Origin of the sequence: Streptosporangium sp. NPDC049046 (assembly GCF_040649155.1) — a bacterium.
Classification (GTDB): Bacteria; Actinomycetota; Actinomycetes; order Streptosporangiales; family Streptosporangiaceae; genus Streptosporangium.
This window is the reverse complement of the sequence record NZ_JBEZEZ010000006.1, coordinates 170991-212385: the sequence shown is the minus strand read 5'-3', so window position 1 is coordinate 212385 and position 41395 is coordinate 170991. Positions and strand designations below refer to the sequence as shown.

At 70.3% G+C, this 41395-nt stretch carries 42 protein-coding genes (1 of these 42 running past the window's edge); 16 read left to right on the top strand and 26 right to left on the bottom strand.

Annotated features, from left to right (window positions below; genetic code table 11):
* Positions 1 to 314, bottom strand: a 314-nt coding sequence (locus AB0B96_RS10655; protein WP_362897570.1) for a hypothetical protein, incomplete at its 3' end; no start/stop codon positions are given.
* Positions 315 to 509: 195 nt separating this feature from the next.
* Between AB0B96_RS10655 and AB0B96_RS10650 the strand changes: the two genes are divergently transcribed.
* Positions 510 to 1283: a hypothetical protein gene (locus AB0B96_RS10650; RefSeq protein WP_350949851.1), complete on the top strand. Its 774-nt coding sequence runs from the start codon at positions 510 to 512 to the stop codon at positions 1281 to 1283.
* Between the two features lie 224 nt (positions 1284 to 1507).
* On the opposite strand, the gene AB0B96_RS10645 is transcribed toward AB0B96_RS10650, so the two are convergent.
* The 10 genes from AB0B96_RS10645 to AB0B96_RS10600 form a co-directional block, all read right to left on the bottom strand.
* On the bottom strand, positions 1508 to 3259 hold the full coding sequence (locus AB0B96_RS10645; protein ID WP_362897568.1) for a DEAD/DEAH box helicase: 1752 nt from the start codon (positions 3257 to 3259) through the stop codon (positions 1508 to 1510).
* 165 nt (positions 3260 to 3424) lie between these two features.
* The gene (locus tag AB0B96_RS10640; protein ID WP_362897566.1) at positions 3425 to 4258 is read right to left on the bottom strand and encodes a hypothetical protein; all 834 of its coding nucleotides are present in this window, start codon (positions 4256 to 4258) and stop codon (positions 3425 to 3427) included.
* A gap of 99 nt (positions 4259 to 4357) precedes the next feature.
* Positions 4358 to 5743, bottom strand: coding sequence for an MFS transporter (locus AB0B96_RS10635; RefSeq protein WP_362897564.1), 1386 nt, complete (start codon positions 5741 to 5743; stop codon positions 4358 to 4360).
* Entirely contained in the window at positions 5740 to 6504 is a 765-nt protein-coding gene (locus AB0B96_RS10630) for a zinc metalloprotease (protein ID WP_362897562.1), read from the bottom strand. The genes AB0B96_RS10635 and AB0B96_RS10630 overlap by 4 nt, the downstream gene beginning before the upstream one ends.
* Before the next feature lie 243 nt (positions 6505 to 6747).
* Positions 6748 to 6999: a DUF3039 domain-containing protein gene (locus AB0B96_RS10625; protein WP_362504743.1), complete on the bottom strand. Its 252-nt coding sequence runs from the start codon at positions 6997 to 6999 to the stop codon at positions 6748 to 6750.
* A 155-nt stretch (positions 7000 to 7154) separates the two neighbouring features.
* Positions 7155 to 7733, bottom strand: coding sequence for a YqgE/AlgH family protein (locus AB0B96_RS10620; protein WP_329091052.1), 579 nt, complete (start codon positions 7731 to 7733; stop codon positions 7155 to 7157).
* Positions 7734 to 7920: 187 nt separating this feature from the next.
* Positions 7921 to 9333 carry an NAD-dependent malic enzyme gene (locus AB0B96_RS10615; protein WP_350948599.1) on the bottom strand — a complete coding sequence of 471 codons (1413 nt, stop codon included), beginning with the start codon at positions 9331 to 9333 and terminating at the stop codon, positions 7921 to 7923.
* A gap of 178 nt (positions 9334 to 9511) precedes the next feature.
* Entirely contained in the window at positions 9512 to 10450 is a 939-nt protein-coding gene (locus tag AB0B96_RS10610) for a tetratricopeptide repeat protein (protein WP_362897560.1), read from the bottom strand.
* 46 nt (positions 10451 to 10496) lie between these two features.
* Positions 10497 to 12164, bottom strand: a complete 1668-nt coding sequence (locus AB0B96_RS10605; protein ID WP_350948597.1) for a methylmalonyl-CoA mutase family protein — start codon at positions 12162 to 12164, stop codon at positions 10497 to 10499.
* Positions 12165 to 12589: 425 nt separating this feature from the next.
* Positions 12590 to 13123 carry a MarR family transcriptional regulator gene (locus AB0B96_RS10600; protein ID WP_350948596.1) on the bottom strand — a complete coding sequence of 178 codons (534 nt, stop codon included), beginning with the start codon at positions 13121 to 13123 and terminating at the stop codon, positions 12590 to 12592.
* 291 nt (positions 13124 to 13414) lie between these two features.
* Here AB0B96_RS10600 and AB0B96_RS10595 point away from each other — a divergent pair, with 291 nt between their 5' ends.
* Entirely contained in the window at positions 13415 to 14830 is a 1416-nt protein-coding gene (locus tag AB0B96_RS10595) for a hypothetical protein (protein WP_362897557.1), read from the top strand.
* Between the two features lie 55 nt (positions 14831 to 14885).
* Positions 14886 to 15563 (top strand): DUF4230 domain-containing protein, encoded by a 678-nt coding sequence (locus tag AB0B96_RS10590; RefSeq protein ID WP_350948594.1) that lies wholly within the window; start codon positions 14886 to 14888, stop codon positions 15561 to 15563.
* A gap of 160 nt (positions 15564 to 15723) precedes the next feature.
* On the opposite strand, the gene meaB is transcribed toward AB0B96_RS10590, so the two are convergent.
* Together meaB and AB0B96_RS10580 are read right to left on the bottom strand one after the other, a co-directional pair.
* Positions 15724 to 16668, bottom strand: coding sequence for a methylmalonyl Co-A mutase-associated GTPase MeaB (meaB, locus tag AB0B96_RS10585; RefSeq protein ID WP_362897554.1), 945 nt, complete (start codon positions 16666 to 16668; stop codon positions 15724 to 15726).
* Positions 16665 to 17852, bottom strand: coding sequence for an acetyl-CoA C-acetyltransferase (locus tag AB0B96_RS10580; RefSeq protein ID WP_362897552.1), 1188 nt, complete (start codon positions 17850 to 17852; stop codon positions 16665 to 16667). Before AB0B96_RS10580 ends, meaB begins: the two co-directional genes overlap by 4 nt.
* 83 nt (positions 17853 to 17935) lie before the next feature.
* On the opposite strand from AB0B96_RS10580, the gene mce reads away from it, so the two are divergent.
* Both mce and AB0B96_RS10570 read left to right on the top strand, forming a co-directional pair.
* Complete coding sequence (gene mce, locus AB0B96_RS10575) at positions 17936 to 18397, top strand: methylmalonyl-CoA epimerase (RefSeq protein ID WP_350948591.1); 462 nt, start codon at positions 17936 to 17938, stop codon at positions 18395 to 18397.
* 157 nt (positions 18398 to 18554) lie between these two features.
* Positions 18555 to 19835: a DivIVA domain-containing protein gene (locus tag AB0B96_RS10570; protein WP_362897549.1), complete on the top strand. Its 1281-nt coding sequence runs from the start codon at positions 18555 to 18557 to the stop codon at positions 19833 to 19835.
* A gap of 215 nt (positions 19836 to 20050) precedes the next feature.
* Here AB0B96_RS10570 and AB0B96_RS10565 read toward each other — a convergent pair whose 3' ends face one another.
* Positions 20051 to 20764 (bottom strand): alpha/beta hydrolase, encoded by a 714-nt coding sequence (locus AB0B96_RS10565; protein ID WP_362897547.1) that lies wholly within the window; start codon positions 20762 to 20764, stop codon positions 20051 to 20053.
* Positions 20765 to 20937: 173 nt separating this feature from the next.
* Positions 20938 to 21258, bottom strand: coding sequence for an ATP/GTP-binding protein (locus AB0B96_RS10560; RefSeq protein WP_350948606.1), 321 nt, complete (start codon positions 21256 to 21258; stop codon positions 20938 to 20940).
* Between the two features lie 254 nt (positions 21259 to 21512).
* On the opposite strand from AB0B96_RS10560, the gene AB0B96_RS10555 reads away from it, so the two are divergent.
* The 5 genes from AB0B96_RS10555 to nucS all read left to right on the top strand — a co-directional run bounded on the left by AB0B96_RS10555 (position 21513) and on the right by nucS (position 25175).
* Entirely contained in the window at positions 21513 to 21953 is a 441-nt protein-coding gene (locus AB0B96_RS10555) for a hypothetical protein (RefSeq protein ID WP_362897545.1), read from the top strand.
* The gene (locus AB0B96_RS10550) at positions 21950 to 22354 is read left to right on the top strand and encodes a transcriptional regulator (protein WP_362897543.1); all 405 of its coding nucleotides are present in this window, start codon (positions 21950 to 21952) and stop codon (positions 22352 to 22354) included. The genes AB0B96_RS10555 and AB0B96_RS10550 overlap by 4 nt, the downstream gene beginning before the upstream one ends.
* The gene (locus tag AB0B96_RS10545; protein ID WP_350948586.1) at positions 22351 to 23229 is read left to right on the top strand and encodes an ATP-binding cassette domain-containing protein; all 879 of its coding nucleotides are present in this window, start codon (positions 22351 to 22353) and stop codon (positions 23227 to 23229) included. The genes AB0B96_RS10550 and AB0B96_RS10545 overlap by 4 nt, the downstream gene beginning before the upstream one ends.
* Positions 23226 to 24380: an ABC transporter permease gene (locus tag AB0B96_RS10540; RefSeq protein WP_362897541.1), complete on the top strand. Its 1155-nt coding sequence runs from the start codon at positions 23226 to 23228 to the stop codon at positions 24378 to 24380. Before AB0B96_RS10545 ends, AB0B96_RS10540 begins: the two co-directional genes overlap by 4 nt.
* 135 nt (positions 24381 to 24515) lie before the next feature.
* The gene (nucS, locus tag AB0B96_RS10535; RefSeq protein ID WP_350948584.1) at positions 24516 to 25175 is read left to right on the top strand and encodes an endonuclease NucS; all 660 of its coding nucleotides are present in this window, start codon (positions 24516 to 24518) and stop codon (positions 25173 to 25175) included.
* 56 nt (positions 25176 to 25231) lie between these two features.
* Here the strand turns inward: nucS and AB0B96_RS10530 are convergent, their stop codons facing one another.
* A complete protein-coding gene (locus AB0B96_RS10530; protein ID WP_362897538.1) occupies positions 25232 to 25363 on the bottom strand; it encodes a DUF397 domain-containing protein in 132 nt (43 codons plus the stop codon).
* A gap of 423 nt (positions 25364 to 25786) precedes the next feature.
* On the opposite strand from AB0B96_RS10530, the gene AB0B96_RS10525 reads away from it, so the two are divergent.
* The 5 genes from AB0B96_RS10525 (at position 25787) to AB0B96_RS10505 (ending at position 30375) form a co-directional block, all read left to right on the top strand.
* Positions 25787 to 26629 (top strand): ABC transporter ATP-binding protein, encoded by an 843-nt coding sequence (locus AB0B96_RS10525; RefSeq protein WP_362897536.1) that lies wholly within the window; start codon positions 25787 to 25789, stop codon positions 26627 to 26629.
* A 47-nt stretch (positions 26630 to 26676) separates the two neighbouring features.
* On the top strand, positions 26677 to 27519 hold the full coding sequence (locus AB0B96_RS10520; protein ID WP_362897534.1) for an ABC transporter permease: 843 nt from the start codon (positions 26677 to 26679) through the stop codon (positions 27517 to 27519).
* A complete protein-coding gene (locus tag AB0B96_RS10515) occupies positions 27477 to 28793 on the top strand; it encodes a sensor histidine kinase (protein ID WP_362897532.1) in 1317 nt (438 codons plus the stop codon). The genes AB0B96_RS10520 and AB0B96_RS10515 overlap by 43 nt, the downstream gene beginning before the upstream one ends.
* A gap of 3 nt (positions 28794 to 28796) precedes the next feature.
* Positions 28797 to 29420, top strand: a complete 624-nt coding sequence (locus AB0B96_RS10510) for a response regulator transcription factor (protein WP_362897530.1) — start codon at positions 28797 to 28799, stop codon at positions 29418 to 29420.
* A gap of 349 nt (positions 29421 to 29769) precedes the next feature.
* Complete coding sequence (locus AB0B96_RS10505; protein WP_362897528.1) at positions 29770 to 30375, top strand: TetR/AcrR family transcriptional regulator; 606 nt, start codon at positions 29770 to 29772, stop codon at positions 30373 to 30375.
* Positions 30376 to 30493: 118 nt separating this feature from the next.
* Here AB0B96_RS10505 and AB0B96_RS10500 read toward each other — a convergent pair whose 3' ends face one another.
* The 7 genes from AB0B96_RS10500 to AB0B96_RS10470 form a co-directional block, all read right to left on the bottom strand.
* Positions 30494 to 30811: an STAS domain-containing protein gene (locus AB0B96_RS10500; protein ID WP_362897526.1), complete on the bottom strand. Its 318-nt coding sequence runs from the start codon at positions 30809 to 30811 to the stop codon at positions 30494 to 30496.
* 212 nt (positions 30812 to 31023) lie between these two features.
* Positions 31024 to 31617: a response regulator transcription factor gene (locus tag AB0B96_RS10495; RefSeq protein WP_362897775.1), complete on the bottom strand. Its 594-nt coding sequence runs from the start codon at positions 31615 to 31617 to the stop codon at positions 31024 to 31026.
* Positions 31614 to 31811 carry a hypothetical protein gene (locus tag AB0B96_RS10490; protein WP_362897524.1) on the bottom strand — a complete coding sequence of 66 codons (198 nt, stop codon included), beginning with the start codon at positions 31809 to 31811 and terminating at the stop codon, positions 31614 to 31616. Before AB0B96_RS10490 ends, AB0B96_RS10495 begins: the two co-directional genes overlap by 4 nt.
* On the bottom strand, positions 31808 to 33121 hold the full coding sequence (locus AB0B96_RS10485) for a histidine kinase (RefSeq protein WP_362897522.1): 1314 nt from the start codon (positions 33119 to 33121) through the stop codon (positions 31808 to 31810). The genes AB0B96_RS10490 and AB0B96_RS10485 overlap by 4 nt, the downstream gene beginning before the upstream one ends.
* A gap of 40 nt (positions 33122 to 33161) precedes the next feature.
* Entirely contained in the window at positions 33162 to 33959 is a 798-nt protein-coding gene (locus AB0B96_RS10480; protein ID WP_362897773.1) for an ABC transporter permease, read from the bottom strand.
* Between the two features lie 2 nt (positions 33960 to 33961).
* On the bottom strand, positions 33962 to 35080 hold the full coding sequence (locus tag AB0B96_RS10475; protein WP_362897520.1) for an ABC transporter ATP-binding protein: 1119 nt from the start codon (positions 35078 to 35080) through the stop codon (positions 33962 to 33964).
* Positions 35081 to 35174: 94 nt separating this feature from the next.
* Entirely contained in the window at positions 35175 to 38348 is a 3174-nt protein-coding gene (locus AB0B96_RS10470; protein WP_362897518.1) for a S41 family peptidase, read from the bottom strand.
* A 65-nt stretch (positions 38349 to 38413) separates the two neighbouring features.
* Between AB0B96_RS10470 and AB0B96_RS10465 the strand changes: the two genes are divergently transcribed.
* The gene (locus AB0B96_RS10465) at positions 38414 to 39004 is read left to right on the top strand and encodes a cob(I)yrinic acid a,c-diamide adenosyltransferase (RefSeq protein ID WP_362897516.1); all 591 of its coding nucleotides are present in this window, start codon (positions 38414 to 38416) and stop codon (positions 39002 to 39004) included.
* 152 nt (positions 39005 to 39156) lie between these two features.
* Here AB0B96_RS10465 and AB0B96_RS10460 read toward each other — a convergent pair whose 3' ends face one another.
* From AB0B96_RS10460 to atpD, 3 genes are all read right to left on the bottom strand, one after another.
* Positions 39157 to 39567, bottom strand: a complete 411-nt coding sequence (locus AB0B96_RS10460; protein ID WP_350948571.1) for a DUF2550 domain-containing protein — start codon at positions 39565 to 39567, stop codon at positions 39157 to 39159.
* Between the two features lie 44 nt (positions 39568 to 39611).
* On the bottom strand, positions 39612 to 40019 hold the full coding sequence (locus AB0B96_RS10455) for a F0F1 ATP synthase subunit epsilon (protein WP_350948570.1): 408 nt from the start codon (positions 40017 to 40019) through the stop codon (positions 39612 to 39614).
* A gap of 68 nt (positions 40020 to 40087) precedes the next feature.
* Positions 40088 to 41395: the 3' portion of a F0F1 ATP synthase subunit beta gene (gene atpD / locus AB0B96_RS10450; protein ID WP_350948569.1), read on the bottom strand. Its footprint extends 120 nt past the window's final position; only the last 1308 of its 1428 coding nucleotides appear in the window; its start codon lies beyond the right edge, outside the window — the gene reads right to left on this strand; the stop codon is at positions 40088 to 40090.

Below are 41395 nucleotides of genomic sequence, written 5' to 3'. Positions count from 1 at the left end.
TTGACCTCAGCCTTGAACTCAGCGATGTCCTGCTTGACCTCAGCCTTGAACTCAGCGATGTCCTGCTTGACCTCAGCCTTGAACTCAGCGATGTCCTGCTTGACCTCAGCCTTGAACTCAGCGATGTCTTCCTTGACCTCGGCGAGCTCTTCCTTCGTGGCGCACTTCGCCACATCGAGCCGAATCTCGGCGACCTCCTGCCGGAGTCCGGCGACGTCGTCCTTGGTGGCGAGGGTGTCCATCCTCGCCATGATCTGCTCGAACATCGGAGCCACGTACTCCATGATCTCGGTACGGATCATCTCGGCCAACACTTGTCCTCTTTGAAAGCATTGCGGGGGAACCCGGTGGCGGGCCCGGGGTAGTGACAGCGACACGCTACCAGCGACGCCTACTCTGAGCATTCGAACGATTACCGGATCGGCATGGATGGGCAAACAGCACCATCACCGGTGGCGGCAGGAGTATCACGGAGAGTTGATACCTCTTACTACCGGTGGTGATCTCATATGTTCGTGCTCGGCGTCTCCTGGCTGATCCTGACCCCGCTGTGCCTGTGGAACCTGTTTCGCGGAGGGACGCTGGTACGGCTGACGAGCGTGCTCTCGCTGGTCGCGCTGGAGGCGGCCACGGTCTGGGCCACCACCGTCGTCCAGGTTCCCGCCCCAACTCCGATCACCGCGCTCCCGCGCCCGGCGGCCCTGACCGGCTCCCTGGCAGGCCCTCCGGCCGGATCCCGGATCGCCCCCCGGACCGAGTCCTGGATCCGGCCTCGGTCCCCGCTCGCGCCGTCCCGGGTGCCCGCACCGCTTCCGGACGCGGCGCGGCAGGGTATGTGGGACACGCGGGGAGCACAGGCGGTGCGAGGGGAGCGAGTGCCAGGCAACGGGCCCGGTGTCTCCTCCGGCAGGCGGGGCCTCTCCTGCCGTGGACGGATGCCCGCTCCCGAGCGGGTGCGGCTGGCTCGCCGTCAGGGCGCACCACGGGGCGTGACGCTCTTCTGGAAGGCCAGAGCCGACGAGTGCGACACCGCGACCGTGGTCCTGCACCACGAAAATCGCACGATCAAGGTCTGGATGCGGGAGGACAGGGCACGCAGACGCTCCTCCGGCGCCACCACGTGGCCCGTGAGCGTCGCCGGCGGCGTCGCCTCCCTGGAGGTGCCGCTCACGGTACCGGTGCGCGACACGGGGGCGTTCAGGGCGATCGACGGGCGGACCGGCAGGCCGATCGCCCTCGCCAGGCCGGGTCGCGTACCGGAGGAGCCGTCCACGGCCCGGTGAGTCCGGTGATCCAGGGCCCGGCTCGCCCGAACCGCTCGGCTCGCCGTTCAGGGCGACCCGTACCGCCCGGATCTCCGGACCGGGCGCACCCTCGTCAGGACGGGCCGCCGGGCCGAGGGTGCGCCCGGCGACCGGACCCGGATCGCCCCCCGGGGAGCTCTCGCCGGGGTGATCGAGGTCGAGTCACCGGATCAGACGGAAGGCCGCCCGACCCGGTGGCCGGGTCAGTGGGAGCGCTGGGTGGCCCAGTGGCGGATCTTGCCGATCCGCTCCTGGATCTGCTCGGCGGAGGCCTGCGCGATGGCGGGTCCGCCGCAGGCCCTGCGTAGCTCTGCGTGAATGACTCCGTGAGGCTGGCCGGTGCGGTGGTTCCAGGCGCCGACGAGGCCGTTGAGCTCCCTGCGGAGGTTGGCGATCAGCTCGTGCGGGGCGAGGTCCGGCTCCTTGGGCTCGGGATTTTTCCGCTTGGCCTTCAGCTGGTCGGACTGGCGCTTGCTCAGCAGGGTGCGGACCTGGTCGGGCTCCAGAAGGCCCGGCAGGCCGAGAAAGTCCTCCTCCTCGGGGGATCCGGTCTCCGCGGCACTGCCGAACTCGCCGCCGTCGAAGAGGACCCGGTCGAACGTGGCGACCGCCTCCAGGGTCTCGAACGGCAGCTCGTCGCCCACGACGTCGGGATTGTCCTTCTTACGCTGGGCGTCCTCCAGCAGGAAGTCGTCCAGCCCCTCCTCGGCGGGCTTGCGGTCGAGCACGTGGTCGCGCTCGGCCTCCATCTCCCCCGCCAGGCCCATCAGGGTCGGCACGGAGGGCACGAAGACCGACGCGGTCTCGCCCCGTTTACGGGCGCGGACGAAGCGTCCGACGGCCTGGGCGAAGAACAGCGGGGTCGAGATGCTCGTCGCGTAGACGCCGACGGCGAGGCGCGGGATGTCGACCCCTTCCGAGACCATCCGGACCGCGACCAGCCAGCGCTGCTCGGAGGCGGAGAACTCCTTGATCTTCTTGGAGGCCGTGGGGTCGTCGGAGAGCACGACCGTGGCGCCCTCTCCGGTGATGGTCCGGATGTGGCGGGCGTAGGCGCGTGCGGTCTCATGGTCGGTCGCGATGACCAGGGCACCGGCGTCGGGCACGCCCCTGCGCACCTCGGTCAGGCGCCGGTCCGCCGCCCGGAGGACCTGGCGGATCCACTCGCCCTTCGGGTCGAGTGCGGCCCGCCACGCCTGGCCGAGCTGGTCCTTGGTGAGCGGGGTGCCGAGGGTCGCGGCGATCTCGTCGCCCGCGCGGGTCCGCCAGCGCATCTCACCGGCGTAGGCGAGGAAGATGACCGGCCTGACGACGCCGTCGGCGAGTGCCGGGCCGTACCCGTAGGAGTAGTCGGAGACGCTGCGCCGGACCCCGTCGCCGTCCTCGGCGTAGGTGACGAAGGGGATCGGGTTGACGTCGGACCTGAAGGGGGTCCCGGTCAGGGCGAGGCGTCTGGCGGCCGGCTCGAACGCCTCCCGCACGCCGTCGCCCCAGGATTTCGCGTCGCCCGCGTGGTGGATCTCGTCAAAGATCACGAGCGTCTTGCGAGCCTCGGTGCGGGCGCGGTGCAGCGCCGGGTGCATGGACACCTGGGCGTAGGTGATGGCCACCCCGAGGTAGTCACGGGAGGTCGCGCCCTGGCTGTTCTTGAACTCGGGGTCGATCGCGATGCCGACCCTGCTCGCGGCGTCCGCCCACTGCTGCTTGAGGTGCTCCGTGGGTGTGACGATCGTCACAGCCCGGATGATCCCTCGTGACAGGAGGTCGCTGGCGATGCGGAGCGCGAAGGTCGTCTTGCCCGCACCCGGTGTGGCGACCGCGAGGAAGTCGCGCGGCGCACGGCTGGAGTACAGGTCAAAGGCCTCCTGCTGCCACGCGCGAAGCTTCGGCGCGGTGCCCCAGGCGGCACGGTCCGGATATGAGGGCGAGAGGTGGGATGCGGCGAAAGTGCTCACAGTGTCCCCAGGGTAATCTGCGCCGCCGACAAGACGTGCCGATCGGCCGAGATCCTCGCCAAGGTCGTCCCCTCGTGCTATTGGCCCGCGGAGCGGAGATCGTCGAATCGCGGAGCCTGCCTCGCGCGACGCCCGCTCAGCACGAGCAGCTCACCGCAGGCCCGCTCACCGCAGGCCCGCGATCACCGTGTCGATCTCGGCCCTCGACACGGGGTCGTCCGGCTGGGTCATCGCGACCACGACCACCGGGCGCTTTCCCGCCCCCGTGAGGAAGACCACACGCAGGTACGCCGGCCGGTTCACCACGTCCAGGTACTCCGCGCGCAGGGCTCGGGTGTGCCCGGTACGCGCGCCCACGGTGATCTCCGTGTCGTCCACGACCTTCACCTCGTCACCGTGGAGCAGGAGCCGCGCGTACAGGTCGCTGAGTTCGGTGGTGGTGGCGCGCGCGTCGTTCGCGGGCTCGGCGGGCATGACCATCACGGTCGTGTTGACGCCGTCGCCCGCGGCCGAGGTGAACTCCGTGACCGGCGGCACCGTACCGGTGAGCCAGCGCTCCGGCAGCGGGTAGCTCACCCCCGCGACCGGATCGTCCACCCGCTCCGGCGGCGGGGAGGGCAGTGCCCGCAGGGACAGTACGGCCACCACGGCGATGACGCCGGCACCGGCGGCCAGGGTGAGCAGTACGAGCAGCACACGGCGCAGGCGCCCGGGGCGACGCTCGGGAGGGGCGATGGGCGTGCCGTACCAGCGGGCGGAGGGCGGCAGGTCGTCGCCGGGCTCGGGGATGCGGGGAGGCCAGGTCAGACTGGAGCGGGCGTCGGACGGCTCCTCCTCCGGCGGCGGCCAGGGGCGGCGTTCGTCGTCGAGGTCCGGGTCGGTGGGCGGCCACACCTGATCCTCGGCCGCCCGCGCGGCCCTGCGGGCCCGCCTTGACCGGCGTCCCCCGCCACGGCCGGGCTCGTCGGGCGGGTCCGACCGGCGAGGTCGTTCGTGCACGGGACCTCCTCCCCGGCGGCGACGGTCCTACCGTCCTACCACGCATCGGGGGGCGTGACCCGGCTATGGGTGATCGCTGTTACGAGAGTGACCAATGAGTCATGAGATGTCCCTCATACGCCGGGCGACGACGACCCCGAAGAGGCCGATGGAGGCCATCAGGGCGACGATCGTGGTGTAGCCGGTGGCGATGTCGTCGTGGCCGATCAGGTTGACCAGGACTCCGCCGAAGCCGATGGTGATCGCGCTGCCCAGGGTGTCGACGACCTGGAGGGCGGCGGAGTTGGCGCCCTGCTCGGCGTCGGGCGACTGACGCATCGCGGTGACGTTGACGCTGGTCACGCCGATGCCCATGCCGAATCCCGCGATGACCCAGGCGGGCACGGTGACCCAGCCGCTGACCCCGGGCACGAGCGCGAGCAGGGTCGTCAGGATGCCCACGGTGATCGCGACGGCGCCGATCCGCACCAGCAGCGGCCTGTCGTACGAGCGGCGGGTCTGCAGGTAGGAGCCGCTGGTCCAGCCTATGGCGCCGAGGGTGAGCGCGACCCCCGCCCCGGCGACGGAGAAGCCGTGCACCTCGGTGAGGAGCAGCGGGATGAAGGCGTTGACCCCGAAGAACGCCGAGGCGAGCACGCCGCGCATCATGACCGTGGTGGGAAGGCCGCGGCCGAACCTGAGGGCACGGGGAGGCAGCAGTCTCGGCAGGCCCGAAGCGAGGAGGGCGAGCCCCGCGGCGGTGGCGATCCCTCCCGGTATCGGGGCCTCGTGGAGACGGCCCACCCCGTACAGCAGGATCCCGCCGCCGCACGCGGTGGCGGTGGCGGCCAGGGTCATCGCCAGCGGCCTGGAACGGGGTCCTGAGGAGGGCTCGGGCATCGGGCCGCCGACGCGCAGGGCGGGCAGGAGCATCACGAGGGCGGGGACGACCAGCGGCACGATGCCGTAGAAGACCCATCTCCATCCCGCGGTCTCGGCGATGATCCCGGTGAGACCCGGCCCGATCAGGGCGGGAAGCACCCAGGCCGCCGAGAGCGCGGCGAATATCCGGGGCCTGGTCGCCGGAACGTAGACCCGCGCGATCATCACGTAGATCGCGACGACGACGGCGCCGCCACCGAGGCCCTGTACGGCCCGCGCGACGATGAACAGTTCCTTGGACGCGGCGGCTCCGGCCATGACCATACCGGCGGTGAACAGCCCCACCCCGAGCAGGAACGGCCAGGCGTGCCCCCGCCGGTCGGACCAGAGCCCGGCGACGACGTTGGCGAGCAGACCGGCGATGAGGAAGGCCGAGAAGCTCACCCCGTACAGGTCGAGGGCGTCGAGGTCCGCGGAGACGGCGGGCATGACCGTGCTCACGGACATGCCCTCGAAGGCGATCAGCGTGACGACGAGCAGAATGCCCAGGGAGGCGGTCCGGTATTCGGGACCGAAGATCCGGGGGGATTCGTATGGAGCGTCGACTGTCTTCGGTGCTGTCACCCGTCAAGGGTAGTGTTCGCCCCCCGGCCTCGGTAGACGGCCCACATCTCCTGCATCCTGACGGCCTGGCCCACGGTGAACCCGGACATGCAGCGGTCGTCGGAGTAGTCCATGAAGTTGTGGATCGGGTCGGGTCCGCCGCCCTTGCAGGTGTCCTTGAGCAGCGGGCAGCCCTCGGTGGGCTGTCCCTCGGGCTCGGTGTCGGCCACGCCGTCGCCGGGCGGCTCGCAGCCCTTCTCGAAGGTGTGCAGCAGCCCGAGCCAGTGCCCGATCTCGTGGACGCCGGTGTATCCCCGGTCGAAGCTGCGCATCGCCCCGCCGGGCAGGCTCCGCCAGTCGACGACCACCCCGTCGAGGGCCGGCTCCTTGGCGTACCCGTGGGGGTAGGTGGAGTAGCCGAGCACCAGCTCGCCGAGCTGGGCGAGATAGAGGTTGAGGGTCTCGGGGCCGCCCCTGCGCATCCGCTTGATCATCCGCTCGTGGGTGACGGGCTCGCGGAACCAGGTCGCGCTGACGGTACGGGTGACGCCGTCCAGCCTGAACCGGATCCCGGTGTCCGCGCCACCGAGCCGCCCGGAGTAGGCGGCGTTGAGCGTGGTGATCTGGGCGCGTACGGCGGCGTCGGGCGCGCCGAGCCTGCCGTCGGTGAGGACGTGCACCCAGGTGGGCACGGTGATGGGGAGCGCGGGCCTGAGCGGGTTCGGCCCACGCCGCCCGCCTGCGGGCGCGAGGGACGGCGAGGGCGCGTGTCGCGGCACCACGGAGCGGGCGGCCCACCCGGAGGGATCGGGGGCACACCCCGGTGGCCCGGAGGCGGCGCTTCCCCGGCCGGGAACGACGGGAACAGGAGATGAGGCTCCCACCGTGAACAGGCATGCGGAAACAACGGCGATCGCACGCCGAAACATGGACTCCCCCGACAGATCCCAGGCGCTGGACGTTCGCCGCTCTCCGGCGGCATCCCGACCGTAACCTCATCTGTGGCGATCACCCATGAGCAACACTCACTCGTTGTTGCCGTCTTCGCCCTTCGGAAGTCCCGAGTAGATCTCCTTGCACTCCGGGCAGACCGGGAACTTCTGGGGGTCGCGGTTCGGCACCCAGACCTTCCCGCAGAGCGCGCGGACCGGGGCCCCGCTCAGCGCGCTCTCCATGATCTTGTTCTTCTCGACGTAGTGGGCGAAGCGCTCGTGGTCGCCGTCGCCGTGCGACAGGTCCGGGCGGACGTCGCTCTCAGGGAGAATCTTCGTACTCACCCTCGCGATTTTATGCCCGTACCGCCGCGCCCGGGGCACCGGCGGTCGGTCGGGCGCGAAACACGACCCATCGGCGCCGGAGCGACATCCCGGGATCGGCCGCCCGGGCGGTGATCCCGATGATCGTCCGGACCCGGCGGGTGCGGAGCGGAGGGCTAGTTCATCGAGGGGTCGTCGGGGCAGGTGGCCACGTAGGCGAGCTCGCCCCTCTGACGGCGCAGCACCGCCCGCCACAGCGACTCGGGCTCGTGGTGGAAGGTGTCGCCGGGCTCGGAGTCCACGACGTACCAGGCGCCCTCGCCGATCTCACTCTCCAGCTGCCCCGCCGACCATCCGGCGTACCCGGCGAAGATGCGCATCTGGGCGATCTCCCCGGCGAGGATCTCCGGCGGTGCGTCGAGGTCGACGGTGCCGAGCCTGGAGACGGCCGCGGTGCCCGCGTGCAACCGCCGCCAGCCGAGCGGTTCCTGCCCGCTCGGGACGGCGGCCAGCGCGAGGGCGCTGTCCGTCTGGACGGGACCGCCCTGGAACAGCACGGACGGGCCGGTGACCATGGTGTCCCAGGTGGGGAGCACCTGGGTCACCGAGATGTCGCTCGGTCTGTTGAGCACTACGCCCAGGGTGCCGCCGTCGAGATCGTGTTCCAGCACCAGGACCACGCTGCGCCGGAAGTTGGGATCCTCCAGCTGCGGGGTCGCCACCAGAAGCCCACCGACGTAGATCGCCTCCGCCATGCCTCCATAATGAGGGGTGAACCCCCTTTCGCGCTGCTCCACCCGCTGTTCCGATGGTTCGGACCCCGCTCAGTGTCACGTGACGCGCATGTGAGGGCACCGCGCGAGACGAGAAGGGCGGCCGGAGCGGAAGAGGAGGGCCTCCAGGCCTCCTCTTCCGCCCCCGCCGTGCCCCTGGACCGCGCGGTCACGCCTCCGTCATGCCCGTACGTGCCCGGCCACCGGCCGACTCGCGCACGGCCGCCGCGACGGCGCCCGACACGTCCGGGTGGAAGACGCTGGGGATGATGTAGTTGGGACCGAGCTCCTCGGGGGTCACCACGGCGGCGAGCGCCTTGGCCGCGGCCAGCAGCATCTCCTGGCTGACCACGGTGGCCTGGGCGTCGAGCAGACCGCGGAAGACGCCGGGGAAGGCGAGCACGTTGTTGATCTGGTTCGGATAGTCGGAGCGGCCGGTGGCGACCACGGCCGCGTACTCGCGGGCGTCGTCGGGCGAGATCTCCGGCTCGGGGTTGGCGAGCGCGAAGACCACGGCGTCCTTCGCCATCGAGGCGATGTCGTCGCCGTTGAGGATGCCGGGCGCGGACACGCCGATGAACACGTCGGCCCCCTTGACCGCGCCGCGCAGGTCACCGGAGTAGCCCTCGGTGTTGGTGTGGTCGGCGATCCACTGGAGCGAGTCGTCCAGGTCCTGGCGGCCGCGGTGCACGGCGCCCAGGTAGTCGCAGACGACCACGTTGCGGGCGCCCGCCGCGAGCAGCAGGCGCAGCACCGCCGTACCGGCCGCGCCCGCCCCCGCCAGGGCGATACGGACCTCGCCCAGATCCTTGCCGACCACGCGCAGCGCGTTGGTGAGCGCGGCCAGCACGCAGATCGCGGTGCCGTGCTGGTCGTCGTGGAAGACCGGGATGTCCAGCAGGTCGCGCAGCCGCCGCTCGACCTCGAAGCAGCGCGGGGCCGAGATGTCCTCAAGGTTGATGCCGCCGAAGCCGGGGGCGATGATCTGCACCGTGCGCACGATCTCGTCGACGTCCTGGGTGTCCAGGCAGATCGGCCAGGCGTCGATGTCGGCGAACCGCTTGAACAGCGCGGCCTTGCCCTCCATCACGGGGAGCGCGGCGGCCGGGCCGATGTTGCCCAGGCCGAGCACCGCCGAGCCGTCGGTGACGACGGCGACGGTGTTGCGCTTGATGGTGAGGCGGCGGGCGTCCTCGGGGTTGCGGGCGATCGCCATGGAGACCCGGGCGACGCCGGGCGTGTAGGCCATGGAGAGCTCGTCACGGTTGCGCAACGGCACCTTCGACCGCATCTCGATCTTGCCGCCGAGATGCATGAGGAAGGTCCGGTCCGAGACCTTGTGGATGACGACGCCCTCGACGCCCTCCAGCTTGTCGACGATCGCCTGCGCGTGATCGGTGTCACGCGCGGCACAGGTGACGTCGATGCGCAGCGTTTCATGTCCGGCCGTGGTCACGTCGAGCGCGGTGACCACACCTCCGGCGGACTCTACGGCGTGGGTGAGCTGGCTGACGGCGTTGCCGCCCGCGGGCACCTCGAGACGCACGGTGATGGAGTACGACACACTCGGCACGGTGGCCACAGCCAATCCGCTCCTTTGCGACTGACTTTGGTTGGGATGCCTTCCATCGTGCCATCCCGTCGTGGGTGAGCGCGCCTGTGTCGGCCGACCTGCACATATAGATGCGGTCACGACATACTTCACGCCGCCCGGCCCCCGCCGAGGAGACGTGAGCCGGGCTCCGAGGGCCGTCGATCGCTCAGAACAGGGCGCTGGCCAGGTTTCTGCGGGCCCTGCCGATGGACGGGTCGTCCCCGGGGAGCGTGTCGAACAGCCCGAGCAGGTGCACCCTGGCCGTGTCTCGGTCGGCGCCCGAGGTGCGGCGCACCACGTCGACGAGCCGGTCGAAGGCCTTGTCCACCTCGCCGGAGAGCATCTCGAAGTCGGCGGCGAGGAGCTGGGCCTCGACGTCGGCGGGGTCGGCCAGCCGGCGCTGCACATCGGCGGGGTCGACGTCCTGGGTGCGGCGGATCAGGCCGAGCCCGGCCAGGCCCAGTTTGGCGTCCTGGTTGTTCGGCGAGCGGGCCAGCAGCCGCTCGTACGCGGCCACCGCGCCGTCGAGGTCGCCGGCGTCGATCGCCTGCTCGGCGGCGAGCACGTCCGGGTCGACCGGGGGCTCCTGCGGCTGCGGCTCCTCACCTGCCGCGGCCTCCTCACCGGGGGGCGGGAGATACTGGGCAAGCGCCTCCATCAGCTGCGACAGCCAGTCGCGCAGCTGCGGCTCGGTGGCGATGCCCGGGACGACGGCCACCGGCTGCCCCTGGAAGATGGCGTACAGGGCGGGCACGTTCTGCACCCGGAGCGCCTGCGCGATCTGAGGGCTGAGCTCGACGTCGACCCTGGCCAGGACCCACCGGCCGGCGTTCTCCGCGGCCAGTTTCTCCAGCAGCCCGCTGTACTGCTTGGCCTGCTCGGCACGGGTGACGGTGAGCTCCAGCAGCACGAGGCCGTTCATGGAGCGTTCGACGACCTCGGTCGCGAAGTTGGCGTCGTCGACGTCGATGACCGGCGCCGGAACACCGCCGGTTTCCTGCGCGGCGGTCTCCCGCCGCGCCTGTGCCTCAAGTGCCTGCTTGCGAGCGCCGAGATCGACGGCGCCGTAGAGCGATCCGGGTCGAGTGAAGTCCGCTGGGCTCATGACTCCAATCCTGCCGCATCCCGGCCGGTGCCCCGACGCGCCACCGCTAGAAGCGGGCAGGTTCGGTGTATACGCCCCATTCGTCGCGCAGTGCGTCGCAGATCTCGCCCAGCGTCGCCTCGGCCCTGACCGCGTCGAGCATGGCGGGGATCATGTTGCCCTCCCCCTTCGCGACCTGTGTCATCGCGGCGAGGGCGGCGTCCACGGCCGCCTGGTCACGGGTGGCTCGGCGCTCGGCCAGGACGCGGTTCTGCTCGCGCTCGACCTCGTGGCTGACCCGGAGGATTTCCAGCGGCTCGTCGATGGAGGCGGTGTGACAGTTCACCCCGACGATCCTCTTCTCGCCCTTCTCCAGCTTCCGCTGGTAGTCGAAGGCCGCCTCGGCGATCTCGGACATGAACCAGCCGTCCTCGATGCCGCGCAGGATGCCCGAGGTCATCGTGCCGTCCGAGCCCATGTCCCTGATCCTCGTGAAGATCGCCTCGGCCTCGGCCTCCAGCCGGTCGGTCAGCGCCTCCACGTACCAGGACCCGCCGAGCGGATCGGCGACGTTGACGATCTCGGTCTCCTCCATGAGCACCTGCTGGGTGCGCAGCGCGATCTCGGCCGCCTTCTCCGAGGGCAGCGCGAGGACCTCGTCGAGCGCGTTGGTGTGCAGCGAGTTGGTGCCGCCGAGCACCGCCGCGAGCGCCTCGACCGCGGTGCGCACCACGTTGTTGTACGGCTGCTGCGCGGTCAGCGACACCCCGGCCGTCTGGGTGTGGAAGCGCAGCCACTGGGCCTTGTCGGTCTTCGCGCCGTAGACGTCGCGCAGCCACCGCGCCCAGATCCGCCGGGCGGCCCTGAACTTGGCGATCTCCTCGAAGAAGTCGATGTGGGCGTCGAAGAAGAAGGACAGACCGGGGGCGAAGACGTCGACGTCCAGGCCGCGTGACAGGCCCAGCTCCACGTAGCCGAACCCGTCGGCCAGCGTGAAGGCCAGCTCCTGCGCGGCCGTGGACCCCGCCTCGCGGATGTGGTAGCCGGAGACGCTGAGCGGCTTGTACGCGGGGATCTCGGCGGCGCAGAACTCCATCAGGTCGCCGATGAGCCGCAGGTGCGGCTCGGGGGCGAACAGCCACTCCTTCTGGGCGATGTACTCCTTGAAGATGTCGGTCTGCAGGGTCCCGTTGAGCTTCCCGACGGGCACCCCCTGCCGCTCGGCCGCGACGACGTACATGCAGAAGATCGGGACGGCGGGGCCGCTGATCGTCATCGAGGTGGTGGTCTCGCCGAGCGGGATGCCGTCGAAGAGCAGGTCCATGTCCAGCGCGGAGTCGATCGCCACACCGCAGTGGCCGACCTCGCCGAGCGAGCGCGGGTCGTCGGAGTCGCGGCCCATCAGCGTCGGCATGTCGAAGGCGACGCTCAGCCCGCCACCTCCCGCGCCGAGGATCATCTTGTAGCGCTCGTTGGTCTGCTTGGCGTTGCCGAATCCGGCGAACTGCCGGATGGTCCACGCCTTGCCCCGGTAACCGGTGGGGTGCAGGCCGCGCGTGAACGGATACTCCCCCGGCCAGCCGATGCGCTCCATGCGCGGATCGCCGCCCTCGGGGCCGTAGACCGGGTCCACGTCGATCCCGGAGAGGGTGCGGAATTCCGCCTCGCGCTTGCGCGCCCCGTCGAAGCGCGCCTGCCAGCGCGCCCGCCCCGCCTCGACTCGCTCAGCGTCCATGGCCGACTCCCTTGTATGGCATGTGGCTTCTTATCCGGCTTGTGGCCTCATCCAGATACTAGGACGTCCTAGTAATTCTTGACCAGGCGCGGGGGGCGTCGCCAACCAACCCGTGAGCCCATGCTGGCGACTGGACCGAGAAAAGGGAGGTCGCGAGAAACGAGCGACCTTCCTCGACGAGGGAAGGAACCGGACAAGAGCGGCCTCACCGCGACGCCCCAGCATCCCCGACAACACGAACCGGACAAGAACAACCTCGCCGCACCGCCCCAGCGTCCCCACTGGCGGGACTCCCCGTGAGGCCGCGCCGGCGACTGGACTGAGGAGAGGGAGGTCGTGAGGAACGAGCGATCTTCCTCGACGAGGGAAGGAGCCGGGTAAGAGCGGCCTCACCGCGACGCGTTAGCGTCGCCAACAGCACTGCATCAATACTGAAAGTCGCCGGCCGCCACGCGTAGCGTCCTGAACAGGTCGAACATCTGCTCCAGCTTCGCCTCGTCGTACATCGGCATGGCGAAGTCGGCCGCCATCAGGTCGGCCGTCGCCCGTCCGACGGTCTCGCGGCCCTCACCGGTGATCTCGGCGAGCACGCCCCGGCCGTCACGGGGATTGGGCAGGCGCCGCACCAGACCGGCACGTTCCAGACGGCTCACGGTGTTGGTCACACTCGTGGGGTGGACCATCAGACGCTCGCCGATCTTGGAGAGCGGCAGCGCCCCCGTCCTGCTGAAGGTGAGCAGCACCAGCGCCTCGTACCGGGCGAAGGTCAAGTCATGCGGTTTGAGCAGCGTGTCCAGTTGCGACAGCAGGATCTGGTGCGCTCTCATGATCGATGTGACGGCGGCCATGGCCGAGGAGGGCCCGAAGTGAACGCGCCACGTCTCCGCGGCACGTTCGATGGGGTCAAACGGGAGATTCAGCTGACCTGTAACCACAGGGCTACGGTAGCGCGGCCTCATCCCGATTCGCCCGTATACGTAGAGTCACCGCGCTGATGGCTTCACCAAGAACCCGGACGCCAAACGTCACGCTCCGTTATGGTTCCCACATCGAATGGTGAGGCCGTGGCCAAGTGGCCACGATGACTCAGTCCGGCCTGCGGGGGACGCGAGCCGGACCGGCGCCGAGGGGACCGGCATCCGCACATTCACGGCACGGGGGGTGCTTCATGAACGACAACTCAACGGCGTTCGAACGCCGGACAGACCTTGACCGCATCGACGCGGCGTGGGCTCTCACCACGCCCACCGGTGCGTGAGCACGGGGGCGTTTCACGCGAGGAACTCCAGCAGAGCGGGTTGATGGCCGTCGCCGTCCTGCTCGTGCTCGGGGTGGTCGCGGCGTGGAGCGTCCTGGTTCCCGGGGTCAGCGCGTGGGAGAACATCGTCGTCGCGGTGATCGGCTCACTCCGGCTCACCGGCCCGGTGGCGGCCGCGTTCGCCGCCTGGGTGGCGGTGCGCAGACGGCGCGGGACGCGTGGGGGGGCGATGAGCCCGTGGCAGGCGGTACGGGCACCACTCGCGATCCTGGTGGTGGCGGGAGGCGCGTTCACCGCCACTGTCCTGGTCCTCGCGGTCAGAACCATGATCACAGAGCAGGCCGGGCGGCTGCTGCCCAGCGGTCTGGTGATGGGGGCGGCCGGGCTCGCGCTGTACGTCGTCATCGGCTGGGTGATCGGCTGGCTGATGCCCTGGACGATCACACCGGCCCTCGCCGGGCTCGGCTGCTACAGCCTGTTCACCTGGCTGTGCCAGGGGCCGACCTGGGGTGACCGGCTCGCCCCCGCCACGCGGGAGCCGTACGACCCGTTCCAGGGGTTGAACGCGGCGGCGTTCACCGACCAGACGCTCTGGCTGGTGGGGATCAGCTCGGCGCTGCTGCTCGGCTGGGCGGCGGTCGTGACGCGCCAGGCCCTGGTGCTGGCCGCGGCGCTGATCGCGGTGCTCGCCGCCGGGACCGGTATGGCCAGGCTGTTCACCGAGCCGCAGCCGGTCTCCGCCCAGCAGGTCGTCTACAGCTGCCAGGAATGGCCGATCATGGTGTGTGTGCACCCGGGCATGCGCGCCGGCCTCCCCGAGCTGGGCTCGGAGTTCATCAAGATCGCGTCTCGGCTGGCCGGGACGCCCGGGGAGTTCTCCCGGGTGGAACAGCATCCCAGGCGCGACAGCCCTCCCGCCTCCGCGGGCGTGATCGCGATCCATGTCGACGACCTGGCGGCCGGTTTCGCGGAGAAGGCCGCCGACGAGTTCGTCGACGGCCTGGCCGCCCGGTGCGGCTCCGGTCCCGCGTCGGGTTACCGCGACATCGTGACCGCGTGGCTGCGTGGCGAGCCGCTTCCCGGCGGGCCGCTTCCCGAGCACCGGTATGCCGCGGCCTGGTTCTCCGGCCTCACGGACGTCCAGCGGCGCGACTGGCTCCGCCTCCACTACACCGACTTCACCGACTGCCGGCTACAAAGCACTCACTTCGGCGGCCAGGCCGGACAGACCTCCCAGACAGGGCAGAGCGGGCAGGGTGCGGGGGGCGCCTCGACCGGCCCCGAACCGCGGCCGGGCACCGTCCACCAGGCACCCGGCGTTCCCCCCGCCCCCGGAGTGATCACCCCGACCGGCCCCTGGCGCGCCCCCTTCGCGGAACGGGGCGCGCCGCCCTCTCCCCGGGGGTAGGAAGATCGGCATAGGCTCCGCGTGAGAAGGTCACCGTGCGGGGAAGGAAAGCGCCGTGAAAGCCTCCCAAGAAGCTCCGCCCGCGGCGCCCCCTACGGCGCGCCGCGGGCGTTTCTGGCGTTTTCTCGCCGGGCTGCTCGTCGTCGTGATCCTTCTCGTCGTCGGCGCACGCCTCGCCTGGTCGTGGCTGAACCCGTTCGGTGAGGAGACGATCGACCGCAGCCAGCCCGTGCTGCTGGAGTCCATCCACAACCTCAGCCGCTTCGAGGCCGCCACCGGCAACTTCCAGGTCGTGGTGGACCTGGAGAAGGACGCGGCCTTCCTGCCCGACGCGATCAAGGGCAGCAGGACCCTCTTCGTCGGCGCCGGCGGTGTCGACGCCTACGTCGACTTCGGCGGCATCGCCGGCAACGCCCTCACGGTCTCCCCCGACCGCACCGAGGTCACGGTGAAGCTGCCCCGCGCCCAGCTGGAGAAGCCGAACATCGACAACAAGCGCTCGTACGTCTACGCCCAGCAGCGCGGCCTCTTCGACCGGGTCGAGGATCTGCTGTCCTCCTCCCCCGCCGACCAGCGGGAGCTCTACATGCTCGCCGAGAAGAAGATCGCCGAGGCCGCCCAGGCCAGCGACCTGCGCAACCGGGCCGACCAGAACACCAAGATCATGCTTGAGGGCCTGCTGAAGGGCCTCGGCTTCGAGAAGGTCACCGTCAAGTTCGCCGACGAGACCTGAGCCCCGGAGCCGTGATCTCGATCCCCCGGATCGGGCATGTGCCACGGCCGCCGGATCGCGGGGTCCCAAGGACGAGGTTCGGACCACGGGATCCGAAGTCCGGATCACGGTCCCGCGCGGCTCGGTAACCGGTTCGGTGCCCGAGGCGCGCGGGTCTCGCTCAGCCCGTGGCGGCCAGGAGCTCGTCCGCCGCGGTGTAGGGGTCGAGTTCTGAGTCCAGGACGCGGGTGGCGAGGGCGTCGAGGCGCCGGTCGCCGTGCAGGTGGGCGAAGCGGGAGCGCAGGGCGGTGAGGGCGATCGCCTCGATCTCGTCCCTCGCCCTGGCGTGACGGCGCCGGACGAGCTCCCCCGACGCCTCCAGATAGGCCAGGTGGTCGCCGAGGGCGTCGACCACCTCCTCGCCTCCCTCACCTCTGGAGGCCACGGTCGGTACGATCGGCGGCCTCCAGGGCCGCTCGACCAGGGCGATCATGTTGCGGAGCTCGCGGACGGTGGCCTGGGTGCCCTCGCGGTCGGCCTTGTTCACCACGAACACGTCGGCGATCTCCAGGATGCCCGCCTTCGCCGCCTGGATGCCGTCGCCCATCCCCGGGGCGAGCAACACGACGGTGGTGTCGGCGAGCGAGGCGATGTCGACCTCCGCCTGCCCGACCCCGACGGTCTCGACGAGGATGACCTCGCAACCGGCCGCCTCCAGGACACGCAGCGCCTGAGGCGTGGCCCACGACAGCCCTCCCAGGTGGCCCCGGCTCGCCATCGACCTGATGAACACGTCCGGGTCGGTGGCGTGGTCCTGCATCCTGACCCGGTCGCCCAGCAGCGCCCCGCCGGTGAACGGTGAGGACGGGTCGACGGCGAGCACGCCGACCCGCATGCCCCGCTTGCGGAACGCGTGGACCAGCATTCCGGTCGAGGTGGACTTGCCGACGCCGGGAGAGCCGGTGAGCCCGATGATCCGTGCCCGGTGCGGCCGGTCGGCGCAGAGCAGCTCGGTGATCTCCCGCAACCTCGGGGAGCCGTTCTCGACCATGGAGATCAGCCGGGCCACAGCCCGCGGCCTTCCCTGGCGCGCCATCGCGACCAGGTCGGAGACCTCCGCGATCATGCCGAGGGTACGCGGATGATCAGGGCGTCGCCCTGCCCGCCGCCACCGCAGAGCCCCGCCGCCCCGAGGCCGCCGCCCCTGCGCCTGAGCTCGTGGGCGAGGGTGAGGACGATGCGGGCGCCGGAGGCGCCGATCGGGTGGCCGACGGCGATGCCGCCGCCGTTGACGTTGACCCTGTCGAGGGGAACGCCGAGTTCCCTCGCCGACTGGAGGACGACCTGCGCGAAGGCCTCGTTGATCTCCAGCAGGTCGAGGTCGCCGACCTCCAGGCCCTGCTTCGCGAGAGCGTGCCTGATCGCGTTGGCCGGCTGGGACTGGAGCGAGTTGTCGGGTCCGGCGACGTTGCCGTGCGCGCCGATCTCGGCCAGCCAGTCGAGGCCGAGCTCCTCGGCCTTGGCCTTGGACATCACGACCACCGCGCAGGCACCGTCGGAGATCTGCGAGGCCGATCCGGCGGTGATCGTGCCGTCCTTGGCGAACGCGGGCCGCAGCCGCGACAGGACCTCGACGGTGGTGTCGCCGCGCACCCCCTCGTCGGCGGAGAAGACCACCGGCTCGCCCTTGCGCTGCGGGATGGACACCGGCACGATCTCGTCGTCGAGCGTCCCGTTCTTGATCGCGGCGGCGGCGAGCCCGTGGGAGCGCGCGGAGTATTCGTCCTGCTCCTCGCGGGTCAGGCCGAAACGCGCGTTGTGCCGCTCGGTGGACTCGCCCATGGCCACCTGGTCGTAGGCGTCGGTGAGGCCGTCGTAGGCCATCGAGTCGACGATGTCCGCGGAGCCGTACTTGACGCCCCTGCGCAGGCCGGGCAGCAGGTGCGGGGCGTTCGACATGGACTCCATGCCGCCCGCGACCACGATGTCGAACTCGCCGGCGCGGATGAGCTGGTCGGCCAGGGCGATGGCGTCCAGGCCGGAGAGACATACCTTGTTGATCGTCAGGGACGGCACGGTCATCGGGATGCCCGCCTTGACGGCGGCCTGGCGGGAGGGGACCTGACCGGCACCCGCCTGGAGCACCTGCCCCATGATCACGTACTGCACGGCGTCGGGAGCGACGCCGGAACGCTCCAGCGCGGCCTTGATGGCGATGCCGCCGAGCTCGGCGGCCGACAGGCCGGACAGCGAACCGAGCAGCCGTCCGATGGGGGTACGAGCTCCGGCGACGATGACGGAACCAGACATAAGTGGGGCCTCCCTGACGGGACTTGGAGCGACTTTGCCACCATACCCATGAGTACATCGGCGACCCCATGGAGGATGACCCCATGTTCATGCGCATCGATCATGTAGGAATCGCCTGCCACGACCTTGAGGAGAAGATCGCTTTTTTCGAGCAGACCTTCGAGCTCACGGTGGTGGCCCGCGAGGTGAACATCGAGCAGGGAGTGAAGGAGGCGATGCTGCGCATCGCCGACGGCGAAGGCGGTGGATCGTATATCCAGCTTCTCGAACCGCTCGGCCCCGACACGCCGGTCGGCAAATTTCTCGCGAAGCGCGGGGAAGGTGTCCATCATGTCGCCTTCGGCGTTCCGGATGTCGTGCAGGCGATGGACAAGATCGGCGGCAAGGGGGTCCGGCTGCTCGACGAGCGACCGCGCCACGGCTCCATGGACTCTTCCATCGCCTTTCTTCACCCCAAAGACGTCGGGGGAATGCTCACCGAACTCGTACAGGCCCCGGAAAGGCACGCCAAGCCCACCCCGAATGCAAGAAACGCTGATACGTAACAAGTCGCGCATAAAGTCGGACGAGACCGCCAACTCGGCAACGGCGGAGTACGCTGGCGTACCACCGGACGTGGATCCCGCCCCGGCTCCCGCTTCGGATGCCTGAAACCCCCGTCCGGCCCGTGTAGCCGTCTCGACAACCCAGGATCGAGCCTCCATGCAGTCCGACATCGATGCCCAGCTCAACAATTTCTTTGAAGACGCCCCCGCTCGGGAATTCGACGTGGTGCTTCGTGGCTATGACCGGCACCAGGTCCACGACCATCTGAAGCAGCTCGACGGCGAGCTCCGGCAGTCCCGGGAGCAGCTCCAGGGCCTGCAGCGGGAGCTGTCCGACTCACAACGTCAGCTCCAGGAGCAGGAGCGACCGACCTACTCCGGGCTCGGCGCCCGGATCGAGCAACTCCTCCGCCTGGCGGAGGAGCAGGCGACCGAGCTGGTCCAGGCCGCGAGGGCCGAGGCGAACGAGATCAAGGCGGCGTCCAAGGTCGAGGCCGCCGACCTGCGCGCCGCCGCGGAGAACGAGGCGGCCGAGAAGCGCGCCCTCGCCACCCGCGAGGCCGACGAGATGCGCACCAGCGCGGAGCGCGAGGCCGAGGAGATCCGCTCGACCGCCCGCCGCGAGGCCGACGAGCTGACCGCCACCACCGAGCGCGAGGTCTCCAAGCTGCGCGCCACCGCCGACCACGAGGTGGCGGAGAAGCGCGCCGACTCCGAGCGCGAGATCGCCAAGCTGCGCACCACCACCGAGCGCGAGGTGGCCCAGCTGCGCGCCTCGACCAAGCGCGAGCGCGACGAGGTCCTCACCACCGCCAAGCGCCAGGCCGACGAGATGCGCGCCCAGGCCCAGCGGGTGCTTGAGGAGTCCGAGGCGAAGCGGGCACAGGACGAGGCGGAGTTCGAGATCCAGCTCGCCGCCCGGCGCGAGGAGGCCGAGCGCCAGGAGGCCGAGCGCCACGCCAACGCGCAGGCCGCGGCCCAGCAGCTGACCGCCACCGCCGAGCAGCGCGCGGCCACCGCCGAGCAGCGCGCCACCAAGGCCACGCAGCAGGCCGAGCAGACCCGTCGCGAGGCCGACACGCACGCCAAGCAGTTGCTGGCCAACGCGCGCAAGAACGCCGACCAGGTCGTCTCCGAGGCCAAGGCGAGCGCCGAGTCCATCGTCTCCGAGGCCAAGGCGGAGTCCGAGCGCAGCCGCTCGGTCGCCCAGCGCCAGGTCGACGAGCTGACCCGCCAGCGCGACAGCATCACCAGCCACCTCGCGCAGCTGCGCCAGCTGCTCGGTGGCGCACCGCTCCCGGCCGCCGACCCGGAGCCCGCGATCGCCGCGGCACCGCCGAAGCCGGCCATCCCCGCCGCCAACGGCGCCGAGAAGCCGGTTCCCGCGCCCGCGAGGACCGAGACGAAGGACGACGACGCGGAGTGGTGGCAGGAATAGGCGGCCGCTGACTCCGGGGCGTTCGCGACGGCTACGGGGAGAGAGCCCGGCGACCTGCACGGTCGCCGGGCTCTCTTCCTGTCTCGTCTCTTCTTCACCGCCCGGATCACGCGGGCGTTCCGGCGGGCTCGGAGATCAGGACTTCGTGGTGCCCCGGCCTCGACGAACGGCGTACGCGACAATGATCTCGTCGGACGACCGAACCGGACAGGCTCCTACGATCCGGGAACCTCGGTGGGCAGGGGGTGGGCCGCCGGATTCACCCGCTGGACGATCTGGTCGAGGACGATGCGCACGTACGGCTCGCCGACCCACAGGTGCTTGGCGTCGTCCACCCCGACGACCTCGGCCTGGGGCACCCTGGCGAAGCGTTCACGGGCCTGTTCGGGACGCAGGTAGTCGTCGAACTCCGGGATCAGCGCGATCAGCGGCCGCCCGAACTCCGCCCACGCGTCGAGGTCGGCGTCGGTGGCCCGGTGCAGCGGCGGGGAGAGCAGGATCGCCCCCTCCACCAGCGGGTCGTGCCCCCACTTGAGCGCCAGTTCGGTGCCGAAGGACCAGCCGAGCAGCCAGACCCGGGGCAGGTCGTGGAAGTCGGCGTACTCCAGGGCCGCGGCGACGTCCATGCGTTCGTCCTCGCCGGCGCCGAAGGCTCCCTGGGAGGTGCCCCGCTCCGAGGTGGTGCCGCGCGTGTTGAAGCGCAGCACGGCCAGGTCAGCGAGGGCGGGCAGCCGGTTGGCGGCCTTCTTGTAGACGTGGCTGTCCATCATGCCGCCATGGGTGGGCAGCGGATGCAGGCAGACCAGCGTGGCCACCGGGGGCCGGTCGGCGGGAAGGGCGAGCTCACCGACGAGTGTCAGCCCGTCGCCGGTGTGCAACTCGATCGGCTCCCTGCGCGCGGGCAACACCGTAGAGGCCCGAATCTCCATGTCTCTCCTCGAATCCGCCCTGCCGGCCCGCGTCGGAGCCGGTCGTGGCCGGTGATGGCCGGTCGTTGTCAGTGGTAGGTCAGTGGTAGCCGACCCGCGTCTGCGCCGGTCGTGGCCGATAGTGGCCGGTGATGGCCGGTCGTTGTCGGTGATGGCCGGCCCGCGTGCGCCGGTCAGTATCTGCTTCTGCCGGGTCCGCGCCTGACCCGGTTGCGCCAGCACGCGGTGTGCCAGTGCCTGCGCTCGTCCTCCCCGCCCGGCCAGGCGGGCCAGCTGACCAGGTGCGGCAGTCCTGGCCTGATCTCCTGATCGCATCCGGGGCAGCGGTAGACCTTGTCCGCCGCGCCACCGGTGACCCGGCGCACCTGCCAGTCACCGTCGGGCCACTCCTCGGTACGGTCGACGCCGGGCACGGAGCCCCCGACGGGACGGGCGAGGCCCCGCTTGCCGCCCCGGTCGAAGGGGTCGGCGCGGCGGGCCTTGCGGGGGCTCACGAGCCCGTCGCGCCGAGGCCGGCCATCACGGTCCTTCCGACCGCTCGCGCCGCCCGACAAGTGCTCGTCATCGCTCTCCCACCCCGCCCACCGGGTCGCCCACCTGGCGAACCGCCACTCCGGCGTCACAACAGTCTCCCAGAGAGGTACCGGCTACCCCAAAAGCCGGGCAGGTAGCCAAAGAGCGGACAGAAAGTACTTGAACCGGAGTTGAGTAACCAGTAGCGTTTGAGAACATGAGCGGAGGAGGAGTCGTGAAGGACGAGCTGACACCTGAGGACGCCCTGCGACAGATCGACGAGGTCGGCCGGCGCACCCGGCGACCGGCGCGCCTCGCCGGCCTGCTCTACGTGATCGTGGGCGTTGGCACGATCGTCTACTGGCCCGTCATGTTCCTCGGCCCCGGCTGGTCCAGAAACACGGCCGCGGCGGCTTGGCTCGTCCTCACCGTCCTGTTCGTCGGATATCTCGGCGGCATGAGGGTTCAGGACCCGGAGGTCGCCTGGGCCAACAAGGCGACGGGGCCCGTGACGATCTCGTACGTCGCCCTGGTCTTGTTCGTGTTCGTGTTCGGCGCGTTCCTGCGCCCCGACGACCCCGGCGTGGTCTGGAGCGCGGCGCTGATCGCGCTGTCGATCTGCGCGAGCGTCCCGATCTTCTACGCGGCCTGGCGTGTGCTGCGGGTGGAGCGGTGAGCGAGACCCACAGCGCGCGGGAGGCGGGACACCCGGGCCCGGCGGACGGCGGCGCGGGCAGGGCGACGCGCGGCGCCGGAAGCGCCGCAGGCAGCACGGGCTCACACCCTCGGCACGGCCTCGACGACGTCATCCACGCGCCCGTCCGGTTGTCGATCATGGCCGCGCTCTCGGTCACCGACAAGGCCGAGTTCCGCTTCCTGCGCGACACGATCGAGGTCAGCGACTCGTTGCTCTCCAAGCACGTCATCACCCTGGAGGAGGCCGGCTACGTGAGCGTGGAGAAGGCCTTCGTGGGTAAGCGCCCGCGCACCTGGCTCGCCATCACCGATGAGGGCCGCCAGGCGTTCCATGACTACGTCTCCGTGTTGAGACGTCTCACCGAGGGATCCCCCCAATGATCGAGATAGACGACCTGCACAAGCGGTACGGCGACAAGGTCGCCCTGGGCGGCGTGACGTTCTCCGTGAAACCCGGCGAGATGTTCGGTTTCGTCGGGGCCAACGGGGCGGGCAAGACCACCACGATGCGCATCCTGATGGGCGTGCTGACCGCCGACTCGGGCTCCGTGCGCCGCGACGGCAGGGCGCTGACGTTCGACGACCGGCGCCGGTTCGGCTACATGCCGGAGGAGCGCGGTCTGTACCAGAAGATGAAGGTCGCCGAGCAGGTCGAATACTTCGGCAGGCTCAGCGGCCTGACCGCGAGCGGGGCGAAGAAGGCCACCGGCGACCTGCTCGAACGCCTCTCGCTCACCGAGCGCGCGAACGACGCGGTGGACGCGCTCTCCCTGGGCAACCAGCAGCGCGTGCAGCTCGCGGTGGCGCTGGTGCACGATCCCGAGGCGCTCGTCCTCGACGAGCCCTTCTCCGGGCTCGACCCGCTCGCCGTCGACTCGCTCGCCGAGGTGCTCGCCGAGCGGCGCGCCGCAGGCGTTCCCGTGCTCTTCTCCAGTCACCAGCTGGACCTCGTCGAACGGCTCTGCGACTCGGTCGGCATCATCTCCTCCGGTCGCATGGTGGCGAGCGGAACGGTCGAGGAGCTGCGCGACCGTGAGGGACGCGGCCTGCTCAGGGTGGTCGTCAGGGACGCCTCTCCCGGCTGGGCCACGTCCCTGCCGGGAGAGGTCGTCGAGAAGGGCGACGAGGTCCTCGTCGCGGGCGTCGACGGCGACGACCAGGAGATCCTGCGCCTCGCGGCCAAGGCCGGAAGGGTCGAGCACTTCGGGTGGCAGCGCCCCACACTCACCGAGATCTTCAGGGAGGCCGTAGCGTGAACGGGTTGTGGCTGGTCGCACGGCGGGAGATCGTCACGCGCGGCCGTACGAAGGCGTTCGTCATCGGGCTCGTGGTCAGTGCCGTGCTGGTCGCGGCACTGGCGTTCCTGCCCAGGCTCTTCTCCGGGCCCGACTCCTACACCGTGGGGCTCGCCGGAGCGCAGTCGCAGGCGCTGCGGCCGGCCCTGACCGGCGCGGCCAAGGACGTGGAGCTCACCGTCAGGGAGTTCCCCGACGAGGCCGCCGCGAGCGCCGCGGTCACCGCGGGCGACGTCGACGCCGCCGTGGTGGACGGCCGCAAGGTGCTCGCCGACGGCGAGGTGGACCGCGACCTCGGTCTGCTGCTGGAGAGCGCGAACCAGGCCGCCCAGACCGAGAGGCGGCTGGGCGAGGCGGGCCTGGACCCGGCCAAGGTGGCGGAGGCGATGCGGGTCGCCCCTCTGGAGCAGGTCTCCATCGGAGCCGACACCCGCTACGCGGGCGTGCGGGTGGGCATCGCGTCCCTGCTGGTCATGGTGCTGTTCTTCCTGCTCATCTACTCCTCCATGTACGTCGCCATGGGCGTGGTCGAGGAGAAGGGCAGCCGGATCGTGGAGATCCTGCTCACCTCGGTCCGTCCCTGGCAGCTGCTCGGCGGCAAGATCGTGGGGCTGGGCGCGCTCGCGCTCGCCAACATGGTCGTGATCATCGTGGCCGGTCTCGGCGCGGCGGCGGCGACCGGTCTCGCGGCCGACCTGCCCCCGGGGATGACGGGCATCGTGGTCAGCGCGCTGTTCTGGTTCGTCCTCGGATACGCCTTCTTCGCCGCGATGGCGGCGGCGCTCGGGTCTCTGGTGTCCAGGCAGGAGGACGCGAACAGCGTCCTCACCCCGATGACGATGCTCATGATGGTCACCTACCTGGTGGCCTACTTCGCGGCGGTCCAGCCGAGCAGCCCGGTGGCCAGGATCCTCTCGCTGGTGCCGCCGTTCTCCTCGATGGTCATGCCGGTCCGGATGGCCGGAGGTGAGGTGTTCGCCTGGGAGATCGCCCTGGCGGCGGTCCTGATGCTCCTCGCGACGGCGGGCACCCTCATGCTCGGCGCCCGCATCTACAGCCGCGCGGTCCTGCGTACGGGCGCCCGCGTCAAGCTCTCCGAGGCGGTGCGCTGACCTCTCGGCGTGACTCCCCGCCCGTACGACTCCCGTACGAGCGGGGAGTCACACCCCAACCGCCGACGGCCCGCCGGCGGGCCGTCCGGATGGATCACGGGGACCGGGGTCCCTGCGGGCCGATAGGGTTCGGTCATGCGTCTGGTCATAGCTCGGTGCAGCGTGGATTACGTCGGGAAACTCACCGCCCATCTTCCGATGGCACCCCGGCTCATTCTCATCAAGGCCGACAGCAGCGTCTCGATCCATGCCGACGACCGGGCCTTCAAGCCGCTGAACTGGATGAACCCGCCGTGCAAGCTCCGCGAGGAGGAGGGCACCTGGACGGTGACCCACGGCAAGACCGGCGAGAAGCTCGTCCTCACCATGGAGGAGATCATCCACGACACCAGCCACGAGCTGGGCGTGGATCCGGGCCTGATCAAGGACGGGGTCGAGGCCCACCTGCAGGAGCTGCTCGCCGAGCACATCACCACCCTGGGCGCGGGCTGGACGCTCGTCCGCCGCGAATACATGACGGCGATCGGCCCCGTCGACATTCTCTGCCGCGACCACACGGGCGCGTCCGTCGCCGTGGAGCTCAAGCGCCGCGCCGGCATCGACGCCGTGGAACAGCTCACCCGCTATCTGGAGCTGATGAACCGCGACCCCCTGCTCGCCCCGGTCTCCGGAATCCTCGCCGCCCAGAGCATCGCGCCCCAGGCCAAGACCCTGGCCGAGGACAGAGGCATCCGCTGCGTCACCCTCGACTACGACGAGCTGCGCGGCATCGAACGCGAGGACACCCTGTTCTGACGAGCTGAGTGCCGCCGAGGCCCGGAGGAGGCGTGCGAAACGGAATCCGACGGCTGTCACGGCACGCAGAGCTCCCCGCCCGGGAACGCCGACCACTTTTTGGGTGCGAAGTCCAGGGCGAGGCCGTTCGGATCCTCGCCGTCGCGCACGGCGATGACACCGGGCGGGTTTCCGCGCCACCTCGACACAGGCCCACCCTGGCCATTACCGCGCGCTCTCGCGCCATTCGGCACCCGACGGGGTCACCGGTCGATCATTGATCGACATTTCCGCCTCCCTTCTTCCCAGCCCGCCACTCAAGCTCGGCCACCCTTTTCGCGACAGGCGTTACTGAATTCTCGACGAGCAATGCGGCTGCCGGAAAACAGCCGAATATCAGTGGTTATCCCGTGCCTTCTGAATCGCTCTTCAAATACGGTGTGCCGGTGGCACACTCGATGTGCACCACGTCCGGATCATCCGGCCTGAGATCGAGCGCATGAAGCGGCCGTCCGTCACGGCACGCCGCCGATCGAGAGAGAAACGACGGGCCCCGTGTCCTCCGTTCGGTGGACACAGGGCTCCATCGAACGTCGGTACCGCGAGAACCGCGTGGACGCGACGCTTGGCACATGGACACAGCGGTAAGAGTGAGAGGTCTGACCAAGCGCTACGGCGACGTTCAGGCCGTCGCAGGAGTCGATCTCGACATCCGCGCGGGCGAGGTGTTCGCGATCCTCGGCCCGAACGGGGCGGGGAAGTCCACCATGGTGGAGATCATGGAGGGGCACCGCTCCAGGGACTCCGGGGAGGTGAGCGTCCTGGGGGTCGACCCCGGCAGGCCCACCCGCGCGTGGCGCTCACGGATCGGCATCGTGCTGCAGACGGCCAACGACGTGGCCGAGGCGACCGTGCGGGAGACCGTACGGCATTTTGCAGGCTACTACCCCGGCGCCAAGAACCCGGACGAGGTGATCGAGCAGGTCGGGCTCACCGAGAAGGCCGACCAGCGCATCCGGAAGCTCTCGGGCGGGCAGCGGCGCCGGGTGGACGTCGCGCTCGGGGTGATCGGCGATCCGGAGCTGCTCTTCCTGGACGAGCCGACCACCGGGTTCGACCCGGAGGCTCGCAGGCGGTTCTGGGAGCTGATCGAGAGCCTGGCCCGCGACGGCACCACGATCGTGCTGACCACCCACTACCTGGACGAGGCCGAGGCGCTCGCCGACCGGGTGGCGGTGGTCGCCGGGGGACGGATCGTGGCCGAGGGCGAGCCGAAGACGCTGGGCGGCAGGGCCGCCGGCAAGGCACTGGTGAGCTGGTCCGACGCGGGTGAGCGCCACTTCCTGGAGACGGACACGCCGACCAGGACCGTGCTGGAGCTGACCCGTCGTTTCGACGGAGAGGTCCCCGAACTGGCCGTGACCCGTCCCACCCTGGAGGACGTCTACCTCCGCCTCATCGAGACCCCCGCCTGACCGTCTCCCGTACGAGCGCGAACCGATCCCCCGAGGTGACCGACCAGATGAGCCAGACCCTTGCCCGCCCCTCCGCCCCGGCGTCATCCGTGGGGCAACCTTCCGTGATGCGACTGGGGCTGTCACGGACGGTCGTCGAGAACAGGATGTTCTTTCGCGAGCGAGACGCGGTGATCTTCAGTTTCGCCTTCCCGATCATCATATTGGTGATCTTCGGATCGATCTTCTCCGGTGAGATGGAGGGGACCGGCCTCACCGTCTCCCAGCTCTATGTGGCCGGGCTCATCGGGACCGCCGCGATGACGGGGTTCCAGAACCTCGGGATCAACATCGCGGTGGACCGCGACGACGGCACGCTCAAACGGCTGGCCGGCACCCCGCTGCCGCGCACCTCCTACTTCATCGGCAAGGCCCTCAACACCCTGTTCGTCTCCTTCCTGCAGGTCGTCATCCTGCTCGCGATCGGGGTCGCGCTGTTCGGCCTGAAGCTGCCGTCGGAGGCGTTCCGGTGGGTGACCTTCGCCTGGGTGTTCGTGCTCGGCGTGGTCGGCTCGGCCCTGCTCGGTGTCGCGATCAGCAGCCTGCCCCGGTCGGCCAAGAGCGCCTCCGCGGTGATCGCGATGCCGTTCGTGGTGCTGCAGTTCATCTCCGGGGTGTTCATCCCCATCGGACAGCTGCCGTCCTGGCTGGTGAACATCGCCTCGCTCTTCCCGCTCAAGTGGATGTGCCAGGGGTTCCGGTCGGTCTTCCTGGGGGACGCCGGTGCCACACTTGAAGTCGCGAACTCGTACGAACTCAACCGGGTCGCCCTGGTCCTGGGAGCCTGGGCGGTCGGAGGACTGGTGCTGTGCCTGATGACGTTCCGCTGGAAGAGCCGCCGAGACGGGTGAGTCTCGCCGACCACACCGAGCCCTCCGCCCGAAGGACCGAACCGCACGCGTGGGAGTCGCTGCGCGGCTGGGAGTTGCTTCTGGCCTTCGGGCTCCTCCTGCCCACCTCGACCGCGTTCGTCATCGACGTGCCCGTGCGCGAGAAGGTGATCGTGGCGAGCTGCCTGGGCGCGATCCTGCCGCTCTATGTCCTGTTCGGCCGTCCGGCGATCATCCGCGGTGACCGGCTGCGGGGGGCGGTCTACATCGGCCTGTTGATCGCGCTGTTCACTCCCCCGGGACTCACCGCGTCGTACGCGACCTACGCCCTGTTCGGGCTCTGCCCGCAGTGTTTCATGGTCTTCCCCGCCAGGCGGGCGATGATCGCCGTGACCGCGCTGAACCTCCCCGCGATGATCCGCTACCTGTTCCTGGTCGAGGGGGCGGAGCCGTTCAACTTCCTGGTGGTCGCCACGATCGTCGTCGTCTTCTCCGCCACGTTCGGCATCTGGATGGAGCGGATCACCCGGCAGAGCGAGGAGCGGGCCGCGCTCATCGAGGAGCTGGAGAGCAGCCGGGTGAAGGTGTCCACGCTCTCGGCCGAGCGCGGGGCGCAGGCGGAGCGCGAACGGCTCGCCGGGGAGATCCACGACACCCTTGCTCAGGGGTTCACCAGCATCATCATGTTGCTCCAGGCGGCCGAGGCGCAGCCCGACCCGTCCCGCCACCTGGCGTTGGCCATGCGGACGGCGCGGGAGAACCTCACCGAGGCCCGCCTGCTGGTCACCACGCTGAGCCCGGCGCCGCTGGACGGCTCGACCCTGGACGAGGCGCTGCGGCGGCTGACGAACCGCTTCGGCGAGGAGACGAACCTGTCCGCCGGATTCGAGGCGTACGGAAGGTCCCGGCCGCTGAGCGCTTCGGCCGAGGTGGTGCTCGTCCGCGCCGCCCAGGAAGGGCTGGCCAACGTGCGCAAGCACGCGGACGCGGCGTCCGTCGCGGTCTCGATCGCCTACCGGGACGGCTCCGTACGGCTGGGGTTACGCGACGACGGACGCGGTTTCGAGCCGTCCGGCGGCGAGGGGTACGGCCTGCGGGGCATGCGCGCCCGCGTCGAGCAGGTCGGCGGCACCCTCACTGTGAAGGGACTCCCCGGCGAGGGGACGGTGCTTGAGGTGGTCGTCCCCACCGACCGGCCCGTCCTCACCGCCGACGACTCTCCGGAACGGCCCGCTCCCCCCACCGACCGAACCGGCCAGAGCGACGGCACCGGCCGTCCCGACCAGGAGGGGTGACACATGCTTCGCGTGATGATCGTCGACGATCACCCGGTGGTCCGCGAGGGCCTTCGGGGGATGCTGGAGGCCGACTCCGGGATCACGGTGGTGGGCGAGGCGGCCTCAGGGGACGAGTCCGTCGTACGGGCAGCGGAGCTCACCCCGGATGTGATTCTGATGGACCTGCGTATGCCGGACGGAGACGGGGTGAGCGCCACCTCGCGTATCCTCACCGGGCGGCCGGAGAGCCGGGTGATCGTGCTGACCACCTACGAGACCGACGCCGACATCGTCCGGGCGGTCGAGGTCGGCGCGGCGGGCTATCTGCTGAAGGACACCTCCAGGGCCGACCTGCTCGCCGCGATCCGCTCGGCGGCGCGCGGGGAGACCGTCCTGTCGCCGTCGGTGGCGACCAGGCTGGTCACCCGGATGCGGGCTCCGGTGACCGAGTCGCTGTCGCCGCGTGAGACGGAGGTGCTCTCCCTGGTGGCCAGGGGGCTGACCAACGCGGAGATCGGCAGGGCCCTGTTCATCGGCGAGACCACGGTCAAGACCCATCTGCTGCGCGTCTTCGGCAAGCTAGGCGTCTCCGACCGCACCGCCGCCGTGACCACGGCCCTGGACCGGGGCCTGCTCACTCGCTAGGCGGTCGCCCACCGGGACCGGCGCCACCCCGGCCGCTCTTCCGAGGCCGGCTTCGCTCTTGAGGCCGAGCGGACTTTGAACAGAACGGCGCCCCGAGGTTCGCGACCCGGGGCCGGACTTTCCCGCGCCGCCCGCGACGAACCCCGCCCATTCCACCGCGACTGAAAACACCTTGACCGACTACTCAGACATGTCGCCTTCTTACATGGATAATGCAAGAAATAACATAGCGACTCTTCCACAAAAAGGATCTTGCACCCATAATGGTTGATTCCGGGGGCCAGAGCCATGAGGTGGAAGTGATAAAGCGAGTATCTGTCAACCTCGCACTGATCTGTGGGAGCTTGACATGAATGGACGGTCCTACCGGGGAATGTCAGCGGAGGAGCGACTTGAGGAGCGCCGGGAGCGTCTGATCTCCGCGGCGTACACCCTCTTCTCCGACCCCGGATTCCCCGAAACGACGATCGAGAGGTTGTGTGCCGAGGCACGTATCTCCAACCGCGCATTCTACGAGTGCTTCTCAGGACGCGAGGAGCTGATGCAGACCGTGTACACCCGATGCGTGCACGAGACGCTGGAGTCGATGTCGAAAGCGATCGAGCAGGCCCCCGATACCCTGGCCGACCGGGTCAGGACGGGAATCACCAGCTATATCACCTTTGTCACCGAAGACAGGCGTCGTGCGCAGATCATGCATCTGGAGGTCCGCCGGGCGGGCGACTGCCTCCTCACCTCCAGGCAGTCGGCCGTCGCGGCCCTCACCAGGACGATCGAGTCGAACGTCGCCGACATGCCGGAGGCGACGAAGGCCAACCAGCACCTCCTCGCGCTGGGGATGATCGGGGCGATCCAGGAACTGCTCATCGAGTGGGTCCTGGCCGACGACCCACCTCCGGTCGCCAGGCTCATCGACACCGCCACGCACATCTTCCACAGGTCCTTCGTGACCTGATCGCGGCGTAACACAGCGGTGTACGACAGCGGTGTGACACGAGGGCGGGCCCGCCGTGCCCGTCCTCCGACATCGTGCTCCGGTGCCGCCGGATCCCCGAACCCGGCGACCTTCCGGATCAGGCCACCGCGGCCACCGGAAGCTCGACGGTGAGGACCCGGTTGAGCCGGGTCACCGCCAGCACCCGCATGACCCTGGGCGGCACCCTCCGCAGGATGAGGCGGCGTTCCGCGCTCACAGCGCGGCGATGCGTGCCCACCAGCACCCCGAGACCGGTGGCGTCGATCATTTCCAACCCGGAAAGATCTACGATCAGGTCGCCCCGCCCCGAGTCGACCGCCTCGTGCAGTCGCGGACGCACCTGGGCCACGGTTCCCACGTCGAGACGATTCCCGACGCCGACCACCTGAGCCCGGGAGTTACCAGAGACGCGCATGCCTCCTCCTCACGCCCGGCCGCCACGGAGAAACCGGCCCGGCACCACGGCGACGCGTCACCCGCCGACTGGTCACGCATCGCGTTCATCCGATGTCACCGCGCGGAAGAAGGTCGTCACTCCTACCAGAAGGTGCGAACCTCCCTCGTCCCTGACGTCGATCTTCCGGCGAACACGGGAGTCCCTTGCCCGATTCGAAGGAGAAAACGCGTTTAGAGCCAACCTTTTTGCTGGGCGGCCCGGATCGCGGTGATCCGGTTGGTCGCGCCCAGCTTGGTGATGGCGCTGGACAGGTAGTTGCGTACGGTGCCCTGGGTGAGGTGGAGCGCGGCGGCGATCTCGGCGACCGAGGCGCCCTGCGCGGCCAGTTCCAGAGAGCCGCGCTCGCGCTCGGTGAGAGGGCTCTCCCCCGCCATCATCGCCGAGGCGGCCATCTCCGGGTCGAGATAGCGCCCACCCGCGTGGACCTTGCGGATCGCCGTCGCCAGTTCGTCGGCGGAGGCGTCCTTGGGTACGAAGCCGCGCACCCCTGCCGCGAGCGCCCGCCGCAGGTATCCGGGCCGCCCGAAGCTGGTCAGCATCAGCACCGCGTGGCCCCGCAGCGTCTCGGCGACGCTCAGCCCGTCCATCCCCGGCATCTCGATGTCCAGCACGACCACATCGGGCCGGTGCTCCAGCACGGCCGCCGCCACCAGGTCCCCCCTCGCCACCTCCGCCACCACCTCGATGTCCGGCTCCAGGCCGAGCAGGGTGGCGATCGCCTTCCTGACCAGGTGCTCGTCGTCGGCGAGCAGTGTCCGGATCACCATGCCTCCTCGGCCCGACAGCCCGGCACGGCGAGACGGCCCGCCTCGCCCCGACCACTCACCCCACCGGAACGGCCCACCTCGACCGGACCACTCACCCCACCGGAACGCCCCACCTCGACCGGACAGCCCGGCACGGCGAGACGGTACGAGACGGTGGGACGGCCCGGCACGACGGCCATCGTCTGGATCATCGCTCTCCCTCCAGCGGGATCGTCGCCCGCAGCCTGAACGTCCCGGGAGCGCCGGGGCCCGCCGTGACGGTCCCGCCGATCGCGGCGACCCGCTCCGACAGCCCGAGGAGGCCGGTGCCGCCCCGGCCGTCCACCCCGTCGCCACCCGCCCCTTCCTCGTTCACCCCGTCGTTGGTCATCTCCAGCACGACGTCTTCCCCGTGGAGGGTGATCGTGATACGGCACCGAGTGGCTGAGCTGTGCCGCAGCACGTTGGTGGTGCCCTCCCGCACCACCCAGGCCAGCAGGGTGGCCGTCCCCTCTGGCACCTGTTCGCGCGGCGTCTCCAGGGTGCAGCGGATGTCGCCCGCCTCCAGCACCGCGGTCATCGCGCGCAGCTCGGCGGTGAGATCGACCGTCCGGTAGCCGCGTACCACCGCGCGGATCTCCTTGAGCGTCTGCCGCGCGAGGGCCCTCACCTCGTCCATCTCCCTGGCCGCCCGCCCGGCGTCCACGCCCGACAGCTTGGAGGCCACCTCGCTCTTGACGGCGATCGCGGAGAGGCTGTGCCCGACCAGATCGTGCAGGTCGCGGGAGAAGCGGAGTCGCTCCTCGGTGACGGCGAGCCTGGCCCGCGCCTCCTTGCCCTCCTCAGCGGCCCTGAACAGCTGCCAGAACCAGAGCTGGAACCGGTTCGCCCACGGCGCCGCCGCGGCCACCCCGAGGTAGGCGCCGATGCCGGGCAGGGAACTCTCCTCGTACGGTGCCGCGAACACCTCGGCGACCCCCTGTCCCGGCGACGCGAGGAACAGTCCGGCGGCGGCGGCCACGACGGTGACGGCGATCGTGGCGGATCTGCCGAGCAGCAGCGCGGCGCCCGACGCCCACGCCGGGCCGAGCAACCCCCAGGGCCAGGGATCGCCATTCTGGGTCAGCATGAGGACCACCGCGACCACGGCAGAGGCGACGATCTCGCCTCGCGCGCCGGTGTCGTCCAGGGCCGCTTTGACGATCCTCAGGTACAGAAGGCTGAAGATCACCAGGCCCGGTATCCCGACGGTCAGCAGCGAGGGCCTGCTTCCCCCGTCCTCGTCCGCCAGCTCGGCGAGAGGGCTGATCCAGGCGAGGACGAGGCCCATGGTGAGGGAGAAGACGGTCATCCGGCGGAGCCGCTGGACGGATGAGCGCCGCCTTCTCACGGAAAGCACGGAAGGGGCGGGGGCCGGGGCGGCGGGGGCGGCGGGGGCGGCGGGGGCGGCGGGGGCGGCGGGGGCGGCGGGGGCACGGTGCGTGGAGAACGCGGAGGGGACGAGGCGCGCGAGGCGCCTCATCCCTTGTCTCGCGAAGTCGGCCGGCATTTCGTTATGCACGTTAGCCGTGCCGAGGTTCCCAGCGGAACAGCCATCGGGCCAGCAGCCCGGCCACCGCGATCCAGGCCAGCAGGATCCCGAATGAGGGCAGCGCGGCCACCCACTGCCCGCCCGTGCTCAGCGCCTCGCCGCCCCCGGAGATGTGGTCACCGCCCAGGAAGGCGGTACGCGCGATCTCCACGATCGGAGTCGCGGGAAGCAGGGCGGCGACATGGCCCAGCGCGCCGGGCAGCGTGTCCGCGGGGAACGCGATCGGGGCGCCGACCAGCACGAGCAGGAGCACCGGCAGCACCGTGACCTGGGCGAGTTCGGCGTTCGGCGTGAGGCCGGAGAAGGCGGCGGCGAGCAGGCAGAACAGCGCGACTCCCAGGACGGCGACGGTCACGAGCATCGGCACGTTCGCCACCGTGATTCCCTCGGCCCGCCGCATCCAGACGGCCAGAAGCGCCACCTGGGCGAGATAGAGCACGAGTGCCCCGAGGGCGCCGCCACCGAGGATCGCCGGCCCCGACGGCTGGCTCGCGCGCAGCCGCTTGAGCACCAGTTCCTCTCGCCGGGCGGTGAAGGAGTTCACCAGGTTGACGAAGACCGCGAACACCAGCAGCACCCCCGGCAGCCCGGCCAGGACGAACTGCCTTCCGTCCACGCCATCGATCTTCTCGGCGCCGACCGCCTGGGTGTACAGCCAGGCCATCAGGAGCGGCAGCAGGAGCACGTTGAACAGGACCGTGGTGTTCCTGCTCACCAGGGTGAGATCGATCCTCGCGAGCCTGATCGCGTGCAGCACGTCGGTTCTCATGGTCACTCGCCCCTCCTCGCCGGTCCTGCCGCCACCGGCCCGCCGTCGGCCCGCCGATCCGTACCGTCGTCTCCGGCGTCCCCGGCCGGCGACGCCTCCCCTGCCACCCGCAGGAAGACGTCCTCCAGGGTTCCCCGGCGTACGGCCAGCCGTTCCAGGGTCTCGCCCCGCGCGTCGGCCCAGTCCAGCAGCAGCCGGACCGCCGCGTGCGCGCGGGCCGCCGCCCGCGCGCCGGTCAGGGTGTAGGCGACCCCCGTATCGCCCGTGTCGCCGCCGTAGGTCAGTACGGGGGCTACGCCGTCCAGCGGGGGCAGTTCGCCGAAGGTCCAGGAGATGCCGGGAAGGCGGAAGGAGATCCGGTCGCCGGAGCCGGCCACCACCTCCTCGACGGTGCCCTGGAGGTGGATCCGGCCCTCGTGCATGATGGCCAGCCGGTTGGCGAGGCGCTCGGCCTCCTCTAGGTAGTGGGTGGTGAGCAGCACCGTGGTGCCCCCCGCCCGCAGGTCCTCGATCACCTTCCAGGTGGCACGACGCGCCTCGGGGTCCATGCCGGTGGTCGGCTCGTCCAGGAAGAGCACCTCCGGCCGGGAGATCACCGCCAGTGCGAGGTCGAGCCTGCGCCGCTGGCCACCGGAGAGCTGCCGGACCCTGGTCCTCGCCTTCCTGGCCAGCCCTGCCGCCTCCAGCGCGTCCATGGTCCCCGGATCCGTGCCCCTGCGCCGGCCGGGAAGGGAGAACGTCCTCGCGGAGGCGGCGGTACGGCCCGTGTCCCGGCTCAGCCCCTCCCACAGGCCGACGGTCTCCGCGACCGTGAGGTCACCGAGGAAGCCGCCCTCCTGCAGCATGATCCCCACACGGGGCCGCAGCGTCCGGCGCTGCCTGACCGGGTCGAGCCCGAGCACCCGGACGCTGCCGTCGGTGGGGGCCCTGAAACCCTCCAGGACCTCCACGGTGGTGGTCTTGCCTGCGCCGTTCGTGCCGAGCAGGGCGAACAACTCGCCCCTCGGGACGTCGAAGGAGACGCCGCGCACCGCCTCGAAGTCGCCGTACGCCTGCCGGAGCCCGCCGACCTCGATCACACTGTCGAGGCCCGGCGGGTCCGTCACCTGTGGTGTTCTCATGACGACAATCGTCGTCGTCCGGCATTTGACCAGGTAGTCGTGGATATCACCGGAAAACGGTGATCTTTACGGTGTTCCGGGTGACAAATGTCAACTACTGGCGGGGTGGCAACGCGGGACGCCGCCGGGAGGGCCGGGTGGAGCGATCGGGTGGGGTCGCCGCCGGACGCTCCTCCAGCGCGGCCAGCACGAGCCGTACCGCCTCCTCGATCTGCGGGTCCCTGTCCTGCGCCCAGTCGTCGGGGGTGATGTCGACCTCGACGTCGGGATCGACACCGTAGTTCTCCACGCCCCAGCCCAGCTCCTCGAACCAGAAGGAGTACTTGGGCACGGTGACGCGCGAGCCGTCGACCAGGCGGTGGTCGTCCTCGATGCCGATGACGCCTCCCCAGGTTCGGGTGCCCACCACGGGCCCGAGCTTGTGGATCTTGAAGGCCGCGGTGACGATGTCGCCGTCGGATCCGGCGTTCTGGTTGGTGATCGCGACGAGCGGACCGCGCGGCGCGTCCTCGGGATAGGTGATCGGCGTCATGCCCCTGGGCAGGTCCCAGGCGATGACCCGGCGGATCAGCTTCTCGATGACCAGCTCGGAGGTGTGGCCGCCTCGGTTCCCCCGTACGTCCACCACGAGCCCTTCGAAGGTCATCTCCCTGCGCAGGTCGCGGTGGAACTGCGCCCAGCCCTCGGCCACCATGTCCGGGATGTGCAGGTAGCCGAGGCGTCCGCCGCCGAGCTCCCTGACCCGTGCCCGGCATCCGGCCACCCAGTGCTGGTAGCGCAGGCGCCGGTCGTCGCGGAGCGGTGTGACGACCACCCGCCGCCCGCCACCCAGGGTCAGCTCGACCGGCTTGTCGGCGGCGCCGACCAGCAGCCGCGCGGGTCCCTCCGGCGGCACCGGGCGCCCGTCGACCGCGAGCAGCGCCTCTCCCGGCTGGACGCCCGCCCCCGGACCGGCGAGCGGCGAGCGGGCGTGCACGTCGGAGGACTCCGCGGGCAGCACCCGGTCCACCTGCCAGCGGCCGTCGTCGCCCCTGGAGAGGTCGGCGCCGAGCAGCCCGACCGGTTCTGAGGCCGGGTAGCCCCAGGGAGCGGCGTCGACGTAGGCGTGCGAGCTGCCCAGCTCCCCCAGGACCTCCCAGAGCAGGTCGGCGAAGTCGTCGGCGGTGGCGACCCGGTCCACCAGCGGCCGGTACTCCTCCAGTACGTCCTCCCAGTCGACGTCGGCCATGTCCTCGACCCAGAAGTCGGCGCGCATCCTGCGGCCCGCCTGGGCGTAGGCGTGCCGCCGCAGGACGCGCGGATCGGCGGTGATCCGGATCCTGGACAGGTCGACGGTCGCGTCGTCACCGTTCTTGCCGCCCTGCTTGCCCCCGGCGGGACGAACCGTGAGCGTGCCCTTGTCGCTGACGACGAGCTGTGTGCCGTCACCGCTCACCCGGTACCAGTCGAGCTTGTCGACCACTTCCTTCCACTCGCGCTTGACCAGGTCGTAGCGGTCCAGCGCCGGGCGGGGCGCCTCGCCGCCCACCTCGTCCCTGTCCTCGCCGAGCTCCCCCGCCAGCGGCTCCCGCAGCCAGACGAACCCGCCCTTGACCGCGCGCAGGTCCGAGTAGCGGCCCTCCGGCACCGGAACCTGCACGACCCTGGCGGCGATGCCCTCCAGGTCCACGGTGAGCGCACCGTCGCTCTTGCCGTCGCCGTCGGAGCCGGAACCCGAGTCCGAGTCGGGGTCGGCCGCCCTTCCCGCGGCGCTGGGCGCGAACGGGGACGGCGTGGACGCGGACAGCGGCACCAGGTAGGGCCGGTAGCCGAAAGGGAAGGACATGTCGAAGGAGTGCGCGTCGTAGACCGGGTCGAAGCCGCGTCGCGACAGGAACGCCAGATAGTCACCCGCGAAAGCGGGTGAGATGTCCACGAACCGGCCGTCGGTGACATCGGTGACGACCCGGTCCGCCACCCTCGCCAGCCTGATCCTGCGCAGCTGGGGGCCGTCGGGGTGCGACCAGGCCAGCCAGGCCGAGTCGGGTGACCAGGTCAGGCCGTGGATCTCCCCTTCGGCGCTGGCCAGCTCCACGGCCTCGCCGGAGGCCACGTCGACCAGGAGCAGCCGTCCGTTCCTCGCGGTCACCGCGATCGTGTTCCCGTCGGGCGCGACGGCGAGGTCACCGACCTCGCCCAGCGTCCCCACGGCGATCCTGCGGCTCTCCCCGCCGCCCGCCGGGACGATCTCCAGCCCCTGCGTCTCACCGTCGTCGAAGACCCACACCACGCGGTCGTCGCCGAGCATGCGGGGCCGCCCCGCCGACAGGCCGTCGCTGAGCTGCCGCGCCGGGCCGTCCCGGTGCGTCACCCAGTGCACCGTTCCCTGGACCTCCACCGCGCTGGCGCGCCCGGTCGCGTCCACGGCCAGGTCGTGCAACCGCCTGCCCGCGTTGACCTGGTACGGCTGCCGCCCGCGCAGCGGGGAGCCGAGGGTGACGTCGAGTTTGCGGGCCTCGGCGTCGAGATCGTCCAGGAGGTAGAGGTCTCCGGCGTTCTGGTAGACGATCCGGGTCCCGTCGGTGGTGGCGTGCCGGGCGTAGAAGACCTCGTGGTCGGTGTGGCGGCGCAGGCCGCCGCCGTCCAGGTCGCAGGAGTAGAGGTTGCCGATGCCCTCGTGGTCGGAGAGGAAGACGAGCCGCCCCCCGACGAGCATCGGGCTCGCGAGGTGGCCGTTCAGGTCGGTCAGGATCCGGGTGAAGTCACCGTCGCCGCGCCGCACCCACAGGCGGCCCGCCGTGCCGCCCCGGTAGCGCTTCCAGACCGCGGGGTCGCGGGGAAGCCCTCCGGCGAGGAGCGCCACTGTGTCCCCCGCCATCGACAGGTCGTTGACCGGGCCGTACGGCAGCCGCTCGACCCGTCCCTCACCGAGCGCGTAGGCCCAGGTCTGCGAAGCGAACGGCTGGCCGGTCGCGCTGATCGCGAGGACCTCGCCGTCCGGCGTCCAGCCGCGCGTCCGCGTCCGCGCGTCTCCCCAGTAGGTCAGCCGCTCCGCGGAACCGGACTCCAGGTCCGCCAGGTAGACCTCGGGAGCGCCGTCACGGACACCGGTCCAGGCGACCCTGGTACCGCCTGGCGAGAGACGAGGGTGGCTCGCGGGGGCTCGGTCCAGGGAGAGACGCCACGCGCGGCCGCCGTCCGCCGGGGCCGCCCACACGTCGTCGTCGGCGACGAAGGTGAGCGTCTCGTGGGAGATGTGGGGGAATCGCAGGTAGAAACCAGAAACCATCGATAAATCATATGGTCCTCTATCAGGTTAAACAGGATGGTTTTCCTGCCGATACGCTGAGCCTCATGACGCGAGCTGACAGAGACAACCCGGTGGTGCTCTCGAAGATCTACACCCGTACCGGGGACGACGGCACGACCGCGCTCGGCGACATGAGCCGCACTCGCAAGACCGATCCGCGCCTGGCCGCCTACGCGGACGTCGAGGAGGCGAACGCCGCGATCGGTGTCGCCCTCGCCGCGGGGACCCTGGAGGCGGACGTCACCGCCGTCCTCAGCCGGATCCAGAACGAACTGTTCGACGTCGGGGCCGACCTGTGCGCCCCGGTCGTGGAGAACCCCGAGTTCCCCCCGCTACGCGTCGAGCCCTCCTACATCGACTGGCTGGAGGCGCGGTGCGACGAGTTCAACGAACGCCTCACGCCGCTGCGCAGCTTCATCCTGCCCGGCGGCACCCCGGCCGTGGCCGCGCTCCACGTCGCCAGGACCGTGGTCCGGCGGGCCGAGCGGACCACCTGGTCGGCCATGGAGGCCCACGACGACGTCAACCCGCTCACCGCGAAGTACCTCAACCGGCTGAGTGACCTGATGTTCATCCTCTGCCGGGTGGCCGCGGGCGGCGACGAGATCCTCTGGAAGCCCGGCGGCACCCGCTGAGAGCGAGCGCCGACGGATCCCCACGGAGAAACCCGTCGGCACACGCGGAGAACGCGGACCGCGGCCGGCCCGACGGCAGCCCACGGAGAAACCCGTCGGCACACGCGGAGAGCGATCGCGCCCGGCCCGGCGGGTGCCGCCGGGCAGGTGGGTCAGGCGACGTCGAGGTAGGCGCTGGGCGGGGCGGACTCCAGCCAGGCGACGAAGCCCGTCAGTGCCCGGTATCCCATCGCGAGCTCGAAGGCGTCGTTCCCGTTGCGGCACTCGATCGCCGTCACGCCCTCGATGAACCCGAAGAACTCACCGGACCCGACCTTGCGCCGTCCGGAAACCACAAGGCCGCGCCTCACGATGACGTGGCGCGGCCTTGGGAGCAGACCTATGAGCGGAATCCAGTTGAGGTGGCCGTCGGCGTAGCGGGCCACCCCGACCCGCCAGCCCCGCTTCTTCGACAGGGAGCGCAGACAACAGAGCACCGATCCCCGGGAGCGGGTGAGTATCAGAACCCGAAGGCCCAGGAGGGCGACGAGCAGCCCCAGCACGATGAGAACATCCACCACCATGTCTGCTCGCCCCCCAAAAGCGCGTACAGCCTAAGAAGCAGAATTTATCCGACTTCTTCCCCGGCCGCGCGCAACCGGGCCCTGGCACGCCTCGCCCCGGCGGCCGCGTCCGCGTCTTCCTGCTCGGATTCGACCGAGGCCTGAGCCCGTTCCAGCGCGCTCTTCGCGCGGGCGACATCGATCTCGGAACCCAGCTCGGCCACCTCGGCCAGAACCGACACCTCGTCGTCGGCCACCGAGAGGAACCCTCCGTGGACGGCGGCGACGAGATCGGCCTCGCCGTTGCCTCGCTTGATCTTCAGCAACCCGCCCTCGACGAGAACGCCGAGCACGGGCGCGTGCTTAGGCATGATACCGATCTCGCCGTCGACGGTCTTGGCAATGACCATGTCGGCCTCACCGGACCAGATCTCACGCTCCGGGGAGACGACGCCTACTCGCAGCTTCGCCACTTTCTCTCCAGTTCCTTATCGAACCAGGCGCCGGTACGGCCGCATGACCGTACCGGCGCCGAAGGCGACTAGCGGGCGAGTTCCTTGGCCTTGGCCACGGCCTGGTCGATGCCGCCGACCATGAAGAACGCCTGCTCGGGCAGGTGGTCGTAGTCGCCGGCGCACAGACCCTTGAACGAGGCGATGGTCTCGTCCAGCGGGACGTTCTCGCCGGGCTGACCGGTGAACGCCTCGGCGGCGTACATCGGGTGGGACAGGAAACGCTCGATACGACGGGCCCGGTTGACGGTGACCTTGTCCTCTTCCGAGAGCTCGTCGATACCGAGGATCGCGATGATGTCCTGCAGTTCCTTGTACTTCTGCAGGATCCGCTTGGTCTCCTGGGCCACGCGGTAGTGCTCCTCGCCGACGATCAGCGGGTCGAGGATCCGCGAGGTGGAGTCGAGCGGGTCCACCGCGGGGTAGATGCCCTTCTCCGAGATCGGCCGCGAGAGCACGGTCTGCGCGTCGAGGTGCGCGAACGCGTTGTGCGGGGCCGGGTCGGTGATGTCGTCCGCGGGGACGTAGATCGCCTGCATGGAGGTGATCGAGTGACCGCGGGTCGAGGTGATGCGCTCCTGGAGAACACCCATCTCGTCGGCCAGCGTCGGCTGGTAACCCACCGCGGACGGCATGCGGCCGAGCAGGGTGGACACCTCGGAGCCGGCCTGGGTGAACCGGAAGATGTTGTCGATGAACAGCAGCACGTCCTGCTTCTGGACGTCACGGAAGTACTCCGCCATGGTCAGGGCGGAGAGCGCGACGCGCAGACGGGTGCCCGGGGGCTCGTCCATCTGCCCGAAGACGAGGGCGGTGTCCTTGAGGACGTTCGCCTCCTCCATCTCCAGCCAGAGGTCGTTGCCCTCACGGGTGCGCTCGCCGACGCCGGCGAACACCGAGGTGCCACCGAAGTTGCGGGCGACCCGGCGGATCATCTCCTGGATCAGAACGGTCTTGCCCACGCCCGCGCCGCCGAACAGGCCGATCTTGCCGCCCTGCACGTACGGGGTGAGCAGGTCGATGACCTTGATGCCGGTGGTCAGCATCTCGGTGCGCGACTCAAGGGTGTCGAAGGAGGGCGAAGGGCGGTGGATGCCCCAGCGCTCGCTGATCTGGAGCGACGAGGTCTCGACGTCCAGCGACTCGCCCAGGGTGCTCCACACGTGGCCCTTGACGACGTCGCCGACGGGGACCGAGATGGCCGCGCCGGTGTCGGTCACCGGGGCGCCACGGGTGAGGCCGTCGGTGGGCTGCATGGAGATCGCGCGGACGAGGTTGTCACCCAGGTGCTGGGCGACCTCCAGCGTGAGGACCTTCGCCTCACCCTGGAGCTCGAC

Bases quoted from the DNA above. Each gene is read 5' to 3' on its own strand.
- AB0B96_RS10650 (WP_350949851.1), top strand. From the start codon at position 510: ATGTTCGTGCTCGGCGTCTCCTGGCTGATCCTGACCCCGCTGTGCCTG.
- AB0B96_RS10620 (WP_329091052.1), bottom strand. From the start codon at position 7,733: ATGGCGGAGGCGATCTACGTCGGTGGGCTTCTGGTGGCGACCCCGCAG.
- AB0B96_RS10610 (WP_362897560.1), bottom strand. From the start codon at position 10,450: ATGAGCCCAGCGGACTTCACTCGACCCGGATCGCTCTACGGCGCCGTC.
- AB0B96_RS10605 (WP_350948597.1), bottom strand. From the start codon at position 12,164: ATGGACGCTGAGCGAGTCGAGGCGGGGCGGGCGCGCTGGCAGGCGCGC.
- AB0B96_RS10600 (WP_350948596.1), bottom strand. From the start codon at position 13,123: ATGAGGCCGCGCTACCGTAGCCCTGTGGTTACAGGTCAGCTGAATCTC.
- meaB (WP_362897554.1), bottom strand. From the start codon at position 16,668: ATGATCGCGGAGGTCTCCGACCTGGTCGCGATGGCGCGCCAGGGAAGG.
- AB0B96_RS10580 (WP_362897552.1), bottom strand. From the start codon at position 17,852: ATGTCTGGTTCCGTCATCGTCGCCGGAGCTCGTACCCCCATCGGACGG.
- mce (WP_350948591.1), top strand. From the start codon at position 17,936: ATGTTCATGCGCATCGATCATGTAGGAATCGCCTGCCACGACCTTGAG.
- AB0B96_RS10570 (WP_362897549.1), top strand. From the start codon at position 18,555: ATGCAGTCCGACATCGATGCCCAGCTCAACAATTTCTTTGAAGACGCC.
- AB0B96_RS10565 (WP_362897547.1), bottom strand. From the start codon at position 20,764: ATGGAGATTCGGGCCTCTACGGTGTTGCCCGCGCGCAGGGAGCCGATC.
- AB0B96_RS10545 (WP_350948586.1), top strand. From the start codon at position 22,351: ATGATCGAGATAGACGACCTGCACAAGCGGTACGGCGACAAGGTCGCC.
- nucS (WP_350948584.1), top strand. From the start codon at position 24,516: ATGCGTCTGGTCATAGCTCGGTGCAGCGTGGATTACGTCGGGAAACTC.
- AB0B96_RS10525 (WP_362897536.1), top strand. From the start codon at position 25,787: ATGGACACAGCGGTAAGAGTGAGAGGTCTGACCAAGCGCTACGGCGAC.
- AB0B96_RS10520 (WP_362897534.1), top strand. From the start codon at position 26,677: ATGAGCCAGACCCTTGCCCGCCCCTCCGCCCCGGCGTCATCCGTGGGG.
- AB0B96_RS10510 (WP_362897530.1), top strand. From the start codon at position 28,797: ATGCTTCGCGTGATGATCGTCGACGATCACCCGGTGGTCCGCGAGGGC.
- AB0B96_RS10505 (WP_362897528.1), top strand. From the start codon at position 29,770: ATGAATGGACGGTCCTACCGGGGAATGTCAGCGGAGGAGCGACTTGAG.
- AB0B96_RS10500 (WP_362897526.1), bottom strand. From the start codon at position 30,811: ATGCGCGTCTCTGGTAACTCCCGGGCTCAGGTGGTCGGCGTCGGGAAT.
- AB0B96_RS10490 (WP_362897524.1), bottom strand. From the start codon at position 31,811: ATGATCCAGACGATGGCCGTCGTGCCGGGCCGTCCCACCGTCTCGTAC.
- AB0B96_RS10485 (WP_362897522.1), bottom strand. From the start codon at position 33,121: ATGAGGCGCCTCGCGCGCCTCGTCCCCTCCGCGTTCTCCACGCACCGT.
- AB0B96_RS10480 (WP_362897773.1), bottom strand. From the start codon at position 33,959: ATGAGAACCGACGTGCTGCACGCGATCAGGCTCGCGAGGATCGATCTC.
- AB0B96_RS10475 (WP_362897520.1), bottom strand. From the start codon at position 35,080: ATGAGAACACCACAGGTGACGGACCCGCCGGGCCTCGACAGTGTGATC.
- AB0B96_RS10470 (WP_362897518.1), bottom strand. From the start codon at position 38,348: ATGGTTTCTGGTTTCTACCTGCGATTCCCCCACATCTCCCACGAGACG.
- AB0B96_RS10465 (WP_362897516.1), top strand. From the start codon at position 38,414: ATGACGCGAGCTGACAGAGACAACCCGGTGGTGCTCTCGAAGATCTAC.
- AB0B96_RS10460 (WP_350948571.1), bottom strand. From the start codon at position 39,567: ATGGTGGTGGATGTTCTCATCGTGCTGGGGCTGCTCGTCGCCCTCCTG.